We start from the raw sequence: 57,671 nt of genomic DNA on the forward strand, positions 1-57,671 counted from the left end.
GGATTTGCAGTGTATGCCGGGGGCTGCGGGGAGGCGGGGAACTGTCATGAATGCTGTCATGAATGCTGTCACGAAACTGGTGACGAATCCGTGGTGGCAGTGCGCTGATTAGTGTGGCAGTTTTTCGCTGAACGGTGCGGCGAGCGCTAGCAGTGTGACTTTTTGCGTGGGCCTGTAGTAGGCTGTCTTCACGGATCCCATGTGGCGTCCATCTCGTGAACTCCCCCAGGGCAGGAATGCAGCAAGGGTCAGCGAGCTCTGACGGGTGCGTGGGGTCCCCTTTTTTTTATCCCCGGCGTTCTTCTGGCACTTATGGCTAGGTTTCGGGCACTTGTCGGCGGTTTCCTGTGACCTATCGATGTTTTTTCGGCACTTATCCCCGCGATATTGGCCAGGCCATTTCACCTATCGATGAGCTATTCACTTATGGCCACGCTGCAGCGCATCGATAGGTGAATACCTTGGCCACAAGTGGTCGCGTTCGCTGGTCTGGAAGAATACTGTGCATGAGCGATGCAGACGACACGCGAGTGCCACCACAGACAACACGAGAACCGCTAGAAACACCAGAACCACCCGAAACCCGAGAAACCCCAGCCCCAATGGGCGTGTGGGACTCCTTCCGGTTCGCAGTTTCTTCACCGAAGCGCCTGCGCACCGAGCTGCTGGCCGGTGCTGCGGTGTCGTTCGCGCTGATTCCCGAGGTCATTTCGTTTTCCATCTTGGCGGGCGTGGACCCGGCGGTGGGGCTGTTTAGCTCGGTGATTATGGCCATCGTGATTGCCTTTACGGGTGGTCGCCCGGCCATGATTACTGCTGCCGCTGGTTCGGTTGCGCTCGTCGTCGCGCCGTTGTCGCGGACGTACGGGATGGATTACCTCATTCCAACGGTGCTGCTCGCGGGTGTGTTGCAGATTGCTTTTGCGGCGCTGGGTATCGCTAAGCTGCAGCGTTTCATTCCGCGCGCGGTCATGATTGGCTTTGTTAACGCGCTGGGTATCCTCATTTTCACTGCGCAGCTCGAGCATCTCATCGATGTGCCCTGGTTGGTGTATCCGCTGGTCGCTCTGGGTATTGCGATTATGGTGTTCCTGCCCCGCGTGTTCACCGCGATTCCGGCTCCGCTGGTAACGGTGATCGTCGTCACGCTTGTTGCGGTGTTGGCGAATTGGCGCGTGCCGAACGTGAGCGATATGGGCGAGCTTCCGGAATCCCTCCCGCAGCTGCTGATCCCGAATGTGCCCCTGACCTGGGAGACTCTGCAGCTGATTGCGCCGTATTCGGTGGGCGTGGCGATTGTCGGCATCATGGAATCGCTGATGACGGCGAAGCTCGTGGACGACATCACCGACACGCATTCGGACAAGACCCGCGAGACGTGGGGGCTGGGTGTGGCGAACATCGCGGGCGGTTTCTTCGGCGGTATCGCTGGCTGCGCGATGATTGGTCAGACGATGGTGGGTGTGAAGGAATCGTCGGGACGCACTCGCTTGACGACGCTCTTTTCCGGTGTCTTCCTGCTCATTCTGGTCCTTCTGCTCAGTTCTGCAGTTGGAGTGATTCCGATGGCGGCGCTGGTTGCGGTGATGGTCGTGGTGTCGGTGGACACGGTCGATTGGCGCTCGATCTCCCCTCGGACGTTGCGCCTGATGCCGCGTTCGGAGACGGCGGTGATGCTGGTGACGGTCATCGCTACGCTGGCGACGGATAACCTCGCCATCGGCGTGATTTCGGGTGTGGTCGTGGCGTCGCTGATGTTCGCGCGCCGTGTCGCTCATCTGGTCAGGATTGAAGTGCTTGACGACGATCCCAGCGCCCACTCCCGGACGTACAAGGTGCGGGGTCAGTTGTTCTTCGCCTCCAGTAACGACCTGGTGTACCAATTCGACTACACCGATCCTGCGCAGCGGATTGTCATCGATATGTCTGAGGCTGAGATTTGGGATGCTTCCACGGTGGCGGCGTTAGATTCCGTGCGGGTCAAGTTTGCTGACCGGGGCAAAGAGGTAGAAATTATCGGCTTGGAGGGGCCGAGTAAGCAGCGTCTGGATGCGCTGTCGGGGAAGTTGTAGAAATCCCAATCCGGGGTATGCCTTACACTTGGTTGCAAAGCCGGATGCGGCGCGGGGAAAAAGCTTTCCGTGCCAGTTTTGTCAGGTTTTAACTTATGTCCGATACCTGGGAGGGTGCGTACACCATGGCCGTGGATTCCTTCGATGTTCAGCAGTTGGCGGCACACAAGGATGAGTTTGCGAAGGCATATGAGGAACTGAAGTCCCGTAACCTCGCACTGAATTTGACTCGTGGTAAGCCGTCGTCGGAACAGCTTGATTTCGCAAACGCCCTGCTGGGTCTCCCGGCGCCGGATTACATTTCGGCTTCTGGGGAGGATGTCCGCAATTACGGCAACGCCAAGGGCATTACTGATATCCGCGCTATCTGGGCGGAACTGATGGATCTGCCGGTGGAAAACGTCCTGGCGCAGGATGCTTCTAGCCTGAACATCCAGTTTGACCTGATTTCGTGGGCCATGCAGTTCGGCAACGTCGACTCGGAGCGCCCGTGGAACGAGGAGCCGGTGCTGAAGTGGCTGTGCCCGGTTCCGGGGTATGACCGGCACTTTTCCATTACGCAGCACTTTGGTATTGAGATGATCCAGGTGCCGCTGAACGAAGACGGTCCGGATATGGATGTCGTGGAGAAGCTGGTTGCCTCCGATCCGCAGATTAAGGGCATGTGGAATGTCCCGATGTTCTCGAACCCGACGGGCGTGACCTACAGCGCTGAGGTCTGCCGTCGTCTGGTTGAAATGGAAACCGCTGCTCCGGATTTCCGTCTGATGTGGGATAACGCCTACATGGTTCACACGCTGACGGATGAGTTCCCGGAGATTCACAACGTCATTAAGTGGGCGGAAGAGGCGGGCAATCCGAACCGCGTGTGGGCATTCGGCTCGACCTCGAAGATCACCTTCGCTGGTGCCGGCGTTGCTTTCTACGCTTCTTCGGATGCCAACTTGGAGGATTACCTCAAGCACGCTGGTATCCGCGGCATTGGCCCGAACAAGGTCAACCAGCTGGCTCACGCCAAGTTCTTCGGTGACGCGGAGGGCGTGCGCGAGCAGATGCGCCGTCACGCCGGTTCGCTGGCTCCGAAGTTTGAGAAGGTTCTGCAGATTCTGGATGAGCGCCTGACGGAGTACGGCGTGGCAGAGTGGTCGAAGCCGACCGGCGGTTACTTCATCAACCTCGACGTGGTTGATGGCACCGCTCGTCGCGTGGTGGAGCTGGCTAAGGAGGCCGGTATTGCGCTAACCGGTTCTGGTTCTTCCTTCCCGCTGAAGCAGGATCCGAATGACCGCAACATCCGTCTGGCACCGTCGCTGCCTCCGATGGAGGAGCTCGAGGTCGCTATGAACGGCGTCGCTACCTGTGTGCTGCTCGCCGCCGCCGAGAAGGCGACTGCCTAGGCCAAGCAAGCCAGGTAGGTCGGGATAGGACTGTATGAACTTCGAAGAGACGAAGTTTTGGATCTCCGGGCTTTTCCCCGGAGCCCCCCAGGTCGGCGAGTATGTGACGGAGCTGCCGGCCAGTGGTCGGCACGGGCAGGAACACGATTCGGCACCGCTTCGGGTCGCTGAGTTCTCGCTTTACGACGAGCCGGACGGCCAAGCGAACGAGCGTCGTCCGGAAACGGCAGCCGCCACCGTGGAGTTGGGCCGCAACTACTGTGGCCTGACCGGCGCAGCAAAGACGGATATCCGCGTGGAGCTCTTCTCCGTCGCATACGCTGATTTTCCCGTGGCCACCATGGTCGCGGCCGCGGGAGCGCTGGTGGAGGAAGAGCCGGAGTTCCTGTCGCCAATTCCGGGCCGTGTCATTCCGAATGCGGTGCGGCTGGCGGCCGATCAGGTGGCCGAGGTAGGGGAGTCGTCGTCAAGCACTGCCTTTACCGTGGCGCACGTGCTGTGCACGGTGCCGTACGTGTGGAGCGACGGGGTGCCGAATGTGTCCGAGATGCCGGGCAAGATCAGCCTGCATGAGGGTGATGTGGAGTCCCCGCAGGGACGCATGACCACGATGACGCAACTGGTGCCAATCACGGATGCGGAGCTGGTGTTTTATGAGCAGCAGGGGCCGCAGGCGCTGATGCAGAAGTTGGCCGAAGTAGATGCTGACCTGCGGGATTGGTGCCGTGAGTCGGTTGTTTCCCAGGAGGGTTCGAACTAGCCGATCCGGGGTGGAAGGTAGGCTGAGCACGTGGCTCTGTATAGGAAGTATCGTCCGGCATCGTTCGCCGAAGTGGTGGGGCAGCGGCACGTAACTGACCCGCTGTCGGCGGCGTTGGAATCTCGTGATGCGCAGGGGCGTCCCAACCGCATTAACCATGCGTATTTGTTCTCCGGGCCGCGTGGCTGTGGCAAGACTTCGTCGGCGCGCATTATGGCGCGCAGTTTGAACTGTGCGGAGGGGCCGACGGCGACGCCGTGTGGCCAGTGTGCGTCGTGTCGTGCGTTGGCGCCGGGTGGTCCGGGCAATTTGGACGTTATTGAGCTGGACGCGGCTTCCCACAACGGTGTGGAAGATATGCGTGAGCTGCGGGAAAAGGCTATCTTCCAGCCGGCGGAGTCGCGCTACCGCATCTTCATTATTGACGAGGCGCATATGATTACCGCCTCGGGTTTCAATGCGCTGTTGAAGATTGTGGAGGAGCCGCCGGAGCATCTCATCTTCATTTTTGCGACCACGGAGCCGGAGCGTGTGCTGCCGACGATTCGCTCGCGTACACACCACTATCCGTTCCGGCTTTTGACCCCGCCGGATATGCGCGGGCTGCTTGAGCGTGTGGTCACGGCCGAGGGTGTGCGGGTAGAGCCGGACGTGTATCCGCTGGTCATCCAGGCCGGTGGCGGTTCGCCGCGTGACTCGCTGTCGGTTATGGATCAGCTCATTGCTGGTTCCGGCACCGATGGTGTGGATTATGAGACTTCTGCGGCCATTCTCGGTGTCACTGACAGCGTAATCATCACGGATGCGATTGAGGCGCTGGCGGCAGGCGATCGCGCGGCCATGTTTAGCGTGGTCGGGCGTGTGATTATGTCGGGCCAGGATCCGGCTCGGTTTGCCTCGGACCTGCTTGGCCGGGTGCGTGATTTGCTGGTGCTGTCCGCAGTGCCGAACGCGCTGGAGCAGGGGCTTGTAGAGATTCCGGAGAGCCAAATCGACGGTGTCCTGGAGCAGGCCGGGACAATTCCCCCGGCTACCCTGACGCGCTTCACGCAGGTGCTCTCTGACGGCCTGCGTCACTTCCGCGGCGTGACTTCGCCGCGTCTGCTTCTCGAGGTCCTGTGCGCGCGCATGCTCCTGCCCGCCACCGAAGATTCGGTGGAGTCGCTGCTGCAGCGCGTAGAGGCGTTGGAACACGGCAGGCCCGCGCTTGCCGACGGCTCGGGGGCCGCAACCCCCGCAGCGGCACCGGCGTCTTCCGCCGCGGGGTCGGGGTCGGGTGCGGCTGAGGCCGATGCTTCGCCGATGCAGTCTGGCCAGTCGGCTCGTGAAGCGTGGCGCCAGCGGAATGCCCAGCGAAAGAAAGGGGCGCAGGCCCAGGGCAGTCGTGCTGGGCAGGCAGCGTCAGCGCAGGCACCGTCGCAGCCTCAGGCTCAGCCGGAACCTGTTCAGCAGCAGTCTGCACCAGCGGCACCGGTGTCGCAGGAGTCGGTAACTGAGCCGCAGCCTGCACCAGAAGCATCTACTGCGACCGCTGAACAGCCTACGCAGCCTGAACAGCCTACGCAGGCTACGCCGGCCGAATCAGTTGAACAGTCTCAGCAGGCCGAACAACCGCAGCAGCCTGAACCGGCTGAGCAGCCGATGTCCGAGGAAGAAGCACAGGCGGAGAAGATTCGTGAGTTCCGTCGGAAGATGGCGGAGCATGCCCGCATCAGCGAGCAGCAGACTCGGGCGCAGCTTGCGCAGGAGCGTGAGCAGCAAACCCGCGAGCGTGAGGGGGAAGGCGGCTCGATGTCGATTGTCGAGGAGGAGCCAGTTGTCTCTGCCTCGCCAACCCACTCTGAGCAGCCAACTCAGGCCCCACAGCCAGCTCAATCAGCCGAGTCGACACGGCCAACTCAGGCCGCCCAGCCCGAGCAACCAGTCCAGCCTGAGCAGCCAACGCAGACTACTCAGGCACCAGAATCGCAGCCGGAACCGCAGGTTCAGCAAGCACCAGAGCAAGCACCGCAACCGGAACCAACACCACAGCCGGAGCCCGAACCTGCACCCGCCGGTATCGAGCAAATCCGCGAGCATTGGCAGGACATCCTTGCGGCTGTCGACGGACAGCATGCGTTCCCCATTCGCGTGTTGGCCGAGCAGGCGGTACCGCTCGATGTCGAAAAAGATACGCTCGTCATTGGACACAGCACAGGAGCGCTCGCTACCAGGCTCAATACGCCTGATTACGCTCAGGCACTATCCACTGCCGTGAAGCAGGTGACGGGCTTCAATGGCCAGGTGCACTGTGTCGTCGGTACGCGCCCGCGCGCACCGCGTTCAACAGCCACTGGTGGTGGTGGTTCCGGGGAGGATGATTCGTCGTCAAGAGGTTCGTCCTCGCCGAACGACACCGCCCCTGCACCGACACCCGCAGCACCAGCGCAACCAGAGACATCTGAGCAGCAGGTACAGCAGGAACAGCAGACTCAGTCAGAGCCAGCACCGCGCCCGCAGCGGTCATCGACATACGCATCCGTTGTTGAGCGCCGTGCCAAAATCGAAGCCGCCAAGCGTGCTGCGATGGGACAGCAGGCAGGCCACGACCAGCCGGCTCAGCCACATCAGTCACGTCAGCCAAGCCAGCCAGCTCAACCGAACCCGAACCCGGCCCAGCAACAGCCGCAGCAGCCAAACCAGCCGCAGTCATTCCTGCGCGCGGCACAAGCAAACGCTCAAGCAAATGCTCAGGCCCAAGCCAATCAGGATTCGGGCTTCGGCGGCGTCCCGCTGCCACCAGAGCCGATGGAGGAGTTCGCTCCACCAGAGGGCGCAGAGGGCACAGAGAGCTACAGTTCGCGCAACCCGTCCAACTACAACTCCAACGCCAACACCAACTACAACCCGGTTCCCCAAACCCCGCAGGACAACAACTACGAAGAGGACACCTCCGAGTATTTCGAGGCCGCGAACGAGGTCGGGTCTCTCGATCACCGCTCGCTAAAGGACGTGGTCATGGAGATGCTGGAAAAGGAGCTGGGAGCCAAACCGCTGGAAGACCGCTAGAGCCGTTAGAATGGGGCGGCGATGCGCGTCGTAAAGCATGGGCGATGAGCCTTAGAAGCGTGCGCGTAACTACAAATCAGCACGTAAAGATCACAATAGTTAGGAACATTAATTATGACTCAGCCAGATATGAACGCAATTCTGCAGCAGGCACAGCAGATGCAGGCGCAGCTGCAGGCAGCACAGCAGGAGATCGTCGCTTCCACCATCGTCGGTGAGGCCGGCGGCGGTCTGGTCAAGGTGACTATGCAGGGCTCGGGCGAGGTCACGGACATCGCCATTGATCCGAAGGTCGTTGACCCGGAGGACGTCGACGGGCTGCAGGACCTGGTTCTCGCTGCTTTCCAGGACGCTACCGCTAAGGTGCAGTCGCTGGCGGAGCAGAAGATGGGCCCGCTGTCCCAGGGCTTCGACGGTCTCGGTGGCCTCGGTTTCTAAATTAGCTTTTCAGACCAGTATTTGTAGGTAATTATCATTGTTCGAGGGACCACTCCAAGATCTCATTGATGAGTTCTCGCGCCTGCCGGGCATCGGCCCGAAGTCAGCTCAGCGTATCGCTTTCTACCTGATGAAGGCGGAGCCGGAGGACATCGGCCGGCTCCAATCCGCGCTTGGTCGGGTGCGCGAGGGTGTGCAATTCTGCCGGGTCTGCGGCAATATTTCGGAAACCGATGTGTGCCAGTACTGCTCGGACACACGCCGCGACCGCGGTTTGGTGTGCGTCGTTGAAGAGGCGCGCGATATCCAGGCCATCGAGCGCACGGGGGAGTACAACGGTCGCTACCACGTGCTCGGCGGGGCGCTCGATCCGCTTGGCGGCATCGGTCCGAACGAGCTCAATATCCGCACGCTGTTGCAACGTATCGCAGGCGTGCTTGACGACGTCGACGAGACCCAACCCCCAGAAATCCACGAGGTCATCATCGCGACTGACCCCAACACCGAGGGCGAAGCCACCGCGACCTATTTGGCCCGGCTGCTGCGGGACTTCCCGGATCTCGAGGTAACTCGGTTGGCCTCCGGCATGCCGCTCGGTGGTGACTTGGAGTTCGTCGATGAACTCACCCTGTCCCGCGCGCTGACGGGCCGGCTGAAGGTCTAGCCGCCGTCCAGCCAACCGGCCGCGCGCGAAACTACAAAACTAGCGCTCGCTCTTCGGACGCGGCTTGGACGGGATGCGCTCTTCGCGCAGCTTATCCACGACCTCGAGGTCCAGCGGAGCCAGGCTCGACAGGTCCTGGTTGGTAGCGCGGGCCAGCAAAAGATCAGCCAGCTGCGGATTGCGAGCCAACACAGGTCCGTGCAGGTAGGTACAGATAATCGAACCCTGCACCGCGCCTTCGGCGCCACCGGTCGGTGTGAGTGCAGAAACATCCACTCCCGGAGCAATCCCGGAGTCCGCCTGCTCCACTTCCGGGCCGGTATTGCCCACGCCACGGACAACCCGACCAAGCGGCTTCGCATCGGCACCCAGGGTCGTGCGACCCATGTGGTTTTCGAAGCCAGTCAGTGGGCTGGCGTCGACGTCGTCAAGCAAACCGTTCGTGGGATCGACGAGCGTGCAGATTTCGCCGATCGCGCGCGACTCCAGCGAATCGGTGGTGCAATCGACAAGGCCGAGACCTGCGACGTCGCGTCCGCCCGCGCGGAAAGAATTGCCGAAGATCTGGAAGCCTGCGCAAATTGCGAGGATCTGCTTGCCGGCATCGGCTGCCTTTTTGATGCCGCCGTCGTTAATCAGATGCTCCACCGCGATGGTTTGTGCGACGTCCTCGCCGCCGCCGACGGTGTAGATATCCAGGTCGGTGGGGACGGCATCGCCCAGCTTGATCGGGACAATCTCGGCGTCAATCCCACGCATCCGCGCGCGTTGCCGCAGCACCAGCGCATTTCCGTCATCGCCGTAGGTGCCCAGCACGTCCGGGAGGATCAGGCCGATAGACAGCTCGCTCATTTACTTTTCCTCCTGTGCTCGTTCGATGTCGCGCTTCAAATCGCGGAAGGCGGTGTAGTTCGCCAGCACCTCAACTCGGGTAACGCTTGACGACGACCCCCGCGCCTCACACGACCGGATCGCCTGCAGCGGATTTGCGACCAACCTCGCATCGATGCCCGCATACAGCAACCGCACCGCGAGGTCAGTTCCGCGTTCGCCCGCGGACAGCACATCCATGCCGTCGAAGTCCTCGAAGCGGACATCCCACAGCCAGGACAGATCCTCGCCGTCAGCGACGTGACCGTTGACTGCGATGACCACTGCATCTGCGGTGCGGTCGACCATGGACAGCGCCTCCTGCCAGCCGGCCGGGTTCTTGGCCAACAGCATGCGCACGTGCTTCTCGGCGCCTTTGTCATCTCTCACAACCATGGTGGAGTAGCGGCCCGCAACGTTGTCGACGGTCTCGGTGGCCCGGAGGGATTTCTCCAGGTCCGCGCCCATATCGACAGCGCCCGCAATCGCCAAGGTGGCGTTGCCGCGATTGGCGTTGCCCGGCAGCGTGAGGTTCATTGGCAGGGTGTCGCCAGCAGGCGTGATGACTCCCTCCGCAGTGATGCGGTAGTCCGGCTCTGGCCGCTTGAACTCCGAGCCGTCCGGGAGTGGCTTCACGGCGTACCAGTTGTGGCCGTCCTGGATGATGGGGCCGCCGGTGCGCGGGGAAGAGGTGGCATCGTTGGTCCAGCCACCGCCCGCGGAGACCCAAATAACCTTCTTGGCATCCCACGCAGCCGACGCGATGAGTGGGTCGTCGCAGTTGGCGATGACCGTCGCCTGCGGGTTAGCGTCCACCGCAGCGCGGAGTGTGGCCTCAATCTTGTTGATCTCGCCGACGCGGTCGAGCTGGTCGCGGGAAAGGTTCAGCAGCACCAGGACCTGCGGTTTCAGGTCCTCTGCGATGTGCGGGACGTGCAGCTCATCGACCTCCAGGACCAGGCTGTCCGCATCGGGAGTGGCGAGCAGCGCGGAGATAATACCCGCGTCCATGTTGTCGCCGCCCTCGTTGGTGGCCACGTTGTGGCCAGCGGCGCGCATGGCGGCCGCGAACATACGGGTGGTGGTGGACTTGCCGTTGGTGCCAGTGATGATCGCGGCCGGGCGTCCCTTGCCGAGGGAAGCCAGAATGCGCGGGTCAATCTTCTGCGCAATCAGGCCACCAATCATGCCACCCGCGCCGCGACCGGACTTCCGGGAGGCCCAGGTGGCGGCGTGAGCGGCGGATGTGGCGAGGCCGGCGCGCAGGCGGGCGCCGGTGTCGCGCAGGCCACGAGAACTATTCGAGTCGCGGGAGCCACTCGAAGCAGTACCGTGCGGGCTGGCATCCGCGCTATCAGCGGAATGCGATTGCGGAGAGGTGCCATTTGTCATGTGTGTAAATATTACGCGCACGAAAGGGCTAGGCCTAAGAAGCAGGCCTGTGAGGCCTGATGGGATTTGTGGGAGGTCTCCCTGCGGAGCCTTGAAATCTGAACTTTGAGGTGATTGCGATCATGTTGATCTTCGGGGATTAGGCGGTCATGCGGCGGAAGAGAGGAAGGAGATTACCGAGGTGAGAAAGCGTATTTGAGGAATCGAATTCAAGCACTGAATCAAAGAATTATTGTTTTGATTCATGTGTTGCCCTATACTGTCCACTAGCAGATAAGGGGGAAGAGGTATGGCTAATACAGAAAGCAACTTCTTCGGCGCGCGCTTGCATCAGTTGCGCACAAATCGTGGCATGACCACACGTGATTTGGCTGACGCCACCGATGGTGTGGTGTCGCAATCTGCAGTCAGTCGCCTGGAAAATGGCAAGGCGACTTACTCACTTGAGCAGGTTATGGCGCTTGCGTGGGCTCTTGGCGTGCCGTTGGATGAACTTGTGGAGGAAAACCCGGTCAGCCAGCGTGTGCAGGCCGTGGCCCGCACTTCACAGGATGGCGCGAGTGTTAAGGGAGCGCGGGAGATGCTTTTGCCTTACCTGCAGCTTCGAGTGCTGCTAACTCAAAATTAAGGAGGGTTCCCCATGTGCAGTGCGAGCAAGGAGGGGCTCGACCTTGCTATAGAGTTCCGCAAGAAGCACACCCTAGGAAATGATCCAATCGCCGACATCGCTGGCTTTATGCAGTTGGTTAATGCAGATTTTATGATTCTGGATTTACCAGCCAATGTTGATGCACTTGCTTTGCGTGACCCCGTGACGGGAGCGACAGTCATTGGAATTGCGAAGTCATCCGTTCCTTACCGTCAGCGGTTTACCGTTGCGCATGAAATTGGGCATTTTGTTTCCAATGATTTCGAGTCCTCGAAAATCGTTGCAGATGATGAGCACTCTGAGCCTGGAATATACGCCTGTGGCAAGCGTGATTATCAGGAAGTTCGTGCTGATGCCTTCGCTCGTAATGTGCTCTGCCCAACTGATGGGTTGAAAACAGACCAGAACCTCCGCGAGCTTATCGGTGGAGGTGACGTCCTTGCTGCGTTGTCCCATGTCGTTCGCAAGTATCAAATTTCGCCGCGAGTCGCACTTATTCAGATGAGGCGCGCAGACCTCATTAGCGAAGGGCAATCGGAAGAACTGAAAGGTGTATCAGCTCCCACGCTGGCTGCCCGGTATGGCTGGAAAGCTGACTATGACCGCGCGGTAAAGGTCTCCGAACTAGTGCAACCATCAGCGCGGTTGGTGAAAGACGTATATCGCGCTTACGAACAGGGGATAGTCGACCTTCCCAGCATTGCTTTTGCTGAAATGAGCAGTGTCGATGAGGTGAAGGAGCTGATAAGTGCATCGCAGTCACAGTTACCGCCATTGAGGCATGATGCGAATGTGCAGAATCAGGATGCGGCTGACACGGAAGCAGATCCCTTCGCGGAACTAGACGCTTTCTTCGGCGATGGTCCCGATAGTTTAGAAAGCGCCCAATAAACGATGGCTGGTTACCTCCTAATAGCTGATACAAGCGTACTTCTTAATTTCGTATGTTCGAAGAATCACCAGTATTTGCTCGACTTCGCAGGCAAGATGACCATCAGCATTCCAGGAGCAGTCAAAAATGAAGTCGAACGCAAATTGGATAAACGGCGCTTCAACTGCGGAAAGAGACACTGGGATTGGTTTCTGGGGCACCCGAATGTCGAAGTTCTCGACGATGACCACAAAAAACTTTATCCCTATGTTCGCCTCTATTCTGGTCCTGGCTATACCTTTCAAGGGGGCAAAGCTAAACACCTGGGAGAGTACATCGCTATCGCCCATTGTCTTTATGCGAAAGATCAGGGTAAGGGCGTAGCCACTGCGCTCATCATGGATGATGGTGATGCCTGTGAGCTAGCGCGGAAGCAAGAAGCTGGATACATTTTCAATACCGAGCACGTGCTACTGCAATGCGTGAAGTCGGGCTCTATTGGGTCGCGCGGGCAAGCCAAGGAAATTTGGGAAGACCTCCAGAAATTTGATGTCCTAGTCAATTTTGAGCACACCAAACTTAATGGCAAGAGTCTGTATAAAAAGGCCGCCGAAAAATGATGAACCCTGACATCACTTTCTACTACGACCGCGATTGTGGGTTCTGCGAGGCAAGCGTGACCCTTCTGGCCAAACTCAGTGGTGTCCGCATGATTGGTGCTAGTCCCGAAGACCAGTCCTTGCCAGAGGAAGTTCGTCAACACATCTCAGCTGAGGCGGTCGCCATGCTTCCAACCCCGGCGGTCGCCACAATCCCAGCCGAAGCAGCAGTCGGTGAACCTGGTGCTAAGAGCGGCCGAGAATTTCGGTACGGCCACGAGGCGATAGGTATCGCCTTGCGTGAGGGCGGCACCAAGGCACTATTCCGATGTGCGGGCACATTCCTGCTCTTCCCGCCACTGACAAAACTGTGGAGCTTTATCTATAAGGTTGTCGCTTCCAACCGTCACAGAATCAGCGCGGTCCTGGGGCTTAACGCCTGCAAACTAGACTCCACAAGATGACTATCCGGCAGGCCCGTTGCCCCAGTGCCACTGCAATTACCCAATGAGCAGCCACCGAGTCAGCCGTTAGCCTCGTCCTTCACAGCGGCCGGCGACATCTCTCCGACCAGTCGCAAGAATGCCTCATCGGAAACGATCGGAATGTCCTTCCGGTGGGCATGCATGGCCTTGCCCGTCAGTTGATCCGGTGTCACATCCGCAGGTCGGTTACACACCAGCACCGATGACTCTCGCGTGACCTTCTCCGAGTAGGCCAGCCCAGCCCGCACGCCCGCCGCAATCAGCTCATCTGGGTCCACCGACACCTCTGGTGCCACGACGAACTCCATGCCCTCCGCGAGCTTCCGCCCCGGTGTATAGCGGCCGGGGTTCTCCACGGGGCGCGGTGCCTCCATCGCGTCGACACGCACTGCCGAGCGCTGCAGACCCACAATGTCTTCGCGCAGCTGGTCGGGCGTGTACATGTTCAGGGTTGCGCCCGCATCGAGCCCGCCCTGTGCGCGGAACAGCGCAAGCGTGGTGGTGACGTCATCCAACGTCCGCACTCGCTCCGGCACCGAGATGCCAGCAATCGATGCCTCGGGCGAAGGCACATCGAGGCCATAGGCGCGCGCGACGGCGCGCAGGCGTGCGTCGTCAAGCCGTTTGCCCTGGCGACGCGCCGTTTCCAACGTATCGGCAATCCGTGCGGGCGCCGGAATCCGCGCGACGCGAGTGCGCGTACGACGACGCCCCCGCTTATTCCGCGCGGACCGCTCACGATTCGCTTGACGACGGGCCCTCTTGGCCTCGGCAACTATAAAACCCCAGACCAGCGGCGCATTATGAGCAACCAACGTGCGTCCATCGAGCGCGTGCGCGAGCTTGGCCTGGATCACCCCGAATTTCGGAGCCCCCGCGAAGTCCGCGGGCTCGAGGCCGTGGAGGTGTGTCGGGCCGGGATCTTCGGTGGGATTGATGACGACATGCCAGGTGTCCACGATGTTGCCGCTGCTGTCGGCGGTGGATACTCCCAGACTGACCAGCCGAGACGTCTTGGGGTGGATGCCCGTGGCCTGGATGGACACGATTGCGTAAGGAGCTTCCTCCGCCGACGAGAACTGCTTGTGCTCGTCAGCGGCCTTTGTTGCGGCGGTCTCGGCTGTGGCCGGTGTGGGTGTGGCTGTGGCCGGTGTGCCAGCGGTACTCGCGCCGGTTGCGATTGCGCCGGTAATAGCCGCGCTGGTCGTGGCCGCGTCGGTGGTGGTTGAGGCCGGCGTAGCTGCGTTGGTCGTGGCTGCGTCCGTTGTGGTGGAAGCCGGTGCAGTTGGTGGTGTTTTCGCGCCCGCTGCCGACGCGCGTTGAGAACGGCGACGATTCCGCCGCCGCCTCTTCGTCTGAGAAGAGGTCCCAGTCGCTTTGCGCTCCTCGCGCGCCGATTCAGTCATGCCTCAAGACTAGCGGGTGCGCTCACCCGCGGAGAAAGTGACTAGGTTTATGACACTTTGAGCACAAAATTTGCCACGAAAGTGTCATAAACCTAGTCAGTAATTTGGGCACTAGCTCGGCCTCAAGCTCAGTAGGACCGTGGGGCACGGTCATACGGGTCCCGTAAACCACGCAAACTACAAAAACCACGCAAGCCCCAAAAGTTTTCCCCCGACTGGGTGCTCAGCCGAAAAGGAATGGAACCGCGAGGGCAATTTCCGCGCCTTATTAAATAGGGGCCACAAAACAGTGCCACAAGCCAAGGCCACAAATAGCGCCACAAATAGAGCCACAAAACAGCGCCACAAAAATAGGGACGAAATAACTACCACGGGGCAACAACCACGGAACAACCACGGGGCGGGGGAGAAATGGTCAACAAGAAACGCAAGCAACTGGTGGCGGACCAGTTTGGAATCATTAGGCCGGATGACCAGCCGGGGAATGGATACCGCGAGGTCGCAAGGCAAGCGCGGGCCGGTTATCTGGAGCGGCTTTGCCGAGGTCACTATGTAGTCGCGCATGCCTGGGAGGGGCTCCACCGCGAGAAACGCCTGGCTATTACTGCTTTGGCGGTGGTCTCCGAGACGTCGTCAGGCGTCATTTCGGGAGCTGCAGCGCTGGCCTTGCACGGTTCGTGGGTGCTGGTGCGCGATGCGAAGATTGTGGTCGTGGGCGGGAGTCAGGAGTTCCACGGCATCGACTATTGCATGCGCCTGCGCTCGGAGATCCATCTGGATCACACGCAGGGGCTCGCGGACCGGCGGGTCGCGGTGCTCGCGCGTGCGGCCTTCGATGAGTGTCGCGTCCGGTTCAGGCAGAAGGGGCCGGAGTCCGTGTCGTGGCGGGCGGCGGTGTTGGCTGTCGAAGGTGCGCTGCGGCATGGCGCCACGCGCGATCAGCTTGAGGAGCTCCCGGTGCATTATCCCAGCGTGCGGGGTCAAGAGCTGTTTCACCGTGCGCTCGCGGTCTGTCACGGTCGCTGCGAAACGGCCGGTGAGGCGCTGACTAAAGCCGCTCTTCTCGAGCTCGGACTGAAGTTCCACGAGCAAGCCGAAATCTGGACTCGCGGCACCAGCCACGATCCGCCGCACTTTCTCGCCCGCGTGGATTTTTATATCCCTGACCTGCTGCTTGTCGTGGAGTTCGATGGCCACATCAAGTATTCGGCAAGCGAGGTCGCGCCGACGCCTGCGGCTCAGTCCGAGCTGCTCACGCGGGAGACCTACCGCGAGCGTTCGCTGCGCGCAACGGGGCTGGATGTCGCGCGGGTGGTGTGGAAAGAGGTGGAATTGCACGCAGTTCGCTTATCGACGCTCCGTTCAATCCTCATCGAGCGCGAACGCGTGGTAGCCGCAGGTGGGGTGACTTTCCGTGCGGATGTGCGCAATGCTGGCCCGTTGATTGGGTAGTTGGGTAATTGGGTAGTGGGGCCGAGGGACCGCTGGATAGTTTGCCCCAAAAAGAAAGTGACTAGGTTTATGACACTTTGAGCACAAATTTTGCCACGAAAGTGTCATAAACCTAGTCAGTAACTATGTGGAGTTTAAGCCAGTGCGCGGTTGACCGCGCTGGTGACTGCCTTCAGCGATGCGTAGGTGATGGAACCAGCGATGCCGGAGCCCCAGACCTTGGTGCCGTTGACATCTGCGAGGACGTAGGCCGCAGCCTCGGCATCGTCACCTGCGGTGCGAGCGTGCTGGACGTATTCCTGAACCTCGACGTTGATGCCGAGCTTCTCCAGGGCGTTGGCGTAAGCGGCCAGCGGGCCGTTGCCGACACCCTCAACGGTCTGCTCCTTGCCCTCGTAGACGATGTGAGCCTTGATCTTGGTGGCGTCCGACTCGTTCTGAGGGGCATCAACAGTCAGAGCAATCTGCTCGAGCGGATTCTCGCGGTCCAGGTACTCACCTGCGAAGATGTCCCAAATCGCCTTGGAGTTAACCTCGCCGCCCTCGGCATCGGTGACTGCCTGCACAACGGAGGAGAACTCGACCTGCATGGAGCGCGGCAGGTTCATGCCGTGGTCCGTCTTCATGATGTAGGCCACGCCGCCCTTGCCGGACTGGGAGTTCACGCGAATAACGGCCTCGTAAGAACGACCGACGTCCTTCGGGTCGATGGGCAGGTAAGGGACCTCCCAGGTCACCGCGCGCAGGTCCTCGTCGGAAAGCTCCTTGACGGCAGCGCCCGGGCGGACCTTGTCTGCCATTGCGTCGAGGCCCTTGTTCACGGCGTCCTGGTGGGAACCGGAGAAAGCGGTGAAGACCAGGTCGCCGCCGTACGGGTGGCGCTCCGGAACGCGCAGCTGGTTGCAGTACTCGACGGTGCGGCGGATCATATCGATGTCGGAAAAGTCGATTCGCGGGTCGACGCCCTGGGTCAGCATGTTCAGGCCCAGGGTGACCAGGCAGACGTTACCGGTGCGCTCGCCGTTGCCGAAGAGGCAGCCCTCGATGCGGTCAGCGCCGGCCATGTAGCCCAGCTCGGCGGTGGCGATGCCGGTGCCGCGGTCGTTGTGCGGGTGCAGCGACAGAATGATGGAGTCGCGGCGGTTGAGGTTGCGGTGCATCCACTCGATGGAGTCTGCGTAGACGTTCGGAGTGATCATCTCCACGGTCGACGGCAGGTTGATGATGATTGGGTTGTCCGGAGTCGGGTCGATGACATCAACCACGGCGTCGACGACTTCCTTGGCGTACTCAACCTCGGTGCCGGTGTAGGACTCCGGCGAGTACTCCCAACGCCAGTTGGTGTCTGGGTAGTCCTTCGCGATGGTCTTAATCAGTTCCGCGGCGTCGGTGGCAATCTTCTTGATTGCGTCCTTGTCCTTACGGAACACAACATCGCGCTGCAGAATCGAGGTGGAGTTGTAGAAGTGAACGATGACGTTCTTTGCGCCGGCACATGCCTCGAAGGTGCGGCGAATCAGGTGCTCGCGAGCCTGAACCAGGACCTGGATGGTGACATCGTCCGGGATCATGTTCTTCTCAATGATCTCGCGCACGAAGTTGTAGTCGGTCTGGGAAGCGGACGGGAATCCGACCTCAATTTCCTTGTATCCCATCTGGACCAGCAGCTCGAACATGCGGCGCTTGCGCTCCGGGCTCATCGGATCAATCAGCGCCTGGTTGCCATCGCGCAGGTCGACGGCACACCAAACCGGTGCCTTAGTAATGCGCTTGTCCGGCCAGGTGCGGTCCTTCAGCTGGAAGTCCTGAACTTCCTGGTCGTAAGGCAGGTAGCGGTTGGTTGCCATCTGGGAGTTGCGCTGCTTATTCCAAGCAGGCTGTCCTTCCGGAATCTCGCCAGCAGGAGTGGAGATTACAGAAGGAGCGGAAATAAAAGCGTCGGAAGGAGACATGTTGTGGGCCTTTCTAATTCGGACTTTTCTTGTAGGCCGGCACAACTTACCCCGCGACGGGGAGCCGGCCTTAAACCCAAGCCCCGCCGCGGCATAGAAGCAGTAGTCCGCGTTGCATGTGATGTACCTTACCCCGATGGTTATATGAATTTCATCATTCGGGGGTTTTAGTGGGGGAAATATGCTCAGCCATCCACGCCACCCACCCCACCCATCGATAGTTCTAAAACTAGTACCAATGTATTTAGCGGGGTAAAGATGATAGCGTCCTTAAGGTGCAAACTAGCTGGTCTATTCTTAAGCGAGACTTGCGCCGTCTCCGCAATAGCCCAAGAGTGTGGGTAATCATCATCGGCGTGATGATCACCCCTGCCTTGTACTCCTGGTTCAACATCCCGGGCTTCTGGGATCCGTACGAGCACACCGAGAACATCGGTGTGGCAATTGTGAATGAGGACAAGGGCGCGAGTTCCTCGGTTACCGGAAGCCTCAATATCGGTAACCAGGTGGTCAAACAACTAAAACAAAATCATGAACTGGGCTGGCAGTTCCCCGATGCCGAGAAGGCAGACCGAGACCTAAAGCGCGGCAAGGTCTATGCCGAAATCACCATTCCGCCGAATTTCTCGCAGGAAATGGTTGACCTGATTCAAGGGCAGGGGCATCCAGCAAAGCTGAAATACCGCGCTAACCAGAAGATCAACGCGATCTCGCCGCACATCACGGCGCAGGGCGCGTCCGGTATTGATGGTCAGATTTCCGCTTCCTTTAATAAGGAGATTGCGAAGGCGGTCACCGAGGAGGTTAAGGAAGCTGGCGGCCTGCTGCAGGGGCGGTTCGATGCGGCTCGTCTCAATTCCGCTGACGCTTTCCAGGATGTCGCTGATGCGGTTGCCAATAGCCGCGATGAAGTCGGTGCTATCCAGGAGCAGATTGGCGATCTGCAGCCGACGATTGCGCAGATCAAGAAGACTCTCGGCAGCGTGGACACGGCCCTCGATGACGCCCAGGATGCGTTGACGCAGGTGCAGGCGATTACTGGTGAGCTCAACAACGAGGTCCTGAATTTCTCCGCGGATCTCAACGACGCCTACTTGCAGGGCAGCACCGCTCTGGTGGAGGGCACCGGTAACGCCAACGCCGCGATTGGCGCGATGACTGGCAATCTGCAGGGCGCAATTTCCCGTTCGGATTCTGCGACGGCTGCGGCGGAGGACATCGTCAACCAGGCGGATCAGGTCATTGGTGGGCTGAATTCCCTGCTGGAGGCCAACCCGCTCAACGGCCCGGATAAGCAGGCAATCCAGCGCACCATCGATGCGCTCGACGAGAGCAACGCCACCAATAAAGAGCTGGTGGAGGGTCTGAAGAACGTCTCCGGCTCGGCGCAGGGAACTCTCGACTCCCTCAACGCCACCAGCGAGGCATTGGCGCAGGCCACTAAGGACGGCAAGGCCGCCTCGGATCAGATTCGTCAGGCGTCCCAGGACGCACTCCCGCAGTTGAGCAAGGCGCTTAATCAGCTCAACGCGCGCGTGGGTTCGTACGCGGCGGCGCTTGGCGCGCAAAAGGACACCGTCAAGGAAACGTCCGCGCTTCTCGACGCTACGAGTGGGCAGCTTTCTGCTGCGGATCAGGTCCTCGAGAGCTTCAAGGCCGACCTTGATGGTGTGCGCGATGGCTTGGAAACTGCGCGTCTCGATGTTCTTACCCTGGGCACCACCGAAGAGCGCGAAGCCATGAACATGGTCAATGACCTTGATCCTGAGGGTATCTCGCAGTTCCTGAGCGATCCGGCTGAGGTTAAGACCGAGGCCGTGTTCCCGGTGGATCACTACGGCTCGGGTATGGCGGCGCTGTTTACCAACCTGTCGTTGTGGATTGGTGCGTTCATTCTGATTGTGATTTTCCGCGTGGAAGTCGACGCGGAAGGTTTCAAGGAAATCACGGTGGGCCAGGCGTACATGGGGCGCACATTGCTGTTGGGCATCATCGCTACTTTCCAGGCGCTGATTGTCTCTATCGGTGACATCGTCATTGGTGTGCAGCATGTCAGCGCGGTTGCGTTCGTCCTCACCTGTGTCGTGGTGGAGTTGTGTTATCTCGCCATTATTTACAGTTTGGTGTCGGCGTTTGGCCACGTGGGACGTGGTATTGCCGTAGTGCTCGCGTTTATTCAGATTCCTGGCGCCGCCGGTCTCTATCCAATTGAGATGACCCCGGACTTCTTCCAGGCGCTGAATCCGTTCTTGCCGTTGACCTACGGCATTGATGCTCTTCGCGAGACCATTGGTGGTTTCTACTCGAATTACTACCTGAAGAACATGCTCACCTTGATGGCCATGGCAGTGGTCGCCTACGTGGTCGGTTACTGGCTGCGCCGCAGCCTGTCCTCGGTCAATGTCTTGGTTAACCACCAGCTTGAAGAGGGCGGACTGGTCAACAACGAAGAAGTCCACCTGGTCGGTAGCGGATACAAGCTCAGTGACCTCGTCTTTGCGCTGCGTAACCGCGAGGAGTACCAATCGCGAGTCGACGAGCGGATGGAGAATCTGCGTGGCAGCTACACGCTGTTCATGCGGATGGCCATTGGCATCGCCGTGGCCGCCCTGGTGGTGCTGGGTATTTTGGCCCGTAACTACCCGGATCAGAAGGCCCTGTTCTTCGGTCTGGCTTGCCTGTTTGTGCTGCTCTGCCTCGCCTACATCGCGGTGCGCGAGTACGTCAAGCAGTCTGTGATTCACGCCCAGGAGCTCAGCGAGATGTCGGAGGAGGAGCTGCGCGCCTACATGGAGCACCAAACTTCCCATCCGCATGCGTACTCGCTGGAAAATGCTGGTGATTCGTTTGAGCCACAGGCGAAGGTGTCGTCGGCAAGCGTGAAGACTTCCCCAGAAGGTGAAGCCTAATGAGAAACGTTCTTGAAATTGTGCGGAATGACTTTCGGGTGATCCGCCAGAACACGATGACCGGCATCATGGTTTTTGGTCTGGTGCTGATTCCGCTGCTGTTCACCTGCTTTAACGTGCTGGCCAGCTGGGAGCCGTTTGAGAACACCGAGAAGCTGAAGATTGCGGTCGCCAGTAATGACCGTGGTCATCGCACGGATATCGGTGCGATTGACGTCAACTTGGGCAATGAGGTGCTGTCGAAGCTGAGCCGTAATCACGACATCGACTGGCAGATTACGGATTCTGAGGACGCCATCGACGGCACTAAGTCCGGTGACTACTACGCGGCAATCGTGCTTCCGGAGAACTTCAGTACTGAACTGATGACCTTCTACGTCCGGGGCACCAAGGCGCCTAAGCTGACGCTCTATACGAATGAGAAGAAGAACGCGCTTTCGTCAATCATTACGAGTAAGGGCGCGAGTGGCGTTATTCAGGAGATTGACAAGAACTTCACGCAGGTCGTCGCCAGTGTTGGGCTGGGCGTGATCACCTCGCTGGATGAGTATCTAAACACCTCCGACTCCAAGCAGGCACTGACGCGCGTGCAAAACCGCGTTGATGACACCGCCGCGCGGCTGCGCTCCGGTGCGCAGACTGCTCGTTCGCTGTCCACGCTGGTGGAGACCACCGTGCCGCTGGTGGAGACCGCGGATTCCATTTTGGAAAACGCTGGTGCGCGGATGGACATTCTGCGCAATGGTTCGGGTGACGGCAACGTCGCAGGCGATCTGGAAGCCGCGGTCGGCAATGTTCGCGACTCGGTTAGCACGGCGCTCGACGCAACGCAGTCGAGCTACGAAGGCGTGCGCGACCGCGTCAACGAGCTTGTCGACGGCACCCAGGCCACCAGCGGCGCGACCGCAGATACCTTTGACGCGATGGCGGCCAAATTCGGCCAGCAGGCCGACGGTCTGACTGCGATGCGCGACCGCCTGGAAGACACCGTGGGGGCAGTGGTTCCGGGTGTCGCTAAGCCGGGCTATGACCGCGCGATTTCCGATCTGAACACCTCGATTGCTCGCACCCGTGGGCTGCAGGAGAGTTTCTCCGCCGTGGCGGCGGATTTGCGCGGTGGCCGGGATACGGGATCGTCGATAAGCCAGGCGAAGGACGCTTTCACGGCTGCGATTGCCGCTGTGGAAAATGCCAAAAACTCCTACGAGCAGAACCTGCGCCCGCAGATCGACGCACTGTCGGAGCCGGTGTCGCGTCTGAGCAACGACATCGAGGTCATTGGCGAGGACATTCGCGGCATCCGCGGTACGATTTCCGGCTCGCCGGTGGATACGCTTCGTAAGACCAGCGCCGCCACGATGGGTCTGAGCACCCGCTTTGATGATTTGGCCGCTCGCTTCGACGAGATTCACAACGCGCTGGAAGAGGCGAAGGACACCGGTGACCTCTCGCGAATTGCTGAGGCCGTCGGTGATGACCCAAGTGCCCTGGCAGCGCAGTTGGCCGCGCCGGTGCAGGTCGAGGAGGACCCCGTCTTCCCAGTCCAGAGCTTCGGTGCGGGTATGGCGCCGTTCTATGCGACCCTCGCGCTGTGGATCGGTGCGCTGCTGTCGTCGGTGCTGATCCGCACCACGGTCCGTAGCCGCGGCGGTCAGAAGGTCGGCGATGAGGTCGGTGCTGATGAGGTCGAAGCTGCGGTCGATGAGGCGCAGAGCGATGCAGCCGCTGAGGTCGGCGATGATGCTGACGCTGAGGCCGAGAAGTCCAGCGACCAGCAAATCAACGCTGCCCAGACCGATGACTACACCCGCGCCGAGAAGTACTTCGGCCGGTTCGCCACCTTCGCCACCGTTGGCCTAGTTCAGGCCACGCTGATGGTGTTGGGACTCCAGGTGTACGTGGGCATCGATCCCGCACACCGATTCCTGATGCTGCTGGCCGGCTGGATTATCTCGCTGGTGTTCATGATGATCGTCTTCTCGTTCGTCTTCACCTTCGACAATGCCGGCAAGGCCATCTGCGTGCTGTTGCTGGTGATGCAGGTCTCGGCTGCAGGTGGCGCGTATCCGCTGCCTCTGGTGCCGCAGTGGGTCCAGAACATTAGCCCGTGGCTGCCGGGTACCTACGCGATTGACATGTTCCGCAGCTCCATCGCCGGTATCTACGAGGCCGACTACTGGAAGCTGATGTTCATGTTGGCGCTGTTCATCATCCCGTCGCTGATCCTGGCACTGGGCCTCCAGCGCATCTTTGAAAAGGGAATCAACGACATCAAGGACGCAATCGGGGAGACGAAGGTGATGGCCACCTCGTAAGGGGGCCTAATCCTCCGCCTCGTCGCTCTCGCGCTCGGCCTCCGGTTCGCTCTTGCCGTCGCGCGAGAGCTTCCGCAGCCACCAAATCAGCAGCGCAATAATCACCGCCGCTGCTGCCAGGATGGCCCACATCCACCACTGCCACTGCGAACCGCTGCCGTCGAACACGGATTCCTCGTCAGGATCCATCGGCACCTGGTGCCCCGTCACCAGCAGGCGGTGCGTGTTAATGCCGTAAGGCGTGCACGTAATCAGGGTGATCAGGTCTTCTCCGGGGACGCGTCGTAAAGCATCGGTTTCATCCGGCTTTACGACGGCTACGTCGTGGACCTCATACTTCAACTTGTGACCCGCGACTGCGATGTAGAACGCGTCGCCCTTCTTGACCTTGTCGAGGTTGTCCCACAGCGTCGCATTCTGCAGACCCGTATGCGCGGACAGCGACGCGTGACGACCTTCGCCCTCGCCCACGCCGCCGACCGGGAAGTCGGTGCCGTAGAGGTGACCGACACCGCGCGAGAGCGACTTTTCCGACGTGCCATGGAAAATGGGCAGGTCAGAGTTGATGGACGGGATGACGATGCGGCCGAGCGCGTCGGTCTCGCCAAGCACGTCGAGGTAGTGGCGGTAGCGCTGGTACTCCGGGGAAGACTCGTCATCAGAGGTGGTCCAGGCATCGCCCGGATTGACCTCGCCGAGGCTGGCGTTGTACTCATGGGCCTCGTTCCAGGCGGTGTCCAAGACCTCAGGAGGAGCGGATTTCTCCAGCTTGGAGTACTCATCTGCGGCGCGGGCCTGCAGGAAGTTGTTCCACTGCGTTGCGACAACCGGGTACAGCAGCACGCCCAAACCGCCAATGATCAACAGCAGGGCGATGATGGTGTTCGAGTTGAGCTTCTTGCCCTTTTGGGGCTTTGCTTTGGTGTTGGTTGCGGCGGTTTTGGTTGCGGCGCTGGTGCTGTTTGCGCGTTCGGACTTCCGCTTAGATGCCGGTTTGGGTGCCCGCTTGGAAGTTGCCCGCTTGGAATGGGAATGACGCCCCATCGAGTCCTACCTTTGGTGACCTTGTGCATAGCGGCCACGGGTCTTTCTCACCAGGGACAGTTCCCGGGCAGGGATAGCCAGGCCGACAAATCGCTAACGACTTAATAAGTGCAAATACCAATTTATGTCATGCGGCCCGGGAGAGTTGAACTCTACTTACCGCGCGGCGGCATCGGTGGAGTCTGTGGTGGTGATTTCGGTGCTTGGGGCGTCGGTGTTTGCCGTGCTTGCGGTGCTTGGGGTGTCGGTGTTTGCGGTGCTTGGGGCGCTTGCGGCGCTTGTGGAGGTGGCCTCTGCCGGCCGAGCCGCCAGGGCAATAGTGGCAGAAATCATGGTTACCAGTGCGATAAACAGCGCTACCCATTGCACACCAACTGCCTGGAAGCGCTCACCAAGAACGATGTATCCCAAGCTGAAGGCAACGATCGGTTCCACGACGGTCATAGCTGGCAGCGAAGCCTGCAACGGCCCCGCGTTAAAAGCCGCCTGCTGCAGGCCGACGCCAATAACCGCCAGTGCCACAAGCAGCCAGAGTTCCCAGGAGAGCAGGAGCTGGACGAGCCCGTCATTGACATAAGTATCGACCACCGACTTAGACAGCAACGCGACGAAGCCGTACAGCCAGCCGGTTGCCGTGCCGAGCAGTAGGGCCTTCGGGTTCTGGCGCAGCACTCCGCGCTGTTTGGTGTCTGAGCCGCCGCCGGCGCCGGTGCCGGTGTTGGGCCACTGAACTGCAGCGGCGTAAAGCCCGCAGGTGACCACGCCACCGACGGCGAGAGCCCATCCCCACAGGTAGGTGGGGATATCGGTGGAGCCGGCAGTCGGCTTGCCGAGCAACACCAGCGTCGCCACCGCAAAAGTAAGCGCCACGGACCAGATCATCTCTGACCGCGAAATCCGCCGACCGTTGACCTTCGCCGCGAGCGGGAGCGTGAGCATCAGCTTCATGACCAGCAACGGCTGCACCAGGAGCAACGTGCCGAATGCCAACGCCGCGACCTGAAATACATACCCGGCAATCGCCAGGCCCGAGCCCAGCCACCAGCGCGGCAGCTTCAGGGTCTTCGCCACTCCGCGAAGTGTGCTGGTGCCCTCTTCCAGTGTTCCGGAGAGGTTGTGGCGGATGACGGTTCCCCACGCGATGCTGAGTGCGGACAGCAGTGCCAGTATCGCAGCGAGAAGGTCATTGTTCACGTAGGGAATGCTAGGCATGCAACACTTGTCATGTCCACTTCGCAGGGGTTGGGCGGGGCAGTGGTTGGTGCCCGCAGCGCCTCGGGAATTAGCTGGTTCGGCCGATATGCTGACTGAGCTCGGGCCGGGGAGCCCGGAGTGGAGCTGGCTGAGCCCGGAGTTCTTGGCACAGTACCGAGAGTTACTGACTAGGTTTATGTCAGTTTTGACAAGTTTCAGGGCATATTTTTGTCATAAACTTAGTCAGTTTCACATTTGCAGCCCGCAGCAGCGTCCGATCCGCACCCAACCCATGCCCAATAACCCCGCAAACCCCCACGCAACCCGATCCAAACCCTCCACACAACCCCCGCAAGCTACGTTTTGGTAACCCACTATGTAATTACGAATGCGACTCAAGTAAATTGAGTCAATAATAGTTACGTGCATATAGTTGCCTAGTTTTTGGAGGTTGCCGACCATGGCACTGGTTGTGCAGAAGTACGGTGGTTCATCCCTGGAGAGCGCCGAACGCATTCGTCGTGTTGCAGAACGAATTGTGGAAACCAAAAAGCAGGGCAATGACGTCGTGGTTGTCTGCTCGGCAATGGGCGACACCACCGATGAGCTTCTGGACCTCGCTGAACAGGTCAACCCGGTCCCGCCGGGACGCGAGATGGACATGCTCCTGACCGCCGGTGAGCGTATTTCCAATGCGCTGGTCGCTATGGCAATCGCAAGCCTCGGCGCCTCGGCCCGTTCTTTTACCGGTTCGCAGGCCGGCGTAATTACCACGGAGCGCCACGGTAACGCCCGCATTGTCGAGGTCACTCCGGGCCGTGTCCGTGAGGCTCTCGACGAGGGCCACATCTGCCTGGTTGCCGGTTTCCAGGGTGTGAACCGCGAGACCAAGGACGTCACTACGCTGGGCCGTGGTGGCTCGGATACCACTGCGGTCGCTCTCGCGGCAGCTCTGGAGGCAGACGTCTGCGAGATTTACTCCGACGTGGATGGCGTGTACACGGCGGATCCGCGCATTGTGCCGGATGCACAGCGCTTGGACACCATTTCCTTCGAGGAGATGCTGGAGATGGCCGCGGTTGGCGCGAAGATTTTGCAGCTGCGAAGTGTCGAATACGCCCGCGCGTTTAATGTCCCGTTGCGTGTGCGTTCGTCGTATAGCAATGAACTTGGCACCCTTGTTGATGGATCGATGGAGGATATCCCTATGGAAGAAGCAGTGTTGACCGGTGTGGCGCATGACCGCTCCGAGGCGAAGGTGACCGTGCTGGGCATTCCGGATGATCCGGGCCAGGCGGCGAAGATGTTCCGTGCGGTGGCGGATGCGGAGATCAACATCGATATGGTGCTGCAGAACGTCTCCACCGTCGCGGATAACCGCACTGACATTACTTTCACGTGCCCGCGCGAGGATGCTCCGAAGGCGATGGCGTTGCTGAAGAAGCTGCAGGCTGACAACGACTGGAAGGACGTGCTTTACGACGATCACGTGGGCAAGGTCTCCTTGGTCGGTGCTGGCATGAAGTCCCACCCGGGTGTGACTGCGACGTTCTGTGAGGCGCTCGCTGATGAGGGTGTGAATATCGATCTGATTTCCACTTCTGAGATTCGTATCTCGGTGCTGGTTAATGACCAGGATGTCGACAAGTCTGTGAAGGCCCTGCACGACGCTTTCAATCTCGGTGGCGACACTGAGGCTGTTGTTTACGCTGGTACGGGACGTTAAGGAGTTCTAATGACCACGATTGCTGTTGTTGGTGCCACTGGCCAGGTTGGTCGTGTGATGCGCACCCTGTTGGCGGAGCGTAATTTCCCGGCCGATAAGGTTCGTTTCTTCGCTTCTGCTCGTAGTGCGGGCAAGGAGTTGGAGTTCCGCGGCGAGAAGATTGTTGTCGAGGATGTCGCGGCTACTTCGGATGAGGATCTGAAGGGCATTGATGTCGCGGTGTTCTCCGCTGGCGGCACGCTGTCGAAGGAGCAGGCGCCGCGTTTTGCGGCTGCTGGCGCTGTTGTTGTTGATAACTCGTCGGCGTGGCGTAAGGATCCGGAGGTCCCGTTGGTGGTCTCCGAGGTCAACCCGGATGCTTTGCAGGACATCCCGAAGGGCATTGTCGCGAATCCGAATTGCACCACCATGGCCGCGATGCCGGTTCTCAAGCCGCTTCACGACGAGGCCGGGTTGCAGTGTCTGCGTGTGTCCTCCTATCAGGCGGTCTCGGGTTCGGGCCTTGCTGGTGTGAATACTCTGGCTGGCCAGGTGCGCGAGAACATCGACAACCTGGAGAAGCTGACCACTGATGGTTCGGCTCTGGTTGCGGAGGACTTTGGTCCGTATGTCGCACCGATTGCTTTCAACGCGCTGCCGGTGGCTGGAAACTTTGTTGATGACGGTTCACTGGAGACCGATGAGGAGCAGAAGCTCCGCAATGAGTCCCGCAAGATTCTGTCTATCCCTGAGCTGGCTGTTGCTGGTACTTGTGTGCGTGTTCCGGTGTTCACTGGCCACACGCTGGTGATTCACGCTGAGTTTGAGAATGCGCTGTCCGTGGAGAAGGCAACCGAGCTGCTGGAGTCCGCGCCGGGCGTGAAGGTCGTTGACGTTCCGAATCCGCTTGCCGCCGCTGGTGTGGATGAGTCCCTGGTGGGTCGTATCCGTGTCGATCAGTCGGTTCCGGAGGGGCGTGGCCTGGTGCTGGTTGTCTCTGGCGACAATCTGCGTAAGGGCGCTGCTCTGAATACCATCCAGATTGCGGAGTTGTTGGTCGCTGACCAGTAGTTGAGCGCAGTACTTAAAAGCGCAAAAAGTTAAGCCTCGGCACTTAGCGAACTTCGTGCTCTCAATGACAACTACTCCCCACTAGTCGGTAACTGATTTCTCAGTCCAACTAATGGGGAGCAGTTCACATTGTTGCGGTAGGGGGGCCTATTTTTTCTTATTGACGCCCACGCTTTCCGCTTGGCTGCAGCGCCAGCGGAATGTGAGATTGTGCGAGCGCAGTGCTGGGGGGATTGCGTGACGGGAGGCGCCGGCGCCCTATTTGGTGGCGTGAGGATGTGCAGATGTCGCTAGACCGGGAATGCGTGGCCGACGGCGCCGTATTTGGGGCGCTAGCAGGGGTGAATGTCGCTAGAACGGGAATGCGTTAAAGACACTGACTTGCAGCTCCGCAAAACTGCAGGTCAGGGAATTGACGCAAAATTCGGAGGCGCGCCTGTGCTGACAGATTCCCGTTCTAGCGACATTTCGACCTTCGAAGTGCAACTTTTCCGACAGTTGGTGCCACGAGTTGCAATAGCGCGAGCATCTCGGCATTGAGAGCCAGGGTGGCTAGGGTGGCCAGGGCGGTGACAGTGGCCAGGGTGGCTAGGGTGGCCAGGGCGGTGACAGTGGCCAGGGTGGCTAGGGTGGCCAGCGTGGCGACGGTGGCCAGGGCGGCGATGGAGTCGGTAGCGGCCGAGCAGGAAGCGGACTAATTTAGGGTAGCCTGTTGTGTGGTTAGCCTTACCTGTGTAATATAGGCTCGATTGCTGTGTTGGCCGTAGCCGAAAGAGGCCATCAGTCTCTTGGGGCTACGGGTACTTTACAGCGTTTCAAAGAGTTCCTTACGCGTTAGGCTTTCACATGTTTCGAAACAATTCGCTGACCCGTCGAGCGGCGCTGAAGACCGCCGCTGTCTTGGCAGCATCCACTCTTGTTCTGTCTGGTTGCTCCCGAGGCGACGACGCGGCGGCGTCAAAAAATGAGGGCACCGGGGACGAGCGCATCGCCGCAGTTGGCCTGGGAGACAGCGATACCTTGCTCGCTCTAGGCATCCAACCAGTCCTCGTAGCGCCCTGGGGTGCTGAGGGAGATGTTGATGCATCTGGCGTCGGCCCATGGGCTACCGAAAAGCTCGGCGACAACAAGCCTGAAGTGGTTTACGGTACTGCCAACGGATTCACTGCTGAAATCCTGGAGAAGATCTCCGCCGCTGATCCGGACAAGATCATTGCGGTGAACTCTGCCGTAGACGCGCAGGCGAAGAAGGCGCTTAATGACATCGCCCCAACCACCGTTAAGCCAGACGGTGCCACGGACTGGCAGATCCCCTGGCGGGATCAGGTCAACCAGATCGCCGGCGCTGTAGACAAGCAAGAAGAAGGCGACAAACTCGTCGAAGAAACGCAGAAGGCCTTCGATGATTTCCAACAGCAGCACCCTGAGCTCAAAGGCAAGCGTGCGGCTATCGTCATGCCTTATCAGGGAAAGATCGGCCTGTACACCTCCGGTGACGGTCGCGGGCAGTTTATCAAGAGTCTGGGCTTCGAGATCCCGAAGGAGCTCGAAGGTAACGGGGGCGAGTTCTACCGCGACATCGCACCTGAGAACTACAGCGACCTCAACAACGTCGATTACCTCTTCATCCTTGATTACCAGGGTGCCGCCGATACCTTGAAGAAGGATCCAACATTCAGCAAGCTGGACGTTGTTCGCGAAGGCAAGGTCCGCTGGATGGACGAAAACGTGGGCAATGCAATGAGTATGCCGAACCCATTGACCATCCCCTGGGCAGTCGACAAGTTCTCTGACGCAATTTAATTGAAAGTGTCCGTTTCAAGAACTCGACATTCTTTGGTGTTTTCCCGGCGTTTGCTTACTTCGGCCGCACTCGTTGGCTTGGCTTTGCTGCTGCTTGCCTCCCTGTACTTGGGTTCCAAAGATCTTTCCATTGGCGAAGTGACCAGCATCCTCATGCATGGTCCGCACCCATCTACGCAATCCGGCATCATTTGGGACTTGCGCGTTCCGCGCACCCTCTTGGCTGTGATCACAGGCGCAGCCCTGGCTATGGCGGGTGCCATTGCTCAGAGCTGGACCCGCAACCCCCTGGCAGATCCCGGCATTATCGGCGTGAACGCTGGAGCAAGTTTCGCAGTCGCTGCGGCACTGACCTTGGGCTGGGCAACGACGGTCGGGGAGCGGACACTTGTAGGGCTCGTCGGGGCGGCCGTCGCTGCCTTAATCGTGCTGTTGATTTCCCGCGTATCGCGTAACCCGCTAACTCTGGTACTCGTGGGCGTGGGAGTTACCTTCGCCCTGCAAGCGGCCACGAATATGCTGAGCCTCTATTCTTCCGACACCCTGGAAGGGCTCCGCCGCTGGACCGTTGGCTCTACAGCTGGGCGGGGTATGGAAGACGTGGCCTTAGCTGCTTTAGGTCTAGCACTAGGTGCTCTATGTGGTGCGCTTGCAGCACGCCCGCTGGATCTACTTGCGATGGGAGAGGACTCCGCCCGTTCCCTTGGCAGCTCGCCCACGAGAACCCGCTTGTTGGCTGCCGCAGCGGTGATCATCCTCGCCGGCTCGGCGACAGCCACTGTGGGGCTTGTGACATTCGTGGGCTTCGCCGTGCCACACCTACTACGCCCGTTTACCGGCCCGTCCCTGACTCGCCTCTTGCTGCCGACCGGCATTGTTGGTGGCGCGGCTGTGTTGCTAGCCGATATTGTGGGCCGCTTCGTCCTGCAGCCTAACGAGCTGGAAATGTCCATTGTCTTAGCTATTGTCGGTGCCCCAGTGATGATTCTGGCGGTGCGACGTAAGAAGAGTTCACCGACCTCGAATGACTCGGAGCTGACGATATGAGCGATATGACGTCTATCCGTAGTATTAAGCGTTCACGAAGCAGACGCGTCCTGGCGGCTTCGGCAGGGTTCGCCCTCATAGCGGCTCTTTGTTACTGCTTAATCCTGGGGCAAGGAGCGGTGAAGCTCAGCCCGATGGAAGTCATCGAGGTTCTCACCGGTGGGGGCACACAGCAAGCAATCAACGTGGTGTGGGATCTCCGCCTGCCTGTAGCAATCGCTACCGTTCTGGTCGGCGCGGCTCTAGGGCTGGCAGGTGCGTGGACTCAGACCATGGCCCGCAATCCGCTGGCCAGCCCGGACATTCTCGGTGTATCCGGCGGCGCGGCGGTTTTGGTTGTGGCGGGCACCGTAGTTACCCGCCCTGCATGGAGTGAGGGGGTGCCGACGTTCTGGTGGCGTGCTGCACTCGCTTTGCTTGGCGCACTAGTGATCGTTGGTTTGCTCGTTCTACTCGGTGGCTTCGGGACGTCGCAGCGCGTAGTGGTCATCGGCCTGGCACTGTCTTTCCTCACGCAGTCTTTAGTGCAGTATCTCCTGCTCCGGGCTGACTTAACTCGTGCCACGGATGCCCAAACTTGGCTCGCTGGGTCTACCGGCTTTGTGCGTATGGAAGCTTTGTTTCCTATGGTGTTGGGCCTGTTGCCCTTCGTAGTTTTAGGCCTTTGTGTTACGCGCGATGTCCCTCTTCTTTCTCATGATGACGCCACCGCGTCCACACTTGGGGTAAATGTCACGAGGGTGCGCGCTATTTTGCTCATTGCCGCAACGGGCATTGTCGCGGTGGTGGTTTCCTTTGTCGGCCCAATTGGATTCGTGGCACTATTGGCTCCTCAGCTGGCCAAGCTGGTGGCCGGAACGCCCACGCCCCATCCGTTGTGCTCTACTTTTGCAGGCGCTGCTCTATTAGCTGCGTGCGCCGTCGTGGCGGGCGCACTGCCATTTACATCCCCTGTGGGTTTGGTTACCGCCATCATCGGTGGCCCCGCGTTGGTGTTGCTTGTGTGGTTGGCGGCCCGTCGCGGAACTCTGAAAGGAATGGTTCAATGAACGTTCAAGTTGATCACGTCACCGTGGGCTACAACGACGGCCCAAGCATTGTTAAGGACGTGTCTTTCACTGCAGAGCCCGGGAAGGTCACCACGCTCTTAGGCCCCAATGGTTGTGGCAAGTCGACGTTGCTCAAGACGCTTTCTCGGCTGCTTGCTCCCGCCGAAGGACGGGTTCTTGTAGAGAAAAAGGACGTGCATAGTTTGCGGTCGCGCGAAGCCGCCCAACTAATTGCGCTTTTGCCACAACACCCGCTGTGTCCGGCGGGATTGACCGTTGGAGAACTTGTGGAGCGCGGACGGCACCCTTATCGTCGATCGCTCTGGGGTGGGGGAGCGACGGCGTCAGAAGATAAAGAAAAAGTGCGCGAGGCGCTGAAGAAGACGAAGGTTGACCATCTTGTTGCCCGCGACGTGGCGGAGCTTTCTGGCGGCCAGCGGCAGCGGGTCTGGATGGCGATGGTGTTGGCGCAGGATACGCCAATTGTGCTGTTGGACGAACCGACTACCTACCTAGATCCGGCACATGCGATAGAGATTCTAAGTATCGTGCGGGAGCTCGCTCAAGAGGGCAAGACGGTGATTACCGTACTTCATGATCTTGGCCTGGCGGGAGCTTTTAGCGACGAGATGATCGTCATGAAGGAAGGGGAAAAGATCGCCGAGGGTTCTCCAAAGGAGGCTCTGACGGTGGATGTGTTGCGCGAGGCATATGGCCTGAATGCCGAGGTGTGGGAAGATCCCCGCGGTATGGCTCCGATTATTGTGCCGCGAGGGATTGTGGCTAATTAAGGCCGTGCCCTGCCTAGGAACCAATAGGGGCACCACTGCACGGATTCGCTATTGAGGCCCCAGGTGTGAATTGCGTGGCGCCGTACTTCCTTGCAGAGCTGTCCTTCACCCGCGACCCAGACGTACTTCGACTGTGTTGCGGGGTGTTCGGCACGGTCCAGTTGCTGTAGGTGGGACATCACTGCCGTGCTGAAGTCCGTTGTAGCGCTAAACAGCACTTCTAGGCTGCCCAGCTTGCTCTCCCAGTCGGCGACGAGGGATGGCTCGAGGTCACCATGGTTCTCGGCGACCACTACGAGGTGTATGTCGCGCAACTGTTCCGGGGCAAACGCATCCGCGTAATCCAAAATGGCGCGAACGGAAGGTACGGCAGATGGGTCTGCGATAAGTGTTTGTGAACTTTGCGCGCGGTGCCAGAGGCCCTGGCATGTCCAGATGCCTACCTGGTCGCCAACACGAGTTGCAAGAGCCCAGGCGAGCCCTGGTCCGACGTGCTCATCCTTTGGATTTTTGACGCCATGTGTCGCCACGTCGAAAGTTATCTGTCCGCACTCGGGATCGAGTGAGCGTACGGTGTACCAACGTAAATTTGGGCGTTGGGTCTCCGGCATGGCTGTAACGCTTGCGCGGATATTGGCGCCACCTCCGTGGAGGGGTAAATGGAGATTCTCGCCGGGCTTAGCCGGCATAAAGAGGCCAAAGAATTCGTCCGGGCCGGAAAGCTGAAAGCCGACTAGCTCGGGGGAGCGGATGACAATCCTCTGCAGGTTTTCTGCCGGGGCGCTGACGTCATAAACAGTGGCGCGGATGATTCGATGGTGCGGTTCAGAAGGGGCGGCCAAGAGTAGGTGGTCAGAAAAGGCCGCGCGGTAGGCGGAAGTGTTCGTCGGAGTGTTCAGGGTAACTGGGTTCGAGGTCATAGTGGGAGTTAACTTACCCTTACCTAAAGCAAAAGTGAAAGGGTGAGGGGCAGAAAAAGCCCCGCGGGGATCCGAGGTGAACTGGTCCCCGAAAGTTGGACTGGTTTAACTCTAGGCGGTTAGGGCTTCAAGGGTCTGATTTCGATATTGCATCGGGGTCAGGCCCTTGAGTCGTTGTTGGACGCGTTCGGTGTTGTACCACCCGATGTACTCATCGATCGCCTGGTTGAACTCTGCGACCGTGTCGAAGACTTCACCGTGGTACATCTCGGTTTTCACGTGCCCGAAGAAATTTTCCATGACCGCGTTGTCGTAACAGTTGGCTTTACGCGACATCGACTGAACACCACCGTTGTCGCCAATCAGGTCACGCCAGGAGGCATGCTGGTACTGGAAACCTTGGTCAGTGTGCATCATCCACCCGGGTTCAGGTGCCCACGCCGCGATCGCCTTGGACAAAGAATCGGTGGTCAACGCTGTCGACGGCGATGTAGCCACAGTGTGGGCAACGATTGAACGGTCGAACAAGTCCATCACCGGTGACAGGTAGACCTTGCGGCCTGCAACCCTGAACTCGGTGACGTCGCTGACAAAGACGGTATTTGGCTGATCCGGGGTGAATTTGCGGTCAAGTTTATTGTCAGCAATGCGGCTGATCGTCCCAACATAGGAAATATACGGTCTGCGCTGGCGAATCTTAGCTCGAAGCCCCATCTGGCGCATGAGTTTGTAGACGAGTTTGTGGTTGACCACCCACCCCTGGTTGCGTAGGTCAAGTAGCACTCGCCGGTAGCCGTAGCGATGCTTGTTACGCTCGAAGCTTTCCCGAATCGCTTGCTTGAGAACGGCGTGCTTATCTGGCTTACTGAGTCGTTTCTGGTGGTAGAAGAACGTCGACCGTGGCATACCTGCTGCCTCTAGGAGATATTCCAAGCGGTGGTGCGACTTGAGGATGACAATCGCCTGGACTTTCAGGCGCGTCCCTGATTCCTCAAGTCCCGCAATTTTTTTAGATAGGCATTTTCGGCCCGCAACCGTTCGTTTTCGCCACGCAGCTTGTCTTCCTCCGACAGCGGCTTCGGCGTGACCGATCCTTTGGGCCTGCCCTTCGGCTTCGGTTTCAACGCGTCATCGCCGTCTTTGCGCCATTTCCACGACCACCCGCGGACCAGCTGCTGTGATGACAGGCCAAATTCACGCGCAAGATCCATCGCTGTCTCGCCAGCAAGGTGGCGTTGGACAACTTCCTTCTTAATCTCAAACGAATACTGCTGCTTAGTCGGTTTCTCCACAAGACATAGCCTGCATGCAGCACAAACCGACAATAGAGCCGGCGCACAGCGTGTTTGGAGACACCCAGAGCATTAGCAGCGGCTCTATAGCCCATGCCTTGCTCAAATAGTTCAACCAACTGCTCGCGCTGATATTCACTTAGCGAACTTCGTGCTCTCAATGACAACTACTCCCCACTAGTCGGTAACTGATTTCTCAGTCCAACTAATGGGGAGCAGTTCATTAGGTGCCGAGGCTTTTCTGCTGGAAAAGGCGAGCCTGGTTTGGGGTGACCAAACGGCTAGCAATGTGACCGGTGACATGCGACGTTTGGGCATAAGTGCAGGTTAAATTTTGCCGTTATTCTGTTTCCAATTTCCTGGCTGAAGTGGGTCGAATTTCTATATTGTGACCGTTTTTCATCACCGGTACGGTTTTCGTGTGAGCACGGCAGTGGCCGCAAAGGAGAAGGCGAGAAGCCCTTTACCTTCAGCTCTGGGCATCGCGCCACACCATTTATCTACACTTCATTTTTCTAAAGGATCATCATGGATAACCTGTGCAACATCTGCGAACTGATTTCCTGCTTGCCAGCACCGGCTCCGCTGCCGGTACCTGAGTTCAACGTGAACTTCCCGGAGGGCCCACTGGTTCAGGTCGACTCACTGTTCCCGAACTTCCACTCTCTGACTGAGGGCGGCAACCTGGGTCTGCAGAACGTCGGTGGCGATCAGGACAACGCTCTGCAGAACGTCGGTGGCAACCAGGGTCTCCAGAACGCTGGCGGCGACCAGCTGAACGGTGGCGACCAGATTGGCGGCGACAAGCTGGACAAGGGCGACAAGGTCGGCGGCGATCAGGTTAACGACAAGGGCCAGATTGGTGAGCGTCAGTCCGGTTTCCAGACCGGTGGCCAGGATCAGAGCCTGCAGAACGTCGGTGGCGACCAGGGTCTGCAGAACGGTGGCCAGGAGCAGGGGCTCCAGACTGGCGGTAAGAATCAGAACGGCCTTCAGACTGGCGGCCAGGAGCAGGGCCTGCAGACCGGTGGTAAGAACCAGGGTGGCCTCCAGACTGGCGGCCAGGAGCAGGGTGCCCAGACCGGCGGCAACAACCAGGGTGGCCTGCTGGCCGAGGACGGTGCGGGTGACAACCTGCCAGTCGACCTGGACCTCACCGGTGCAAAGGCTATCTAAGGCCGTTTAAGCTGACTTAGGCACTGCACTACAATGACACTGCGCAGCTATTAGCTCTCGCAGCTATTAATACGTAACAGCGCACGAGCGCCTTCTCACTCCTTGTGGAGTGGGGAGGCGCTTTTTTGTGTTTATAGCTGGCGACGTTGGGCCGATCCGAGTTACTGACTGCGTTTATGTCAAAAATGGCCCGAAAAATGTCCTGAAAGCGTCATAAACTCGCACAGTTTCACATTTGCAGTCCCCTATTCAGTCGCGTTTTACATAACGTGATCTGTTGGAATGCCGTGAATCAGACCCATTTTTGTCTATTAACCGCGGATGGAGAGGTTGGGGCGGAGAGGCGATTATTTATGCAGCCGCAATTAGCACACAATTATGTGGCTTATTAAATGATGTCCGGGGATTCTTTTGCAAATAGTCTTGAGACATCATTTTTGCTCTTAGAGATTTATTGGCTTGCATTTTCATTAGGTGGGGGTGGGGTGTCATTTGTGCCGTAACTCACAATTATGAAAATCGTGACATGGGAGACATTCTAACCCAAATTAATGGGCGGGGATTCATTGAAAAAACTTCATATGCGCAGGTTGGTCGTGATTTTATGGGTTGAATGGCCAGGTGTCGTGGCGAAAGGTGGAAGTTCGGCATGTGTGTGGTGTCCAAATGTCCACCCCAGAAAAAATATGCAAACAACAATTATTGACATTGAAATAAAAGACAATAGGGGTGGCAATTAAATGGCTCAACAAACATAAAATGTATTTGTTATATTCGGGGACGGCCAACGCTATAAATGAGAATTAGAAGGCGATGTCAACTGGGCTACCTGTGATGGGGGCTGGAGACGCTTATGCGTGGTCATTGATTGTTAATTGAAGGCTGGAAAGGTAGCGAAAGGTGTATAACGCACTGAAATCGAAGGAAGGGGGAGGGCTCATGTTCGGTCGTTTTACAAACGAGAAGCGCTGGTTGGCGCTTTTTAGCTTCGTGGCTGTGCTCGCTCTTTTCTTCGCTAAATCTCCAATAATTGCGCATGCGCAGGAGGCAGAAGACACTGGCGAAGCCCTGACGATCCAGAAGATTTTGAGTGTTCCTGGAACAGTTAAGGGTGTTGAAGCCAATGGAAATGTCCGTGATTTTGGGCCACTTATTGCGGCCTTTGACGAGGCTGCAACTCCATATGGTAGCCACAAAATGGGTTACTGCATTGAGGCCAGCGTCGGCGGTGATCTTTATGACACCGGTCGTGTGCAGAACTTCAGTCAGTTCTCGCGCAGTACAGATACCAATAACAAGCTGCGGAACGACTTTGACCGATACCGGAAGCTCAACTGGATTGCGCACCACGGTTCGCCAGCTGTTGGTTTGGATGAACTGGGGAAGGCAGCTGGAGTTAAAGGACGTCTGAATGTGCTGGATGCCAATAACGCAACTCAGTTCGCTCTGTGGCACTTCTCCGATGACATTGACTTCTCCCAGGGCATTCACAACCCATCGACGAAGGCTGTCTACGACTACCTCACTGGTCCTGCTAACATCGGTCAGGGCACCGTCGACGGTACGAACCGCACTGGCTACATTTTCAACAATGGTAAGAAACAAGACATCATTGTGATTGATAATGTCACGCCGTCTTCAGGTGAAGTTCCGGCAGAGCCGACGAAGCCATCTGAGCCAGAGAAGCCGACCGAACCGGAACAGCCAACAGAACCGGAGAAGCCAACTACTCCGACCACTCCTGCGGAGACCACGACCCCGTCCGAGTCGACCAAGCCGTCCGAGCCGGAGAAGCCGACCACGCTTAAGCCGTCGATTTCCACTCAGGCTCGACTGAACGGCAACAAGATTGTCGCGGGTGCTGTGGTTAAGGACATCGTGAAGTTCACTGACCTGGTTCCGGGTAAGAACTACCGCCTAGACGCCACCCTGGTGGACAAGGCCAATGCTGATCGCATCCTGGGTACCGGCAGCGTCGAATTCACTCCGGAGACCTCTTCGGGTGAGCAGGCTGTCATGATTACCGTCTCCGATGATGTAGATGAGCCGGTTTCCGCTGCTGTTGCATTTGAAAAGCTGACCTCGACAGAGGTCACCGCTGATGGACAGGACAACACCGATGGTCAGCGGGTAGAGATCGCCTCCCACGAGGACATTAACGACGCAGCTCAGACCGTTCACGGCGAAAAGCCGGAGCAGCCGTCGACCTCCGAAGAGACCCCGACGAGCGAAGAGACGACCGAGGAGACGACCGAAGAGACAACGGAGCCGTCGTCCAGCGAGACCACTACTTCTGAGACCAGTGAGTCTGAGACTCCGACGACGTCGGAAAGCGAAGAGCAGCCGAGCTCTTCGACGACTACTCCTAACACCTCCGAGTCCACGAAGCCGGCCGCTCCGACGGAACCGACCGAGCCGACTGACAGCACTGAGTCGCAGACCACGGAACCGACCGAGCCGACTGAGACTACCGAATCGTCTAAGCCGAGCGAGCCCGCTGATACGCCGCTGGAGCCGGAGCTGCGCACGGTAGCCGAGCTTCAGGGCAACCGCATTGAGGCTAATGCCAAGGTCGTCGACACCGTGCATTTCGAGGGTCTGGTCCCTGGTAAGAACTACACCCTCTCCGGTGAACTGGTTAACAAGGCTGATGGCTCTGTGATTGGTCATGGCGAGGCGACGTTCAAGCCGACGTCGGCAAGCGGTACTGTGACTGTCACTCTTGAGGTGTCTGACTCTGTTAAGACTCCGGTTGCTGAGGCCGTCGTATTCGAGCACCTGACCTCTGATGAGGTTGACTCGACTGGTAAGGAAAGCGCTGGTCAGGTCAATGAGATCGCTGACCACGCAGATATCAACGACGCTAGCCAGACCGTGACCGGCGACGTTCCGGAGAAGCCGGAAGACACCCCGACTGAGGAAAGCGAAACTCCGTCCGAGGAGACGATCGCACCGGAGACCAGCTCGACTGAGCCGACCACGTCCACGGTTCCGGCAACGCCGAGCGACGATGAGCCGTCCGAGCAGCCGGAGACGACACAGCCGGAAGAGCCGTCTGAGACGACAACTCCGTCTACGTCCGAGTCCGAAAAGCCGAGCAAGCCGACTAAGCCCGCTCAGCCGGAAAAGCCGTCCAAGCCGGCCAAGCCTGCTCAGCCAGAGAAGCCGAGCAAGCCGACGAAGCCTGCCCAGCCGGAAAAGCCGAGCAAGCCGACTAAGCCCGCTCAGCCGGAAAAGCCGAGCAAGCCGACGAAGCCTGCCCAGCCGGAAAAGCCGAACCACCCGAGCACCCCAGCGCAGTCTGAGGACAACCCAGCCATCACGACTACTGCCGGTATTGCCGGCAAGGGTCTGGTTGAAAAGGGTGCTGTCGTCATCGACACCGTGCACTTCACTGGCCTGAAGCCGGGCACGAAGTACACGTTGACCGGTGAGCTGATGTGCAAGGAGACGGGCAAGTCCACTGGCGCTAGGAGCCGCCTGCACTTTGTGCCGACGGCATCCGCCGGCACGGTTGATGTTCCGATCATCATCACCGACGGCGACTGCGCTTCTCAGGTTGCCTTCGAGACTCTGACCGATGCCAATGGCAAGGAAGTTGCTGTCCACAAGGACATCAACTCTGCGGAGCAGACTGTCACGAACGGCAAGACCCCGGAGAACACGCCATCTGAGCATCCAAAGGATGAGGGCAAGCAGAACACGCCTAACGACGATTCCTCTGCACCTACCAGCGACTCTGCCACCCCGACCACTGTGATTAATCAGCACTCGGAGCAGAACAACACCAACGTCACCATCATCGGTGGCACTGGCCAGGATAAGCAGAAGAACCACGGAAAGCCGTTGGCTCCGAACTCGGAACGACGTGCAATTAGTTCGGTTCCGTCTGGCCCGACCGGTTTGGCTACTCACGCTCTGCCGACGGTAGCCACCAACTAAGGAGATTCCATGACTGATCAGTTTGGCTCGGACGAGACCGGCAAGGAACCTGGAAACACACCAGGCATCGAACCGGAAACCGAAACTGGCGCACTCGACCACGTTGATCCGTTTGACCAGGCCGAAGACCCGGCCGACAGCCAAGTCGAAGACCTGCAGGACGTGCCTTGGTGGAAGCAGCCAAGGGTGTATATCGCCGCTATCGCATTAATCGGCGTTATCGCTCTGCTGGTGATTGCCCAACTGAACCGCAATGATTCAGCGCTCGATGGTGCGCAGGAGAATCTGCCCACTCCAGCACAGGGTTCTCGGGGAGCCGTGCACGAGATGGAGATGCTCATTGATGGTAAGTCGGCTCCGATTGATTTCGTTCAGCTGACTGATCAGGGATCTCTGATTCCGCCGACCGATATTTCGCGCCTTGGCTGGTATTCCGCCTCCGCGATTCCCGGTGAGGAAGGTGCTGCTGGATCGTCCGTCATTACCGGTCACGTCAATGAGGTGGACCAGGGCGATGGCTACGCTGCACGTTTCGCGGACCTGAAAGCTGGTGACACTGTCACGGTGAAGGTAGATGGCGAAAGCCGAGACTTCACCGTCAGCAAGGATCCAATCCAGGTGGTCAAGGGCGCCCAGATGCCCGAGGCTGTCAACGACGCAGTTGGTGAGAACCGCTTGGTCCTCATCACCTGCGGAGGCGAGTTCGTCGGCGGCACCTTGGGTTACGCCGACAACATCATCGTCGAGGCCACTCCAGTGCGCTAATCCAGTGCGCTAGATCAGAGCACTAGGGCGCTGGGGCTCAGCCTCAACTAGTTGACCAATTTCATTGGCTGTGGCTGTTGAACGCCGTCGAACAACGGCGGCGCCGACAGTCACAGAAAAACACAGAACAAATCTGCAGAAACCCTGCAGAAACACAGAAGATAAGGAAGTACCTATGAGCATGTTGAAGAAAATCGGTGTCTGGGGTGTGGGCGCACTCGTGCTTGCCGCTCCGGTTGCCACTGCCGCACAGGCAGTAGCTGCACCTGCAAACTCTGCTGACACTGCAGTTGTCGCTCCGGGCAAGGGTGGGTTCCTCCACTCGGGCAAGCTAGCCGTCAACCGCTACGTCTTCGAGCTTGAGCACCGCGATGGCAAGGACTACGTCAACATCACCTTCACCGGCGATCACAGCGCTGACGTGCAGATCATGCCGGATGGCATGACCCCTGAGGGCAAGAAGAAGGTCGACCAGATTGGTGACGTCCTCAAGCTCAACGGCTACAACGATGTTCACTACTGGGCGGTTCTCTAAACGTCCCCTGTGACGCCGAAGCGCGCCCCGTGTCGCTTACTGTCTCTGTGCTTTTACAGGTCCTAGCACAAGGCGGTGGGTCGCGGGGCGTTTCTTGGTTTTTTGATGGTGTCCTTTTGCTTTCGCTTGACGACGTTGTCGTGACAGCAAATACGAGAAGGTTGATGAGCCCTCATTTGCCCGGCGTGCGCTGCGACGATAGCGGTAGGGGGTAAAAGCTATTGATACAAACCAACTGGTTAGCCCTGATTGGGGGGAGGGGGATAAATCGCGGAAATCTTTACGCTTTTTTGGGTGAATGAGCAAAAGCCCGTCGCGAACAGTGCAAAGAGCTATCGCGGAGGTAGTACGAAGTGTGAATGCGAAGGGTTTTCATGCCTAGGTGTCGCGGCCCGTTCTCCTTGGGGGTATCGGCCAGATGCTTAAGCGGTTAAGTTATTTATAAGCGGTTCACTGAGCGCTGTTAACCGAGCAAGCAATGAGCTTGAGCTGCAATGTTTATACATTCAAACATTAAAGTTCATAACGCTTAGGCTTAAAAGGTTAGACAGACTGGTCTTTTTCTTAAGGAAAATCTCAGTTTTGGCAAGTCGGGGAACGTTGGTGTCGCCGTCTGGAGTGAATCGCGAGACGTATTGAAGCGTGTCGCTTCATTTTGGACTTCTGTAAAGGACCTGTTTTCGTGAATAAGTTCTCCCGTACCGCCCGCTCGGTAACTTTCGCTGCCATCGTCGGTCTGTCGATGGGTGTCTCCGCCCCGGCTGCAATCGCTCAGGACACTTCCATCAACCAGGCTGCCGGGGACTCCCCACTGGTGAATAAGAACGCCAAGGGCTCGCTCACCATTCACAAGTTCGGTAACCCGACCAGCGAAGGCCAGCCGTCTGGTACCGAAGCTGATGTCGAGGACGTTAAGGCCAACGGTGGTAAGGTGCTTGAGGGTGTCGGCTTTACCGTCTACAAGATCAACAAGACTGCAGATGGCGCTACCCCCATCGATGTCACCACCAACGAGGGTCTGCTGGCTGCTTCGAAGCTGAAGGCTGAAGACTTCTCCCAGGGCGCACAGCTGAAGGACGGCCTCCCGGCTGGAGTCCTCACCGAGGTCGCATCCGGTAAGACCGGCCCAGACGGCAAGTGGGTCGTTTCCCAGAATCTTGACCTCGGTGCTTACCTGGTTGTTGAGACCGGTCCGAAGGAAGGCTACGACCCGGCTGTTCCGTTCATCGCTTTCGTTCCGATGACCGCGGATAACGGTGGGGATAACCAGGGCACTAGCTGGAACTACGATGTCCACGCGTTCCCGAAGAACTACAAGGACGAAGAGCCGACCAAGACCGTCAAGGACAAGGACCAGAACGCTGGTGATAAGAACCTTGTCTACACCGTCACAGGTACTGCTCGCCAGCTGAAGCCGAACACGGAGCGCACCCAGTTCCAGATCACTGACCAGATTGACCCGAAGCTGGAAATCACCGACGTGAAGGTGACGGTCGCTGGCCAGGAGATCCAGCCGACGCAGGATGTTGATGGGAAGTTCTTCGAGGGCAACAAGGTCGACGTCGCCCTGAAGCCAGAAGTTGCAAATACTCTCAAGGCCGGTGACAAGGTCGTCGTTACCATCACCACCAAGCTGAAGCCTGAGTTCGCGAAGGATACCGATATCGCGCCGAACAAGGCTCTGGTCTTCCAGAACAACCCGGATGGTACCGAAAACTCCACTCCGAAGGAGACTCCGGAGGTCAAGACCTACTGGGGTGGCCTGCAGTTCAAGAAGGTCGATGGCAACCGCAAGGGTCTGGAAGGCGCCGAGTTCCAGATTGTCCGCCAGGAGGCTGGCAAGCAGTGCTCCGAAATTGACACCACCAAGAAGGATTCCTGGACTCCGGTAAACGGTCAGCAGGGCGGCGAAATTAAGACCACCTTCGTCTCTGGCCAGGACGGTATCGTCAAGATTACCGGTCTTCACGTCAACGACTTCGAAGACAATGCTGAGGTTGCCGCTGATGACCAGTCCCACTACTGCCTGATTGAGACCAAGGCTCCGAAGGGCAAGGAGCTGCTGCCGGAGGCACTCGAGTTCAAGCTGGTTGCTACCTCGACTGACCCGGAGCGCGTCTACAAGCTGGCTTCCGTCCAGGTCGGCGCTAACCCGGGTGAGGTCGTTAACTCCGACGACACTACCCCGAACCTGCCGATGACCGGTGGTGCCGGTATTGGCATCCTGGCTGCTATCGGTGCAGCTATCGTCGCAGCTGGTGCATGGTTCGCCCGCCGCGGTTCCAAGAACTAAACCCGAGTAAAGGCTCGGTCACTGGAGCTCTTTAGCTCCAGTGTTGCGGGAATAGCGTGCGTTCAACAGCGCACGCCATTCCTGTAGTTTGCGCATCACTGAAATTACTGTTGCGGCCTTTCGATGTGCTCTTTTTCAACAGCAGGCATTCCCATGCCGGTGAGAAAGAGAAAGGCCACATCCCTTTTTGATTGACTTCTTGGGAGTTCCTCCGTGGGTAAACACTCTGCGTCGACTCTGACGCGGGACGCATCAGCTGAGCAGCCTAATCAGCCTGAGCAGGCGAAAAAGAACAGCATGGTTCTCCCCGCAATTCTGGTGATTGTGGGTTTACTTGTGATGCTGTACCCGGTTGTCTCCACGGCATTGAATAACTACGGCACCTCTAAGGCGGCCAAAGAGTTCGCCAAGCTGGAGAAGTCCGTACCCCAAGAAGTTAAAGATGAACAGTGGGAGCGTGCTCATTCTTACAATGAGCGCCACACCACCGGCCCGATTCTGGACCCGTGGCTTAACGAAATTAATGACCACAACCCTGAGTACGCCGCTTATCTCGATCAGCTAAACGCTACCGACGTGATGGCGCGTCTAATCTTCCCAGAGATTAAGGCCGACCTGCCGATCTACCACGGCACCAGCGATGAGGTGCTCGCTAAGGGGCTCGGACACCTATACGGATCCGATCTTCCAGTCGGCGGTGTTGGAACCCACTCCATCATTACCGGTCATACCGGACTTACTAACGTAACGCTCTTCGATAACCTGCGGAAAGCAAAAGAGGGAGACGCCTTCTATATCCAGGTCGCAGGTCACAAGCTGAAGTACGAGATTGATCAAATCAAGGTTGTACTTCCGCATGAGACCGATGATCTTCGTCCCATTGAAGGCCAGGACTACATCACCCTCATCACTTGCACTCCTTACGGAATCAACACGCACCGTCTGCTAGTGCGTGGGCACCAAGTGCCGATGGATCCGTCGGAAAGCAATGTCTTCGACCAAACGCACGGAGCTGGATGGCAGTGGTGGATGTACGCCCTGCTCGTAGCGGTGTTTGTGCTTGGCACAGGCTTTGCGTGGTGGCTCTGGCGCCAACGCCTCGACGCCGACGAAGAGCTTGACGACGACGCCGAGAACGCGGACGTCGAGACTGCTGATGGCGACGCAGACAGCGATGAACTCGCTGACGGCAGCGAATCAGCGTCCGAGGATAATAACAACACTTCGTGGTGGGAAAACGACAATGAATAAATATTTGACATCCACCTGGAACCGGATAGCTGCGTTCTTAGCTGCCTGCGCTCTGGTTGCAGTGATGGGTGCAATCGGCGCGAATGACGCCAACGCGGCCAGGATTGTTGGACGCGTGGACGCTCCGGGCGTTTCAGCAACGAGCGGCACTGACATTGTGCGAATTACCTTGAGCCCAGGAAACCCGGACGATGATAATTCGTCGGCATCGGGCTCTATTTCTGGCGTGACCATTCATCTGGAACGTCTCAAGGGAATCTCGCCGGCGAGCCAGCAGGACCGCGAGAAGGTGGAAAACGCCACCGCAGCTGAGCTTGCCGAGTGGCCGAAAGACCTCCACTTCAGCCAGGTCACTGACGAAAACGGCTCTGTTAAATTCAGTGACCTGCCGGAGGGTATTTACCTTGTGACCTCGACGGCTCCGAACGACAGTTATCGGGAGATCAACCCCTTCTTGGTATCGGTGCCTTTCTATGGCGCGGACTATGACTCCACTCCTGTAGAGGGAGTCATTGTGGCGAAGTCGCACAAGCCGGGGGAGACACCACCACCGTCGACGCCTCCGACCACTCCGCCGAAGACCCCTCCGACAACACCACCTGGAACTCCGCCGACTACGCCGGGCACATCGACCCCGCCGAAGACTCCTCCGACCACTCCGGGTGAACCGGGAACCTCGACGACCACTTCGACTACCTCCACGCCACCTGATGAGCCTGGTACCTCGACGCCTTCGGGCTCGTCGGGTTCATCCTCAAGCTCGGGAAGTAGCGGAGGATCCGGCTCCTTGGCGCTCACCGGTGTGCAGGTAGCAGGCCTGGTAGCTGCCGCTGCAGCACTAATCGGCGGAGGATTCGTCATTATCGCCGCTAGCAAGAAGAACTCAGAAAGTGGGAAGAACTAATGTTTTCGACAACATTCCGCTTGCCGGATTCAATGCGAACTACGCTTCGCATGTTCTTGGCCGCTTTGCTAGCGGTAGCTCTCGTTGTCAGCGGTCAGGCGTTTGCGCCCAATGCGCCACAGGCACAGGCGCAGACGGAGGTTATTCCGACGTCTCCGCCGAAGCATGAGTTTAACAAGATTAAGGTGCAGCCCAATCCGGGCGATGCAAAATTTGAGTTCACTATTGATAGCGACGCGACGATTGACAGTCTTCAGTTCAATGTTGGTGGATCAGAGTGGCTTAAGGGATATGAGCTAAGTATTAATGGCAGGACGATTCCGTCTCAGTTCGCCCCAAATATAGGGTCTGGTGCATCGAAAAAGGCACCGTTTGAAATTGTGCACAGCGGATTGAATCAAACGGTGAAAGCGGGCGATAAGATTAACTTAGTATTGAACTACAACAGTTCGACAGCAACTGGCAGCGTATCCGTCACCCTTCGCGGTACTCCCGACGGCTCTACTGAGCCCACCGGCCCAAGTGAGCCAACTGACCCGACGGAGCCTACCCAGCCGACAGAGCCAACTGAGCCCACCGAGCCCACCGAGCCGGAGAATCCGGAGCCAGAACCAGGAACGGTAACTCCTGCGGATCCGACCCTTGTTGATCCCGCGACTGCACCGGAGTGCGTGGAGAAGGCGTACATCAATATCCCGGACACCAAGGGTGTTGATTACTACCTCAACGCAGAGAAGAAGCCGGCTGGCCGGCACGTCTACGAGCAGAACAAGCCGGGTACAGTCAAGGTCACTGCAATGGCACAGTCGGGGTTTAAGCTTGCTCCGAACGCGCGTACCGAGTGGACTTTCAATCTAAGTGGTGAAGTTAAAGACTGCTCAAATTCTTCTGAAGATCCCAAGCCACCGGCTGTCGAAGGGCGTCACTTTGATGCCATCGGCCACGAGTTTGCAGTTAAAGCTGACCCAGTAGATCCGAAGAAGCCTAATGCCTTTACGGCTAAGGTGACTGAGGAATCTCACATGAAGTACGCAACCGTGCGTATCGAGACTGACGCGACCTTCTTGGATCCGCAGAAGTACAACCTCACTCTGGACCAGATTGAGCCAGGCGTAACTCTGCAGAAACGCAACGTCAATATTGGCAACGGCTTCATCACCATGGACGTTGTTCCGGTAAAGGATGGTAAGCCGGTTGACTCTGCCCTTGTACCGAAGGATGCGGTATTCACTTTCACTAATAATCTTTCGCAGAACAAGAATTTGAAGGTCACCCTCGATGTGTATGGAGAGAAAAAGGACGAGCCAAAACCACCGGAGATTATCTCGCCACCAGATGGAGCCAAATGGGTGCATGGGCGAGTCCCTAACCCGCCGATGCCACAGCGTTGTGGTCTGCGTATTGCTGTAGTAGCAGACCTTTCGACATCGCTCCGTTACGCAGATACTGATGGTTTCGAAGCATCTAAAAAGGCCGCGAATGCATTTATCGATTCCCTGCAGGGCACTCCAGCCGAGCTCGGCATCTATAACTTCGCAAGTGACGGTCCGGCTAATCAGGCTGGAACGACACACGGTCAGAACCCACCATATATTTCAATGCTGTCGGAGCAGGGCGTCCAGCGAGCAAAGGACGTAGTTAAGAACTGGAGCTATAACGCAAATAACAGTGCTACGAACTGGGAAGCGGGCCTGAAGCAGGTCAAGGATAACGACTACGACGTGGTGTACTTCATCACTGATGGTATGCCCACGACCTCCTCGACAATCAAGAGCAAGGGCATCGGTGGTGAATTCGTTCAGGCTAGTGCTCTCAACGACGCAATCAAAGCATCCAACGAACTCAAAGCTGCCGGTACCCGTGTTGTGCCGCTCATGGTCGACCTGACTCTTGGCGGGCGAAGCAGCCAACGCCCCGTTGTAACGAATGATCTGGTGCTCAAAGACGCCAAGCGCATTGGCTGGCAAGCAGATCCGGGACAAGCCCCAGGCCTCTACTACAAAATTCGAAGTGATCACCCGAAGGCTTCGCACGCCAATTACATCAACACCGACACCATGGCGAATCTGAAAATGGCGTACGACGCGGCAGGCAACCAGGCCCTGCAGGTGTTTGAACGGATGCCTAATGGGAGGTTAAACACAGTTACTTCGGACATGTCTAGGTGGACCTACGGTACGCGTGATGTCAAGACCATGGGCGAGGATATCTCGGGCACTGATGACACGGTGAGGGTGTCTAACTACAGCAAGCTTGCCGAACAGATGAAAACAATCGCCCAAGACGTAACCACACGATGCAACGGTGTAGTGAAGGTCAAGAAGAGGATTGTCGATGAAAACGGCAAGGTTCTCGAAGACGGTGCCCCTGGTTGGGAGTTCACACTGTCCGCAAATAACAATGTCATCGGTTCTGGTAATGGCCCGCTGGTTCATCAGTCGATGAAGGTAACCTCCGGTTCTGAATCCGACAAGGGTACTGCATCGTGGAACATTGAAAGCGAGCGTGAGCAGTCGCTGGTTCTGACTGAAACACAGAAGCAGGGCTTCACTTTGTTCCGCCGCGGTGACACCTTGGATTCCACCGGTGACTTCAACGCCGTATGTACTCAAACCCGCGACGGGAAAACCTCACCTCTCAAGGTGGAAAATGTGGGCGAGTTCGGTTTCCGCGTAAAGATGTCGGAATCCAATAAGGTCCTGTCTTCCGTCTCCTGTGTCGTCGATAACTACGAAGCGCCGGACACCAAGCCGGGCAAGCTGACCTTGGAAAAGGCGGAGTACGTCGATGGTGAGGGAGTCAAGATTCTACCGGGACTTGGTGGTGCAACCTTCGATATCTACCCCTCGGCTGGTGGGCAGCCGGATTACAGTGGAGGACCGGTCTACACCATCACGCCTGCTCAGAAGTCAATTGAAATCACTGAAACTGGCACTTTCTACCTTGTAGAAACGATGGCACCGGCAGGACTTAGCCTGCTGCCAGAGCCAGTAGCTTTTGAAATCTCAATTGACCAGGAGACCAAGGAGTACACCGTCTCAGTGGTAGGTGGCAGCAGCCCGCTTATCAAGGCCGAAGGCTCCGGCGAACTCATGATCATGCAGGTGACCGACACCAAGACCGGTAAGCTGCCAAAGACCGGCGGAAACGGAGTTCTTCTCTGGACACTGTTTGGTGCGGTAGTCGCAAGCTGCGGTTGGTTCTGGACTCGCCGCCAGCAGTCCTAATAACAAGAATGGGTTCTGTGCAGTCGCCTGCACAGAACCCATTGGGCAGCACAAAGAACAAGACTCGCGTCCCACCCATCAGGAAGCCCTACGCAAACAAAGCCCTTTTACCAGGGTGAGTTAGCGGTGATATAGGAACCAAGCTGCTGCCCGTTCCCATCGATGATGTTCCAGGTAGTCGATACAACGCCGACAGCGCCTTTTTCCGGAACCCATACAGGGCCACCGGAATCGCCTCGTTGAGCGTGTACGTTCTGAACCTGTAGAGCGTTGTCCTCGATTTGGTATGCCTCGCGATCAGCGGCTAAACCGCAGGAAACTCTCCCCGTAGTGTTTCCGTATATGCAGACTGTCTCGCCAGTTTGAACATCTGTGGGGGATAGAGTCGAATCGCCTGAATACGAATTCTCACCGGCAGTAGCGGGGTCATCAAGCGAGACAACTCCAATGTCGTTTCCTGTATCTAGTGAATGGTCATAGGTGGGAGACGGTTGGAATACTCCAATTTTCTGAAAGGTCCCATCCGTCACTGTGTCTCCGTCTTGTCCACAATGACCTGCAGTGTAGATTTGCGAATTGGTTTTGTCGACATAGCCGGCTGTACAGACACTAGCCTGTGGTCCATTAGCGTGAACGATGACAACTGGATCGCCTTGGTTGATGGTGGCCGCGTAGGCCGGTAGTCCGGTTGTAGCGGTGATAACGGCAGTGACAGTGAAAATCCATGAAGGTCTATTCATGGGGAAATCTGCTCCTCAGTGAGTTGGTCGGTGGCGGCCCAAAAACTGGTTGTGGCGTTTTCAGGTCGCGCATTGAAAAGCATTTCCTCAGGCTGTGGTTCCTAGAGGGCGAATACGAACGCGCAAAGTAAGCGTCCAATCATCCCAAAGATGCGTAAAAACAAAGCTAATCTCGTCGAAAAAGATGGAACGTATGCGTGTCGGGCAGTTCATATACCCGTTTCGTATCGCGAATATAAGGAAATATATAAACCTATCAGTTAAGACAGAACCTACGCTCAAGTGATCAATCATGTGCGGTAGCGTTCTAAAAATGGGGTAGAAGAAAGGCCAACGCCCATTGGGGAGTGGGGCTAAACAGCTGCAGAGTTGCCGCTGGCGCTGTCGCCGTCGTCAAGCGCGGCAACCAAATCGCGGTGCGCACGAGTTCCGATCGTGGTCGGCATTAACACACCGCTGAAACGTGGAATCGCGCTGCGAGTTGCCACTCGTTATACAAAGTTGTCGAATTTGTTAGCAAACGGCTGGCACGTGGGGTTCGTTCGTGATGCCAGAACGGGAAATGAGAGGTCATATCCTGCCGTCAAGCAGGGATAATCTAGAAATTACAGAGCTCTCCGTGATGCCGGGGAAGAAGGGTACATCAAGTCTGTAATCCAGTTTTCTAAGAGCCTTTCATAACGAAATCCCTGCTGGAGGGGCTCTCTCGCAGTCATGTACTCCTAGTCGCACTGCAGGTTTCCTGTGGCGGCTATAGCATCGGCATTGTCCAGACATTTCGTCTACAACACTGAGAACAGGAACGGCACATCATGGCTGACAACGCAAAGAACACTGCTAAGAACACCCCGGCAACTCAGGCTGGCTCGGACTCCGCGAATAAGGGAACCGGCCACGGCCACACTTCTATCGACGACAGCGTCGTCTCCAAGATTGCCGGTATCGCTACCCGCGAGGTCTCCGGTGTCTATGACCTTGGCGGCGGCATGGATCGCTTCGCTGGCTCCGTCCGTGAGTTTGTTTCCGGCGGCAGCGCCAACGTATCCCAGGGAATTGCTGTTGAGGTCGGCGAGCGTCAGGCTGCAGTCGACGTCACCATCATTGCCGAGTACGGCGTTGCCATCCACGAGCTGGCTGAGGCTATCCGTCAGAACGTCATTAGCTCCGTTGAGCGTATGACCGGCCTCGAGGTCACTGAAGTCAATGTCGATGTTTCCGATGTCCACACCGACTACCAGACCCCGCAGGAGCGCGAAGAAGAGGCCGCTAAGCAGCGCGAAGAGCAGCGCAAGGCCATCGCGGCTGCTAACGAGCCCAAGGAACAGCCACGCGTCCAGTAGTTGACAACTATTGCGCGTCGGAGCAGGGCAAGATGGGTAGTTAGGCCCGTATAAAGGGGAATTTCATGTTCGATAATTACACAAAGACCTTCGCGACGATTGCCGTTGTCCTGTGCTTCGCCGCAATGATTGGTGGTTTCACGGGTTTTCTTGCGGTTATTGCCTTCGGAGGTCTGGCCGGTGCAGCCGGTGCGGTACTCGATGGCAAAATCGATGCGCCCGAACTCAACCGTAAGTTCAACCGAGGAGGCCGCCGACGGTGACTATCCACGTTCCAGCAACGCGTGGCACCACCGTCGTAAGCGAAAAGGCAATCCGCCGCATCGTAGAGATGGCCGTGCGCGCGGTTCCCGGCACCCTCGACCAATCCCGTGTGCTCGGGCGCGACTATCCAATTGTCTCTATCGATAGTGAGATTGCCCCTAGTTCTGCCACGACCAATGCCGTTAGTGCAGTTCGAGTCGCAGTTCGCGCCGTTGCATCATGGCCGGCGCCGACAGCGGAAATTGCGGTGCGCATTCGGTCCAGCGTTGCCGCCTGGCTCGCTGATATGGCCGGTCTTGAAAATGTCACCGTCGATGTTGACATCGACAGCGTCGAACCCGGGCACGTGCGTGTCACCAGAGAGGACTTGGCGCACTTTTCGGATCACCCCCAGCTGACACCTGTCCGGGTGAATCAGCAGGTAGTAGCCGCCCCGCAGGTGCGGTGGGTCCCAGAAGTGCAGTCCATCGCTGTACCGACACCGCAGCCAGTGCGCAGTATTTCAGTACCGCAGCCACAGTCAGTGCGCAGCATTACTCCAGTGGCACCGCAGCCGGTACGCAGCATTACTCCGCCGCGTCCAGAACGAGTACGCAGTGTCCCAGCGCCTGCTCCACAACCGGTGCGCTTCATCACGCCGCCGAAGCCGCAACCAGCCCGACGCATTGTTGCACCACCGCCGCTGCCAGTGACTCGCACCTCGGCACCGAAGCCGGTACCGGTGCGTCGCACACCAACTCCACGGCCAATACAACTGCGAAAAGTCGCAGCACCAAAGCAGACGTCCTTGGTACAGGTGAGTGTCCCCCGGCAACCAAAGCTGCGTCCGGTACGAGTGCCGTCGCCACGCACAATTAGCGTTAAGACGCCACGACCAGCGCTACTGCGGCCGGTTAAAGCGCCGCGTCCAACCCGGTTGAAACAAGTTCGCGCACCGCGACAGGAGCAGCTGCGCCCGGTATCCGTGCCACAACCACGTACCGTGGTGGTAAGCACGCCAGAGCCGCGCCCACTGAAAAAGATTGAGGTGACACCCTATGACGCCGACTGAGAGGTCATCGGCCGCGGTGGTCTCGGACGAGTCAGTCGAAACTCGCCAGGGACGTGACCCGCGTCAATCACCAAAGGTCCGCGGGCTGGGAGTTTTCGCCGGTCTGTTGATGATTGCAGCGGCCATAGTCGCAGGTAGAGAAGCAATCATTAGCGCCAATAGCTCAGGTGACACCTCATGGTTACAACCGGTATTCGACTGGTTCAGCAACCCACAGGGCTCAGCCGCGTCATGGGTGTTGCTCCTCGTCGGAATCCTCGCTGCAATCTATGGGCTGGGGCAGCTCATCGCGGTGTTTCTTCCCGCCCCGCGCCGGTATGTACGCGTCGATGACGATGGCAACCTGCCAGTGTGGATGCATAAGTCTGACTACCAAGAAATCCAGAATGGCACGGCACTTGCTTCCGGAACTCACGGCGGATACGAAGGTGATGACAAGTGAAAACATCAGTAAGCGTATTCGACCGAATTGTGTTGTTCCTCTTCTCAGCGCTGTTACTACTGGTAGCAACATGGGCGATTGCTAGCTACCTCGATGTCGCTCCTGCACAGTGGCTTCATGACACCGGGCGGATGGAATCCTGGGGAAAACTACCTGAGCAAAGCTGGTATGTTCCCGTCCTCGGTGTAATCACAGCGATTCTAGCGGTGGTCGGCTGCAGCCTGGTGGTCGCTAATCTGCGATCGCACCGGTTCAGCACGGTCGCCGCATCGGAATCACAGGAAAAGTTAGGAGAGATTTCGCTGCCGGTCGCCGATGTTGCCGATGCGGTGTGCACCGATCTAGAGCGCAACGCCCACATCAACCAGGCGGATTCACGGGTCTACCGGGATAATGGAATACCCACCTTGGAAGTGACTGTGGCAATGCCACCGCAGGCGAGCCTCCCCGCCGTTGTAGCTGCCCTGAAAAACGCGGAGCGTGAAATGCGTGATGCCCTCGGCCATGCGGATATCGCCTCGACCTACAAAATCGAACTGGACCGTTAGTTAGCCTCGCGGGAGAGACAACCTACAACGGCTAGCTACGTCCCCTGGACGGAGCGGGTCTAAACAGCTGCAGAGTCGCCGTTGACACTGTCGCCGTCGTCAAGCGCGGCAACCAGATCGTGGCGTGCACGGGCGACACGGGAGCGAATAGTGCCCACGCGACAACCTGCGATTTCCGCGGCCTCCGCGTAGGAGTAACCCAGCACCTGCGTCAGAATGAGTGCCTCGCGGCGTTCCTCCGGCAGCTGCTCCAGCAGCACGCGGGCGTCAGCGAGCTCTGACCACGACTCGCCAGTCGTAAACTGCTCGGCAGCGTTTTCTACTTCCACCGCAGACTTCTTCGGGCGCGCCGAATCATGGCGGACCGAATCCACCCACACGCGCCGGGCCAGCGACAACAGCCAGGTGCGGGCAGAAGAACGCGCCGCAAAACGGGGAAGTGCCCCCATGACACGCAGATACGTCTCCTGCGTTAAATCATCCGCAGCATCAACGCCGCCGAGATGTGCGACCAGACGCCACACGTCCTTCTGCGTCAGCCGCACGAACTCCGTCAGCGCAGCCTGATCACCGCGACCGGCTTTCAGCGCCAGCTGCGTGATGTATTCGTCATTAGAGACGAGGCGTGCGGGAGTCATGGACATAGCTTAGCAACTTAAAACCTAAAGATAATTCGCCTGGCTGCACGTGGCCTCACCTGCAAAAAGCAGGCGGCGACGCAGCCAGGCGAACTAGGGGCTGAAATGCTAGAAGCGGATGGCGTCGATGGGCTTGACGCGGACGGCAATAGTGGCCGGGATGATACCTGCCAGTGCGCCCACAAGTGTCGCGACCAGCACGCCGATCACAGCGGCCGTGACGGGGTAGGCCACGGCGCCGGTCTCCAGCGGCAACGCCAGCATCTTATCCAGCGGCAGCTGCTTGACCGTGATGATCGAGGCAATCACGCCAACCACGCCCGCCACCGTCGTGGCGACGATCGACTCCAGGAACACAGAGATAAAAATCCTGCCTGCCGACGCGCCCATTGCGCGACGAATACCAATCTCACGAACGCGGTGACCGATGGTGACAATCGAGACCGTGAGCAGCCCCAATGCGCCAAGCGCAATCACAATGCCACCGATAATGCCCAGCGCAGTGGTGATGGTGTTATTCATTTCCTGGGAAATCTGCGTGTCCTTCTCCGACAGGGAGGTATTCACCTTCCAGCTGGGGCCGAGCTCCGCCTGGAAAATGTTGTGCAGCGCCTTCTGGTTCTCCTTCGCGGATTCTTCAGGCGTCGCGACGAGAAGTTGCGGCTCACCCACCTGTCCTTCGTAGCCGGCGTTGAGGAAGGAATCGTAGTGCGTGACAATGCTCGGGGCGTCCCATGAACCCAGAGACTTATACACTCCCACCACGGTGAAGGTGGTGTTACCCGTTTCCTTCAACCTGAAGGTTGGATGGTCGGCTAGCGCTGGGTTGCCCAGACTTTCGTAGAACTGGTCGTTGACCACCACGGGGTTCATCAAGCGCTGGCCATCGGCATCTTCCAAACGACGTCCCTGCACGATGGTGCGGGCGTAGATATCGAACCAACCGGGGTCAGCGGCGATCAGCTCGGGAGTACCTGGCGAAAAACACTCGTAATCATCCGGAGCGCAGTCATCCATATTTTGCTCGGGTGTCGCTGGCTGCATGCGAACTCGGGACCACAAGTTGGCATGGGTGGTCTTCACCAGGCGATGCGTGGCAGTGGAAAAGGCGTCATTGATAGACCCGTCCGGGTTGAGGACGCTCAAATCGTCCGGACCGTTTCCGCCGGTGCCCTCGCCGCCGAAGCTTCCAAAGCTATCGGCCATTGTGCCGGCGCTGCCGTCGCCGAAGCCGCTGTCGCCGAAGTTACTGCCTTCCTCGGAATCGGAGCTACCCGCTCCGGCAGTCAAAGTGACCGTTCCGGCGACACCCGTGCTCTGTGCGGTGACCGCATCCTGAGAGCTGGTGAGAATATTGCCAAGTGCAATAACCGTGGTCATCGCCCACACTGCGGCAGCCACACTGACCAGCGACAGCATGATGCGGCCACGGTTAATGCGCAGCTCATGCCACGCCTCCAGCAGAGCGCCGAGATAAGGCGTTGCTGCATAGAGGAAGGAAGGCCGTGACTTCGATTCGGTTTCATTATTCGTCGTCATCAGCAGCCTCCTCGGAGCCTTGCATAGCGTTGGCAGCAGATAGTAGGACGGAGTCGGCGTGCAACTGACCGTCGCGAAGCTCAAGCACCCGATCGCCGCGCTCGGCGACCTCTAAATCGTGTGTGATCAGAATCAATGCGGCGTTGTTTTCCGCCGCGACTTCTTCGAGCAAATTCATGACGATCTTGCCGGTGTCGACATCGAGCGCACCGGTGGGCTCATCGGCAAGAATGAGTTGCGGTTGGCGTACGAGCGCGCGGGCAATAGCCACACGCTGCTGTTCACCACCGGAAAGCTGGGAAGGCGTGGCCTCTAGGCGATCGCCCAGGCCGACGCGCTCCAGCATCGCGGCGGCGAGCTCGGTGCGATTCCAGAACTTCTCACCTCGGTCGTACATCAGCGGAACCTCGACGTTTTCCAGCGTGGTGCGGGAGGGGAAGAGGTTGAACTGCTGGAAGACGAATCCCAAATTATCGCCACGAAGTGCAGCGCGTTTCCTGTCCGACAAAGTGGAAATATCAGTGCCGTCGAACGTGTACGTGCCAGAATCCGGCAAATCGAGCATGCCAATGATGTTCAGCAGCGTTGACTTACCCGAACCGGACTGGCCGACAATGCTGAGGTGCTCACCGCGTGGCACGTCGAGGTCGATGCCTTTCAAAATAGGCAGCTCCTCGCCATTGGGGAGCGTCACTGTTCGAGTGACTGCGGTCAAACTAAGCATGGCGCGGGCCTACTTTTCAGAGCCAGCGTCATCGCCGGACTCATCGAAGCCAGTGTCGCTGCCATCACCAGTGCCGTCGCCGGCGGACTCGTCCTTGTAGGAAGGCACGTACTCCAAGACCTGCTGGCCTTCCTTCAGGCCGCGCTTGATCTCAATGAAAGTGCCATCGTTGGCGCCCAGCTCAACCTTGATCTTTGTGGGCTTGCCGCCATCCTTAGCTGGAGCGTAGACGACACCTTCGCGGAAGCGTCCCTCCACTGCGGTCACCGGTAGTGCCGGGACCTCCGAGGTGGTGCCACTGCCAAGAATCAGCGTGGCAGGAACACCTTCGTAGACGGTCTGATCTGCGGGAATATCGCAGCGTAGCTGTGGGCCGCCCGAGGAATTTCCAGCAGCGGCGGCGCCCATGCCAGCGCCATCCCCGGCGCCAGTGTTCTGCGAGCCCGCGCTACTTCCCGTGACGGTCTTCACCGAATCGCACAAAAACGGTGCCGGGCCATCGGTGATAGCGAGGCGGCCATTGTTAATCGAGTCTCCCAGCGTGTACAGCTGGCTCGGCTTAATAGGTGCTACGGCGTGGAAGCTGTTCGGCGAAATCGTGCCAATCTCCTGGCCGATCTCAACCGTCTGGCCGATGACGATATCCCACTGCACAGTGCCAGAAGCCTTAGCGGTGATGTTTCCCCAAGTCACGGTAGTTTCGGGTGCGGCGGCTGCGGCGTTTTCTTCATCGGAATCCGCGCCGCCGGAGGTGCTGGCAGTCTCAGATACCGAGGTCTTCTTCACCTGAAGCAGGTTTTGCCCCTCTACGGCGTTGCCGCCGCTGTTGACATAGGCGTCAGTGATTTCACCGGAAGCGTTGGCGCGGATCACGGTGGGCTCGTCCGGGACGATGGTGGCAGACAGCTTCTGCGTGTTATTGATCCGCTGAGGGGATAGCTCCGTGGTGGGCTGGGAGAAATCACCGGTTGCTTGCGCATAGTCCTCGTCGTTAGCGGGGAAGAATGCGATCTTGAGAAGCGCAACGGTCGCCAGCAACGCCAGCGTGTACTTGAAGACTGTGAGCGCTTTTGCGCCCCTCCCTTGTTTTTTCATGT

General features: G+C 58.3%; 44 protein-coding genes, 1 other RNA gene and 1 pseudogene. 33 read left to right on the plus strand and 13 right to left on the minus strand.

The features are described 5' to 3' along the window. The first annotated feature begins 189 nt into the window (after positions 1-189). From ffs to recR, 7 genes are all read left to right on the plus strand, one after another. An RNA gene (gene ffs / locus CRD18_RS08345) (signal recognition particle sRNA small type) lies at positions 190-284 on the plus strand. Positions 285-602: 318 nt separating this feature from the next. Next, on the plus strand, positions 603-2,072 hold the full coding sequence (locus CRD18_RS08350) for a SulP family inorganic anion transporter (RefSeq protein ID WP_070566552.1): 1,470 nt from the start codon (positions 603-605) through the stop codon (positions 2,070-2,072). Between the two features lie 125 nt (positions 2,073-2,197). Then, positions 2,198-3,469: an aminotransferase class I/II-fold pyridoxal phosphate-dependent enzyme gene (locus CRD18_RS08355; RefSeq protein WP_187406659.1), complete on the plus strand. Its 1,272-nt coding sequence runs from the start codon at positions 2,198-2,200 to the stop codon at positions 3,467-3,469. 34 nt (positions 3,470-3,503) lie between these two features. Then, on the plus strand, positions 3,504-4,229 hold the full coding sequence (locus CRD18_RS08360; protein ID WP_187406646.1) for a suppressor of fused domain protein: 726 nt from the start codon (positions 3,504-3,506) through the stop codon (positions 4,227-4,229). 30 nt (positions 4,230-4,259) lie between these two features. Next, a complete protein-coding gene (locus tag CRD18_RS08365) occupies positions 4,260-7,277 on the plus strand; it encodes a DNA polymerase III subunit gamma and tau (RefSeq protein ID WP_187406647.1) in 3,018 nt (1,005 codons plus the stop codon). A gap of 114 nt (positions 7,278-7,391) precedes the next feature. Beyond that, positions 7,392-7,715, plus strand: a complete 324-nt coding sequence (locus CRD18_RS08370) for a YbaB/EbfC family nucleoid-associated protein (RefSeq protein WP_005511884.1) — start codon at positions 7,392-7,394, stop codon at positions 7,713-7,715. A 37-nt stretch (positions 7,716-7,752) separates the two neighbouring features. Further along, positions 7,753-8,379: a recombination mediator RecR gene (recR, locus tag CRD18_RS08375; RefSeq protein WP_005511888.1), complete on the plus strand. Its 627-nt coding sequence runs from the start codon at positions 7,753-7,755 to the stop codon at positions 8,377-8,379. A 39-nt stretch (positions 8,380-8,418) separates the two neighbouring features. On the opposite strand, the gene CRD18_RS08380 is transcribed toward recR, so the two are convergent. Both CRD18_RS08380 and CRD18_RS08385 read right to left on the minus strand, forming a co-directional pair. Continuing rightward, positions 8,419-9,231 carry a type 1 glutamine amidotransferase gene (locus tag CRD18_RS08380; RefSeq protein ID WP_187406648.1) on the minus strand — a complete coding sequence of 271 codons (813 nt, stop codon included), beginning with the start codon at positions 9,229-9,231 and terminating at the stop codon, positions 8,419-8,421. Continuing rightward, positions 9,232-10,641, minus strand: a complete 1,410-nt coding sequence (locus tag CRD18_RS08385) for a MurT ligase domain-containing protein (protein WP_242458695.1) — start codon at positions 10,639-10,641, stop codon at positions 9,232-9,234. 289 nt (positions 10,642-10,930) lie between these two features. On the opposite strand from CRD18_RS08385, the gene CRD18_RS08390 reads away from it, so the two are divergent. From CRD18_RS08390 to CRD18_RS08405, 4 genes are all read left to right on the plus strand, one after another. After that, positions 10,931-11,269: a helix-turn-helix domain-containing protein gene (locus CRD18_RS08390; protein ID WP_049190157.1), complete on the plus strand. Its 339-nt coding sequence runs from the start codon at positions 10,931-10,933 to the stop codon at positions 11,267-11,269. Between the two features lie 12 nt (positions 11,270-11,281). Beyond that, positions 11,282-12,181 (plus strand): ImmA/IrrE family metallo-endopeptidase, encoded by a 900-nt coding sequence (locus CRD18_RS08395; RefSeq protein ID WP_070652800.1) that lies wholly within the window; start codon positions 11,282-11,284, stop codon positions 12,179-12,181. A 96-nt stretch (positions 12,182-12,277) separates the two neighbouring features. Then, positions 12,278-12,781, plus strand: coding sequence for a hypothetical protein (locus tag CRD18_RS08400; protein WP_141746274.1), 504 nt, complete (start codon positions 12,278-12,280; stop codon positions 12,779-12,781). Further along, on the plus strand, positions 12,778-13,224 hold the full coding sequence (locus CRD18_RS08405; RefSeq protein ID WP_049190150.1) for a DCC1-like thiol-disulfide oxidoreductase family protein: 447 nt from the start codon (positions 12,778-12,780) through the stop codon (positions 13,222-13,224). Before CRD18_RS08400 ends, CRD18_RS08405 begins: the two co-directional genes overlap by 4 nt. Before the next feature lie 59 nt (positions 13,225-13,283). On the opposite strand, the gene CRD18_RS08410 is transcribed toward CRD18_RS08405, so the two are convergent. After that, positions 13,284-14,651, minus strand: a complete 1,368-nt coding sequence (locus tag CRD18_RS08410) for an exonuclease domain-containing protein (protein ID WP_197977004.1) — start codon at positions 14,649-14,651, stop codon at positions 13,284-13,286. A 411-nt stretch (positions 14,652-15,062) separates the two neighbouring features. Between CRD18_RS08410 and CRD18_RS08415 the strand changes: the two genes are divergently transcribed. Beyond that, complete coding sequence (locus CRD18_RS08415) at positions 15,063-16,103, plus strand: hypothetical protein (RefSeq protein WP_049193462.1); 1,041 nt, start codon at positions 15,063-15,065, stop codon at positions 16,101-16,103. 134 nt (positions 16,104-16,237) lie between these two features. On the opposite strand, the gene leuA is transcribed toward CRD18_RS08415, so the two are convergent. Further along, the gene (leuA, locus tag CRD18_RS08420) at positions 16,238-18,055 is read right to left on the minus strand and encodes a 2-isopropylmalate synthase (RefSeq protein WP_187406649.1); all 1,818 of its coding nucleotides are present in this window, start codon (positions 18,053-18,055) and stop codon (positions 16,238-16,240) included. Between the two features lie 275 nt (positions 18,056-18,330). Here leuA and CRD18_RS08425 point away from each other — a divergent pair, with 275 nt between their 5' ends. Together CRD18_RS08425 and CRD18_RS08430 are read left to right on the plus strand one after the other, a co-directional pair. Continuing rightward, positions 18,331-20,964: a YhgE/Pip domain-containing protein gene (locus tag CRD18_RS08425; RefSeq protein ID WP_049189661.1), complete on the plus strand. Its 2,634-nt coding sequence runs from the start codon at positions 18,331-18,333 to the stop codon at positions 20,962-20,964. Then, the gene (locus CRD18_RS08430) at positions 20,964-23,279 is read left to right on the plus strand and encodes a YhgE/Pip domain-containing protein (protein WP_187406650.1); all 2,316 of its coding nucleotides are present in this window, start codon (positions 20,964-20,966) and stop codon (positions 23,277-23,279) included. Before CRD18_RS08425 ends, CRD18_RS08430 begins: the two co-directional genes overlap by 1 nt. Before the next feature lie 6 nt (positions 23,280-23,285). Here the strand turns inward: CRD18_RS08430 and CRD18_RS08435 are convergent, their stop codons facing one another. Further along, the gene (locus tag CRD18_RS08435; protein WP_187406651.1) at positions 23,286-24,323 is read right to left on the minus strand and encodes a class C sortase; all 1,038 of its coding nucleotides are present in this window, start codon (positions 24,321-24,323) and stop codon (positions 23,286-23,288) included. 156 nt (positions 24,324-24,479) lie between these two features. Beyond that, on the minus strand, positions 24,480-25,517 hold the full coding sequence (locus tag CRD18_RS08440) for a DMT family transporter (RefSeq protein ID WP_187406652.1): 1,038 nt from the start codon (positions 25,515-25,517) through the stop codon (positions 24,480-24,482). A 460-nt stretch (positions 25,518-25,977) separates the two neighbouring features. On the opposite strand from CRD18_RS08440, the gene CRD18_RS08445 reads away from it, so the two are divergent. The 6 genes from CRD18_RS08445 to CRD18_RS08470 all read left to right on the plus strand — a co-directional run bounded on the left by CRD18_RS08445 (position 25,978) and on the right by CRD18_RS08470 (position 32,983). Then, positions 25,978-27,243: an aspartate kinase gene (locus CRD18_RS08445; RefSeq protein ID WP_048733180.1), complete on the plus strand. Its 1,266-nt coding sequence runs from the start codon at positions 25,978-25,980 to the stop codon at positions 27,241-27,243. A gap of 9 nt (positions 27,244-27,252) precedes the next feature. After that, positions 27,253-28,293: an aspartate-semialdehyde dehydrogenase gene (locus tag CRD18_RS08450; RefSeq protein WP_187406653.1), complete on the plus strand. Its 1,041-nt coding sequence runs from the start codon at positions 27,253-27,255 to the stop codon at positions 28,291-28,293. An 846-nt stretch (positions 28,294-29,139) separates the two neighbouring features. Continuing rightward, the gene (locus CRD18_RS08455) at positions 29,140-30,096 is read left to right on the plus strand and encodes an iron-siderophore ABC transporter substrate-binding protein (protein ID WP_016421885.1); all 957 of its coding nucleotides are present in this window, start codon (positions 29,140-29,142) and stop codon (positions 30,094-30,096) included. Positions 30,097-30,147: 51 nt separating this feature from the next. Next, positions 30,148-31,143: an iron ABC transporter permease gene (locus CRD18_RS08460; protein ID WP_222865141.1), complete on the plus strand. Its 996-nt coding sequence runs from the start codon at positions 30,148-30,150 to the stop codon at positions 31,141-31,143. After that, positions 31,140-32,192 (plus strand): iron chelate uptake ABC transporter family permease subunit, encoded by a 1,053-nt coding sequence (locus tag CRD18_RS08465; protein WP_016421887.1) that lies wholly within the window; start codon positions 31,140-31,142, stop codon positions 32,190-32,192. The genes CRD18_RS08460 and CRD18_RS08465 overlap by 4 nt, the downstream gene beginning before the upstream one ends. Continuing rightward, positions 32,189-32,983 carry an ABC transporter ATP-binding protein gene (locus tag CRD18_RS08470; protein WP_016421888.1) on the plus strand — a complete coding sequence of 265 codons (795 nt, stop codon included), beginning with the start codon at positions 32,189-32,191 and terminating at the stop codon, positions 32,981-32,983. Before CRD18_RS08465 ends, CRD18_RS08470 begins: the two co-directional genes overlap by 4 nt. Here CRD18_RS08470 and CRD18_RS08475 read toward each other — a convergent pair. Continuing rightward, on the minus strand, positions 32,980-33,903 hold the full coding sequence (locus tag CRD18_RS08475) for a siderophore-interacting protein (RefSeq protein WP_016421889.1): 924 nt from the start codon (positions 33,901-33,903) through the stop codon (positions 32,980-32,982). The genes CRD18_RS08470 and CRD18_RS08475 overlap by 4 nt on opposite strands. 111 nt (positions 33,904-34,014) lie before the next feature. Then, a pseudogene (locus CRD18_RS08480) lies at positions 34,015-35,268 on the minus strand (IS3 family transposase). A 455-nt stretch (positions 35,269-35,723) separates the two neighbouring features. On the opposite strand from CRD18_RS08480, the gene CRD18_RS08485 reads away from it, so the two are divergent. The 8 genes from CRD18_RS08485 to CRD18_RS08520 all read left to right on the plus strand — a co-directional run bounded on the left by CRD18_RS08485 (position 35,724) and on the right by CRD18_RS08520 (position 49,288). Further along, a complete protein-coding gene (locus tag CRD18_RS08485) occupies positions 35,724-36,371 on the plus strand; it encodes a DUF4175 domain-containing protein (RefSeq protein ID WP_147766019.1) in 648 nt (215 codons plus the stop codon). A gap of 939 nt (positions 36,372-37,310) precedes the next feature. Then, complete coding sequence (locus tag CRD18_RS11185; RefSeq protein ID WP_187406654.1) at positions 37,311-40,313, plus strand: VaFE repeat-containing surface-anchored protein; 3,003 nt, start codon at positions 37,311-37,313, stop codon at positions 40,311-40,313. Between the two features lie 9 nt (positions 40,314-40,322). Continuing rightward, the gene (locus CRD18_RS08495; protein ID WP_016421895.1) at positions 40,323-41,078 is read left to right on the plus strand and encodes a class F sortase; all 756 of its coding nucleotides are present in this window, start codon (positions 40,323-40,325) and stop codon (positions 41,076-41,078) included. A 175-nt stretch (positions 41,079-41,253) separates the two neighbouring features. Next, positions 41,254-41,613: a hypothetical protein gene (locus CRD18_RS08500; RefSeq protein ID WP_005511660.1), complete on the plus strand. Its 360-nt coding sequence runs from the start codon at positions 41,254-41,256 to the stop codon at positions 41,611-41,613. Positions 41,614-42,295: 682 nt separating this feature from the next. Then, positions 42,296-43,906, plus strand: a complete 1,611-nt coding sequence (locus CRD18_RS08505) for a SpaH/EbpB family LPXTG-anchored major pilin (RefSeq protein ID WP_070546306.1) — start codon at positions 42,296-42,298, stop codon at positions 43,904-43,906. A 237-nt stretch (positions 43,907-44,143) separates the two neighbouring features. Then, positions 44,144-45,157, plus strand: coding sequence for a class C sortase (locus CRD18_RS08510; RefSeq protein ID WP_242458697.1), 1,014 nt, complete (start codon positions 44,144-44,146; stop codon positions 45,155-45,157). Then, the gene (locus CRD18_RS08515; RefSeq protein WP_187406656.1) at positions 45,150-46,061 is read left to right on the plus strand and encodes a prealbumin-like fold domain-containing protein; all 912 of its coding nucleotides are present in this window, start codon (positions 45,150-45,152) and stop codon (positions 46,059-46,061) included. The genes CRD18_RS08510 and CRD18_RS08515 overlap by 8 nt, the downstream gene beginning before the upstream one ends. Beyond that, a complete protein-coding gene (locus CRD18_RS08520; RefSeq protein ID WP_187406657.1) occupies positions 46,061-49,288 on the plus strand; it encodes a SpaA isopeptide-forming pilin-related protein in 3,228 nt (1,075 codons plus the stop codon). Before CRD18_RS08515 ends, CRD18_RS08520 begins: the two co-directional genes overlap by 1 nt. 107 nt (positions 49,289-49,395) lie before the next feature. Here the strand turns inward: CRD18_RS08520 and CRD18_RS08525 are convergent, their stop codons facing one another. After that, positions 49,396-50,028: a trypsin-like serine protease gene (locus CRD18_RS08525; protein WP_080969619.1), complete on the minus strand. Its 633-nt coding sequence runs from the start codon at positions 50,026-50,028 to the stop codon at positions 49,396-49,398. An 812-nt stretch (positions 50,029-50,840) separates the two neighbouring features. Here CRD18_RS08525 and CRD18_RS08530 point away from each other — a divergent pair. From CRD18_RS08530 to CRD18_RS08550, 5 genes are all read left to right on the plus strand, one after another. Next, positions 50,841-51,368, plus strand: a complete 528-nt coding sequence (locus CRD18_RS08530; RefSeq protein WP_016421902.1) for an Asp23/Gls24 family envelope stress response protein — start codon at positions 50,841-50,843, stop codon at positions 51,366-51,368. Between the two features lie 65 nt (positions 51,369-51,433). Next, positions 51,434-51,631, plus strand: coding sequence for a hypothetical protein (locus tag CRD18_RS08535; RefSeq protein ID WP_005511694.1), 198 nt, complete (start codon positions 51,434-51,436; stop codon positions 51,629-51,631). Continuing rightward, a complete protein-coding gene (locus CRD18_RS08540) occupies positions 51,628-52,683 on the plus strand; it encodes a hypothetical protein (protein ID WP_187405067.1) in 1,056 nt (351 codons plus the stop codon). Before CRD18_RS08535 ends, CRD18_RS08540 begins: the two co-directional genes overlap by 4 nt. Then, complete coding sequence (locus CRD18_RS08545) at positions 52,670-53,125, plus strand: hypothetical protein (RefSeq protein ID WP_049192916.1); 456 nt, start codon at positions 52,670-52,672, stop codon at positions 53,123-53,125. The genes CRD18_RS08540 and CRD18_RS08545 overlap by 14 nt, the downstream gene beginning before the upstream one ends. Next, positions 53,122-53,673: a hypothetical protein gene (locus CRD18_RS08550; RefSeq protein ID WP_049192917.1), complete on the plus strand. Its 552-nt coding sequence runs from the start codon at positions 53,122-53,124 to the stop codon at positions 53,671-53,673. Before CRD18_RS08545 ends, CRD18_RS08550 begins: the two co-directional genes overlap by 4 nt. A gap of 59 nt (positions 53,674-53,732) precedes the next feature. On the opposite strand, the gene CRD18_RS08555 is transcribed toward CRD18_RS08550, so the two are convergent. From CRD18_RS08555 to CRD18_RS08570, 4 genes are all read right to left on the minus strand, one after another. Further along, positions 53,733-54,317 carry an RNA polymerase sigma factor gene (locus CRD18_RS08555; RefSeq protein ID WP_187406658.1) on the minus strand — a complete coding sequence of 195 codons (585 nt, stop codon included), beginning with the start codon at positions 54,315-54,317 and terminating at the stop codon, positions 53,733-53,735. A 102-nt stretch (positions 54,318-54,419) separates the two neighbouring features. Continuing rightward, on the minus strand, positions 54,420-55,850 hold the full coding sequence (locus tag CRD18_RS08560) for an ABC transporter permease (RefSeq protein WP_070841447.1): 1,431 nt from the start codon (positions 55,848-55,850) through the stop codon (positions 54,420-54,422). Next, a complete protein-coding gene (locus CRD18_RS08565; RefSeq protein WP_069359045.1) occupies positions 55,837-56,574 on the minus strand; it encodes an ABC transporter ATP-binding protein in 738 nt (245 codons plus the stop codon). Before CRD18_RS08565 ends, CRD18_RS08560 begins: the two co-directional genes overlap by 14 nt. A gap of 9 nt (positions 56,575-56,583) precedes the next feature. Beyond that, complete coding sequence (locus tag CRD18_RS08570) at positions 56,584-57,669, minus strand: hypothetical protein (RefSeq protein ID WP_070767446.1); 1,086 nt, start codon at positions 57,667-57,669, stop codon at positions 56,584-56,586. Between the last annotated feature and the right edge of the window lie 2 nt (positions 57,670-57,671).

The sequence above is a fragment of the Corynebacterium sp. LK31 genome, from assembly GCF_014335015.1.
GTDB classification, from domain to species: domain Bacteria; phylum Actinomycetota; class Actinomycetes; order Mycobacteriales; family Mycobacteriaceae; genus Corynebacterium; species Corynebacterium jeikeium_D.

Excerpts from the sequence above, each read along its gene's own strand:
- CRD18_RS08535 (WP_005511694.1), top strand. The coding sequence starts at position 51,434 with ATGTTCGATAATTACACAAAGACCTTCGCGACGATTGCCGTTGTCCTG.
- CRD18_RS08390 (WP_049190157.1), top strand. The coding sequence starts at position 10,931 with ATGGCTAATACAGAAAGCAACTTCTTCGGCGCGCGCTTGCATCAGTTG.
- CRD18_RS08355 (WP_187406659.1), top strand. The coding sequence starts at position 2,198 with ATGGCCGTGGATTCCTTCGATGTTCAGCAGTTGGCGGCACACAAGGAT.
- CRD18_RS08485 (WP_147766019.1), top strand. The coding sequence starts at position 35,724 with ATGGATAACCTGTGCAACATCTGCGAACTGATTTCCTGCTTGCCAGCA.
- CRD18_RS08565 (WP_069359045.1), bottom strand. The coding sequence starts at position 56,574 with ATGCTTAGTTTGACCGCAGTCACTCGAACAGTGACGCTCCCCAATGGC.
- CRD18_RS08520 (WP_187406657.1), top strand. The coding sequence starts at position 46,061 with ATGTTTTCGACAACATTCCGCTTGCCGGATTCAATGCGAACTACGCTT.
- CRD18_RS08395 (WP_070652800.1), top strand. The coding sequence starts at position 11,282 with ATGTGCAGTGCGAGCAAGGAGGGGCTCGACCTTGCTATAGAGTTCCGC.
- CRD18_RS08475 (WP_016421889.1), bottom strand. The coding sequence starts at position 33,903 with ATGACCTCGAACCCAGTTACCCTGAACACTCCGACGAACACTTCCGCC.
- CRD18_RS08570 (WP_070767446.1), bottom strand. The coding sequence starts at position 57,669 with ATGAAAAAACAAGGGAGGGGCGCAAAAGCGCTCACAGTCTTCAAGTAC.
- CRD18_RS08515 (WP_187406656.1), top strand. The coding sequence starts at position 45,150 with ATGAATAAATATTTGACATCCACCTGGAACCGGATAGCTGCGTTCTTA.
- CRD18_RS08530 (WP_016421902.1), top strand. The coding sequence starts at position 50,841 with ATGGCTGACAACGCAAAGAACACTGCTAAGAACACCCCGGCAACTCAG.
- CRD18_RS08370 (WP_005511884.1), top strand. The coding sequence starts at position 7,392 with ATGACTCAGCCAGATATGAACGCAATTCTGCAGCAGGCACAGCAGATG.
- CRD18_RS08385 (WP_242458695.1), bottom strand. The coding sequence starts at position 10,641 with ATGACAAATGGCACCTCTCCGCAATCGCATTCCGCTGATAGCGCGGAT.
- CRD18_RS08545 (WP_049192916.1), top strand. The coding sequence starts at position 52,670 with ATGACGCCGACTGAGAGGTCATCGGCCGCGGTGGTCTCGGACGAGTCA.
- leuA (WP_187406649.1), bottom strand. The coding sequence starts at position 18,055 with ATGTCTCCTTCCGACGCTTTTATTTCCGCTCCTTCTGTAATCTCCACT.
- CRD18_RS08560 (WP_070841447.1), bottom strand. The coding sequence starts at position 55,850 with ATGACGACGAATAATGAAACCGAATCGAAGTCACGGCCTTCCTTCCTC.
- CRD18_RS08525 (WP_080969619.1), bottom strand. The coding sequence starts at position 50,028 with ATGAATAGACCTTCATGGATTTTCACTGTCACTGCCGTTATCACCGCT.
- CRD18_RS08445 (WP_048733180.1), top strand. The coding sequence starts at position 25,978 with ATGGCACTGGTTGTGCAGAAGTACGGTGGTTCATCCCTGGAGAGCGCC.
- CRD18_RS08555 (WP_187406658.1), bottom strand. The coding sequence starts at position 54,317 with ATGTCCATGACTCCCGCACGCCTCGTCTCTAATGACGAATACATCACG.
- CRD18_RS08450 (WP_187406653.1), top strand. The coding sequence starts at position 27,253 with ATGACCACGATTGCTGTTGTTGGTGCCACTGGCCAGGTTGGTCGTGTG.
- CRD18_RS08455 (WP_016421885.1), top strand. The coding sequence starts at position 29,140 with ATGTTTCGAAACAATTCGCTGACCCGTCGAGCGGCGCTGAAGACCGCC.
- CRD18_RS11185 (WP_187406654.1), top strand. The coding sequence starts at position 37,311 with ATGTTCGGTCGTTTTACAAACGAGAAGCGCTGGTTGGCGCTTTTTAGC.
- CRD18_RS08380 (WP_187406648.1), bottom strand. The coding sequence starts at position 9,231 with ATGAGCGAGCTGTCTATCGGCCTGATCCTCCCGGACGTGCTGGGCACC.
- CRD18_RS08400 (WP_141746274.1), top strand. The coding sequence starts at position 12,278 with ATGACCATCAGCATTCCAGGAGCAGTCAAAAATGAAGTCGAACGCAAA.
- CRD18_RS08405 (WP_049190150.1), top strand. The coding sequence starts at position 12,778 with ATGATGAACCCTGACATCACTTTCTACTACGACCGCGATTGTGGGTTC.
- CRD18_RS08415 (WP_049193462.1), top strand. The coding sequence starts at position 15,063 with ATGGTCAACAAGAAACGCAAGCAACTGGTGGCGGACCAGTTTGGAATC.
- CRD18_RS08500 (WP_005511660.1), top strand. The coding sequence starts at position 41,254 with ATGAGCATGTTGAAGAAAATCGGTGTCTGGGGTGTGGGCGCACTCGTG.
- CRD18_RS08465 (WP_016421887.1), top strand. The coding sequence starts at position 31,140 with ATGAGCGATATGACGTCTATCCGTAGTATTAAGCGTTCACGAAGCAGA.
- CRD18_RS08435 (WP_187406651.1), bottom strand. The coding sequence starts at position 24,323 with ATGGGGCGTCATTCCCATTCCAAGCGGGCAACTTCCAAGCGGGCACCC.
- CRD18_RS08410 (WP_197977004.1), bottom strand. The coding sequence starts at position 14,651 with ATGACTGAATCGGCGCGCGAGGAGCGCAAAGCGACTGGGACCTCTTCT.
- CRD18_RS08470 (WP_016421888.1), top strand. The coding sequence starts at position 32,189 with ATGAACGTTCAAGTTGATCACGTCACCGTGGGCTACAACGACGGCCCA.
- CRD18_RS08350 (WP_070566552.1), top strand. The coding sequence starts at position 603 with ATGGGCGTGTGGGACTCCTTCCGGTTCGCAGTTTCTTCACCGAAGCGC.
- CRD18_RS08495 (WP_016421895.1), top strand. The coding sequence starts at position 40,323 with ATGACTGATCAGTTTGGCTCGGACGAGACCGGCAAGGAACCTGGAAAC.
- CRD18_RS08360 (WP_187406646.1), top strand. The coding sequence starts at position 3,504 with ATGAACTTCGAAGAGACGAAGTTTTGGATCTCCGGGCTTTTCCCCGGA.
- CRD18_RS08430 (WP_187406650.1), top strand. The coding sequence starts at position 20,964 with ATGAGAAACGTTCTTGAAATTGTGCGGAATGACTTTCGGGTGATCCGC.